This is a genomic window from Burkholderia sp. WSM2230 (assembly GCF_000472445.1).
Lineage (GTDB): Bacteria > Pseudomonadota > Gammaproteobacteria > Burkholderiales > Burkholderiaceae > Paraburkholderia.
The window spans coordinates 1-56,301 of sequence record NZ_AXAJ01000014.1 but is presented as its reverse complement, the minus strand read 5'-3'; the positions used below and the strand labels follow the sequence as shown (position 1 = coordinate 56,301).

At 61.1% G+C, this 56,301-nt stretch carries 61 protein-coding genes, 1 tRNA gene and 1 pseudogene (1 of these 63 only partly in view); 5 read left to right on the top strand and 58 right to left on the bottom strand.

What is annotated here, in order from left to right; genetic code table 11:
* From aroB to pilM, 6 genes are all read right to left on the bottom strand, one after another.
* Positions 1-993, bottom strand: the 5' portion of a protein-coding gene (aroB, locus tag A3AC_RS0123250) for a 3-dehydroquinate synthase (protein ID WP_025601826.1). The gene continues 93 nt to the left of window position 1, outside the view; only the first 993 of its 1,086 coding nucleotides appear in the window; its start codon is at positions 991-993; its stop codon lies off the left edge, out of view.
* 2 nt (positions 994-995) lie between these two features.
* Complete coding sequence (locus tag A3AC_RS0123245; RefSeq protein WP_013340712.1) at positions 996-1,544, bottom strand: shikimate kinase; 549 nt, start codon at positions 1,542-1,544, stop codon at positions 996-998.
* A 106-nt stretch (positions 1,545-1,650) separates the two neighbouring features.
* Entirely contained in the window at positions 1,651-3,432 is a 1,782-nt protein-coding gene (locus A3AC_RS0123240; protein WP_025601822.1) for a type IV pilus secretin PilQ, read from the bottom strand.
* Positions 3,432-4,367 (bottom strand): hypothetical protein, encoded by a 936-nt coding sequence (locus A3AC_RS0123235; RefSeq protein WP_025601820.1) that lies wholly within the window; start codon positions 4,365-4,367, stop codon positions 3,432-3,434. Before A3AC_RS0123235 ends, A3AC_RS0123240 begins: the two co-directional genes overlap by 1 nt.
* Positions 4,364-5,104 carry a hypothetical protein gene (locus A3AC_RS0123230; RefSeq protein ID WP_025601818.1) on the bottom strand — a complete coding sequence of 247 codons (741 nt, stop codon included), beginning with the start codon at positions 5,102-5,104 and terminating at the stop codon, positions 4,364-4,366. Before A3AC_RS0123230 ends, A3AC_RS0123235 begins: the two co-directional genes overlap by 4 nt.
* Positions 5,101-6,093, bottom strand: a complete 993-nt coding sequence (pilM, locus tag A3AC_RS0123225; RefSeq protein WP_025601816.1) for a type IV pilus biogenesis protein PilM — start codon at positions 6,091-6,093, stop codon at positions 5,101-5,103. Before pilM ends, A3AC_RS0123230 begins: the two co-directional genes overlap by 4 nt.
* A 244-nt stretch (positions 6,094-6,337) precedes the next feature.
* On the opposite strand from pilM, the gene A3AC_RS0123220 reads away from it, so the two are divergent.
* Positions 6,338-8,731: a penicillin-binding protein 1A gene (locus A3AC_RS0123220; protein ID WP_025601815.1), complete on the top strand. Its 2,394-nt coding sequence runs from the start codon at positions 6,338-6,340 to the stop codon at positions 8,729-8,731.
* 122 nt (positions 8,732-8,853) lie between these two features.
* Here A3AC_RS0123220 and cyaY read toward each other — a convergent pair whose 3' ends face one another.
* A complete protein-coding gene (gene cyaY / locus A3AC_RS0123215; protein ID WP_025601814.1) occupies positions 8,854-9,171 on the bottom strand; it encodes an iron donor protein CyaY in 318 nt (105 codons plus the stop codon).
* 35 nt (positions 9,172-9,206) lie between these two features.
* On the opposite strand from cyaY, the gene A3AC_RS29490 reads away from it, so the two are divergent.
* Both A3AC_RS29490 and lysA read left to right on the top strand, forming a co-directional pair.
* On the top strand, positions 9,207-9,572 hold the full coding sequence (locus tag A3AC_RS29490) for a lipoprotein (protein WP_035475707.1): 366 nt from the start codon (positions 9,207-9,209) through the stop codon (positions 9,570-9,572).
* Positions 9,573-9,579: 7 nt separating this feature from the next.
* Positions 9,580-10,842 (top strand): diaminopimelate decarboxylase, encoded by a 1,263-nt coding sequence (gene lysA, locus A3AC_RS0123205; protein WP_025601810.1) that lies wholly within the window; start codon positions 9,580-9,582, stop codon positions 10,840-10,842.
* Between the two features lie 92 nt (positions 10,843-10,934).
* Here the strand turns inward: lysA and msrQ are convergent, their stop codons facing one another.
* From msrQ to A3AC_RS0123180, 5 genes are all read right to left on the bottom strand, one after another.
* A complete protein-coding gene (msrQ, locus tag A3AC_RS0123200; RefSeq protein ID WP_025601809.1) occupies positions 10,935-11,678 on the bottom strand; it encodes a protein-methionine-sulfoxide reductase heme-binding subunit MsrQ in 744 nt (247 codons plus the stop codon).
* A gap of 11 nt (positions 11,679-11,689) precedes the next feature.
* The gene (gene msrP, locus A3AC_RS0123195; RefSeq protein WP_025601808.1) at positions 11,690-12,685 is read right to left on the bottom strand and encodes a protein-methionine-sulfoxide reductase catalytic subunit MsrP; all 996 of its coding nucleotides are present in this window, start codon (positions 12,683-12,685) and stop codon (positions 11,690-11,692) included.
* 182 nt (positions 12,686-12,867) lie between these two features.
* Positions 12,868-14,079 (bottom strand): c-type cytochrome biogenesis protein CcsB, encoded by a 1,212-nt coding sequence (gene ccsB / locus A3AC_RS0123190; RefSeq protein ID WP_025601807.1) that lies wholly within the window; start codon positions 14,077-14,079, stop codon positions 12,868-12,870.
* Positions 14,080-14,083: 4 nt separating this feature from the next.
* Positions 14,084-16,282, bottom strand: a complete 2,199-nt coding sequence (locus A3AC_RS0123185) for a cytochrome c biogenesis protein ResB (protein ID WP_025601806.1) — start codon at positions 16,280-16,282, stop codon at positions 14,084-14,086.
* Between the two features lie 116 nt (positions 16,283-16,398).
* A complete protein-coding gene (locus A3AC_RS0123180) occupies positions 16,399-17,067 on the bottom strand; it encodes a c-type cytochrome (RefSeq protein ID WP_025601805.1) in 669 nt (222 codons plus the stop codon).
* 217 nt (positions 17,068-17,284) lie between these two features.
* On the opposite strand from A3AC_RS0123180, the gene yihA reads away from it, so the two are divergent.
* Positions 17,285-17,938 (top strand): ribosome biogenesis GTP-binding protein YihA/YsxC, encoded by a 654-nt coding sequence (gene yihA / locus A3AC_RS0123175; protein WP_025601804.1) that lies wholly within the window; start codon positions 17,285-17,287, stop codon positions 17,936-17,938.
* 265 nt (positions 17,939-18,203) lie between these two features.
* Positions 18,204-19,202 carry a porphobilinogen synthase gene (hemB, locus tag A3AC_RS0123170; protein ID WP_025601802.1) on the top strand — a complete coding sequence of 333 codons (999 nt, stop codon included), beginning with the start codon at positions 18,204-18,206 and terminating at the stop codon, positions 19,200-19,202.
* 565 nt (positions 19,203-19,767) lie between these two features.
* Here hemB and dsbD read toward each other — a convergent pair.
* From dsbD to tuf (A3AC_RS30200), 46 genes and pseudogenes are all read right to left on the bottom strand, one after another.
* Complete coding sequence (dsbD, locus tag A3AC_RS0123160; protein ID WP_025601798.1) at positions 19,768-21,627, bottom strand: protein-disulfide reductase DsbD; 1,860 nt, start codon at positions 21,625-21,627, stop codon at positions 19,768-19,770.
* Positions 21,620-21,970, bottom strand: a complete 351-nt coding sequence (cutA, locus tag A3AC_RS0123155; protein ID WP_156924659.1) for a divalent-cation tolerance protein CutA — start codon at positions 21,968-21,970, stop codon at positions 21,620-21,622. The genes dsbD and cutA overlap by 8 nt, the downstream gene beginning before the upstream one ends.
* A gap of 180 nt (positions 21,971-22,150) precedes the next feature.
* Positions 22,151-22,543: a 50S ribosomal protein L17 gene (rplQ, locus tag A3AC_RS0123150; RefSeq protein WP_006052227.1), complete on the bottom strand. Its 393-nt coding sequence runs from the start codon at positions 22,541-22,543 to the stop codon at positions 22,151-22,153.
* A 182-nt stretch (positions 22,544-22,725) separates the two neighbouring features.
* Positions 22,726-23,703, bottom strand: a complete 978-nt coding sequence (locus A3AC_RS0123145; RefSeq protein WP_006052226.1) for a DNA-directed RNA polymerase subunit alpha — start codon at positions 23,701-23,703, stop codon at positions 22,726-22,728.
* Positions 23,704-23,826: 123 nt separating this feature from the next.
* Positions 23,827-24,450 (bottom strand): 30S ribosomal protein S4, encoded by a 624-nt coding sequence (rpsD, locus tag A3AC_RS0123140; RefSeq protein ID WP_013340731.1) that lies wholly within the window; start codon positions 24,448-24,450, stop codon positions 23,827-23,829.
* 156 nt (positions 24,451-24,606) lie between these two features.
* The gene (gene rpsK / locus A3AC_RS0123135) at positions 24,607-25,011 is read right to left on the bottom strand and encodes a 30S ribosomal protein S11 (protein WP_006052224.1); all 405 of its coding nucleotides are present in this window, start codon (positions 25,009-25,011) and stop codon (positions 24,607-24,609) included.
* Between the two features lie 28 nt (positions 25,012-25,039).
* Entirely contained in the window at positions 25,040-25,405 is a 366-nt protein-coding gene (rpsM, locus tag A3AC_RS0123130) for a 30S ribosomal protein S13 (RefSeq protein WP_006052223.1), read from the bottom strand.
* A gap of 41 nt (positions 25,406-25,446) precedes the next feature.
* Positions 25,447-25,563 (bottom strand): 50S ribosomal protein L36, encoded by a 117-nt coding sequence (gene rpmJ / locus A3AC_RS0123125; RefSeq protein WP_004199844.1) that lies wholly within the window; start codon positions 25,561-25,563, stop codon positions 25,447-25,449.
* A 20-nt stretch (positions 25,564-25,583) separates the two neighbouring features.
* Positions 25,584-25,802, bottom strand: a complete 219-nt coding sequence (gene infA, locus A3AC_RS0123120) for a translation initiation factor IF-1 (RefSeq protein ID WP_004521905.1) — start codon at positions 25,800-25,802, stop codon at positions 25,584-25,586.
* An 8-nt stretch (positions 25,803-25,810) separates the two neighbouring features.
* Positions 25,811-27,157 carry a preprotein translocase subunit SecY gene (gene secY, locus A3AC_RS0123115; RefSeq protein ID WP_025601778.1) on the bottom strand — a complete coding sequence of 449 codons (1,347 nt, stop codon included), beginning with the start codon at positions 27,155-27,157 and terminating at the stop codon, positions 25,811-25,813.
* Positions 27,158-27,203: 46 nt separating this feature from the next.
* A complete protein-coding gene (gene rplO / locus A3AC_RS0123110) occupies positions 27,204-27,638 on the bottom strand; it encodes a 50S ribosomal protein L15 (protein WP_020070585.1) in 435 nt (144 codons plus the stop codon).
* Positions 27,639-27,667: 29 nt separating this feature from the next.
* Complete coding sequence (gene rpmD / locus A3AC_RS0123105) at positions 27,668-27,850, bottom strand: 50S ribosomal protein L30 (RefSeq protein ID WP_006052220.1); 183 nt, start codon at positions 27,848-27,850, stop codon at positions 27,668-27,670.
* A gap of 10 nt (positions 27,851-27,860) precedes the next feature.
* A complete protein-coding gene (rpsE, locus tag A3AC_RS0123100) occupies positions 27,861-28,379 on the bottom strand; it encodes a 30S ribosomal protein S5 (protein WP_013340735.1) in 519 nt (172 codons plus the stop codon).
* 14 nt (positions 28,380-28,393) lie between these two features.
* On the bottom strand, positions 28,394-28,759 hold the full coding sequence (gene rplR / locus A3AC_RS0123095; RefSeq protein ID WP_006052218.1) for a 50S ribosomal protein L18: 366 nt from the start codon (positions 28,757-28,759) through the stop codon (positions 28,394-28,396).
* A gap of 12 nt (positions 28,760-28,771) precedes the next feature.
* The gene (gene rplF / locus A3AC_RS0123090) at positions 28,772-29,302 is read right to left on the bottom strand and encodes a 50S ribosomal protein L6 (protein ID WP_006052217.1); all 531 of its coding nucleotides are present in this window, start codon (positions 29,300-29,302) and stop codon (positions 28,772-28,774) included.
* Positions 29,303-29,320: 18 nt separating this feature from the next.
* Positions 29,321-29,716, bottom strand: coding sequence for a 30S ribosomal protein S8 (gene rpsH, locus A3AC_RS0123085; protein ID WP_006052216.1), 396 nt, complete (start codon positions 29,714-29,716; stop codon positions 29,321-29,323).
* Between the two features lie 14 nt (positions 29,717-29,730).
* On the bottom strand, positions 29,731-30,036 hold the full coding sequence (gene rpsN / locus A3AC_RS0123080) for a 30S ribosomal protein S14 (protein ID WP_013340737.1): 306 nt from the start codon (positions 30,034-30,036) through the stop codon (positions 29,731-29,733).
* A gap of 7 nt (positions 30,037-30,043) precedes the next feature.
* Positions 30,044-30,583, bottom strand: coding sequence for a 50S ribosomal protein L5 (gene rplE / locus A3AC_RS0123075; protein WP_006052214.1), 540 nt, complete (start codon positions 30,581-30,583; stop codon positions 30,044-30,046).
* A gap of 17 nt (positions 30,584-30,600) precedes the next feature.
* Positions 30,601-30,909, bottom strand: a complete 309-nt coding sequence (gene rplX / locus A3AC_RS0123070; protein WP_025601772.1) for a 50S ribosomal protein L24 — start codon at positions 30,907-30,909, stop codon at positions 30,601-30,603.
* Positions 30,910-30,918: 9 nt separating this feature from the next.
* The gene (rplN, locus tag A3AC_RS0123065; protein WP_006052212.1) at positions 30,919-31,287 is read right to left on the bottom strand and encodes a 50S ribosomal protein L14; all 369 of its coding nucleotides are present in this window, start codon (positions 31,285-31,287) and stop codon (positions 30,919-30,921) included.
* Positions 31,288-31,576: 289 nt separating this feature from the next.
* Positions 31,577-31,849 (bottom strand): 30S ribosomal protein S17, encoded by a 273-nt coding sequence (rpsQ, locus tag A3AC_RS0123060; RefSeq protein ID WP_007180129.1) that lies wholly within the window; start codon positions 31,847-31,849, stop codon positions 31,577-31,579.
* Positions 31,846-32,040, bottom strand: a complete 195-nt coding sequence (gene rpmC / locus A3AC_RS0123055; RefSeq protein WP_007180130.1) for a 50S ribosomal protein L29 — start codon at positions 32,038-32,040, stop codon at positions 31,846-31,848. The genes rpsQ and rpmC overlap by 4 nt, the downstream gene beginning before the upstream one ends.
* 10 nt (positions 32,041-32,050) lie before the next feature.
* Positions 32,051-32,467, bottom strand: a complete 417-nt coding sequence (gene rplP, locus A3AC_RS0123050; protein ID WP_013340739.1) for a 50S ribosomal protein L16 — start codon at positions 32,465-32,467, stop codon at positions 32,051-32,053.
* A gap of 2 nt (positions 32,468-32,469) precedes the next feature.
* Positions 32,470-33,276 (bottom strand): 30S ribosomal protein S3, encoded by an 807-nt coding sequence (gene rpsC / locus A3AC_RS0123045; RefSeq protein WP_012434570.1) that lies wholly within the window; start codon positions 33,274-33,276, stop codon positions 32,470-32,472.
* Between the two features lie 11 nt (positions 33,277-33,287).
* Positions 33,288-33,620 carry a 50S ribosomal protein L22 gene (gene rplV / locus A3AC_RS0123040; protein WP_007180133.1) on the bottom strand — a complete coding sequence of 111 codons (333 nt, stop codon included), beginning with the start codon at positions 33,618-33,620 and terminating at the stop codon, positions 33,288-33,290.
* Between the two features lie 7 nt (positions 33,621-33,627).
* Entirely contained in the window at positions 33,628-33,903 is a 276-nt protein-coding gene (gene rpsS, locus A3AC_RS0123035) for a 30S ribosomal protein S19 (protein WP_004199273.1), read from the bottom strand.
* Positions 33,904-33,913: 10 nt separating this feature from the next.
* Positions 33,914-34,741 carry a 50S ribosomal protein L2 gene (rplB, locus tag A3AC_RS0123030; protein ID WP_025601735.1) on the bottom strand — a complete coding sequence of 276 codons (828 nt, stop codon included), beginning with the start codon at positions 34,739-34,741 and terminating at the stop codon, positions 33,914-33,916.
* 2 nt (positions 34,742-34,743) lie between these two features.
* Positions 34,744-35,058, bottom strand: coding sequence for a 50S ribosomal protein L23 (rplW, locus tag A3AC_RS0123025; RefSeq protein ID WP_007180135.1), 315 nt, complete (start codon positions 35,056-35,058; stop codon positions 34,744-34,746).
* Positions 35,055-35,675 carry a 50S ribosomal protein L4 gene (rplD, locus tag A3AC_RS0123020; protein ID WP_007180136.1) on the bottom strand — a complete coding sequence of 207 codons (621 nt, stop codon included), beginning with the start codon at positions 35,673-35,675 and terminating at the stop codon, positions 35,055-35,057. Before rplD ends, rplW begins: the two co-directional genes overlap by 4 nt.
* Positions 35,675-36,334: a 50S ribosomal protein L3 gene (gene rplC / locus A3AC_RS0123015; protein ID WP_035475723.1), complete on the bottom strand. Its 660-nt coding sequence runs from the start codon at positions 36,332-36,334 to the stop codon at positions 35,675-35,677. The genes rplD and rplC overlap by 1 nt, the downstream gene beginning before the upstream one ends.
* Positions 36,335-36,535: 201 nt before the next feature.
* A complete protein-coding gene (rpsJ, locus tag A3AC_RS0123010; RefSeq protein ID WP_006998489.1) occupies positions 36,536-36,847 on the bottom strand; it encodes a 30S ribosomal protein S10 in 312 nt (103 codons plus the stop codon).
* A gap of 126 nt (positions 36,848-36,973) precedes the next feature.
* Complete coding sequence (tuf, locus tag A3AC_RS0123005) at positions 36,974-38,164, bottom strand: elongation factor Tu (RefSeq protein ID WP_025601727.1); 1,191 nt, start codon at positions 38,162-38,164, stop codon at positions 36,974-36,976.
* Between the two features lie 47 nt (positions 38,165-38,211).
* Positions 38,212-40,314, bottom strand: a complete 2,103-nt coding sequence (fusA, locus tag A3AC_RS0123000) for an elongation factor G (protein ID WP_025601726.1) — start codon at positions 40,312-40,314, stop codon at positions 38,212-38,214.
* Between the two features lie 135 nt (positions 40,315-40,449).
* Positions 40,450-40,920 carry a 30S ribosomal protein S7 gene (gene rpsG / locus A3AC_RS0122995; RefSeq protein WP_006053291.1) on the bottom strand — a complete coding sequence of 157 codons (471 nt, stop codon included), beginning with the start codon at positions 40,918-40,920 and terminating at the stop codon, positions 40,450-40,452.
* Positions 40,921-41,106: 186 nt separating this feature from the next.
* Entirely contained in the window at positions 41,107-41,487 is a 381-nt protein-coding gene (gene rpsL, locus A3AC_RS0122990) for a 30S ribosomal protein S12 (RefSeq protein WP_006053290.1), read from the bottom strand.
* 223 nt (positions 41,488-41,710) lie between these two features.
* Positions 41,711-43,558: a DNA helicase RecQ gene (recQ, locus tag A3AC_RS0122985; protein WP_025601724.1), complete on the bottom strand. Its 1,848-nt coding sequence runs from the start codon at positions 43,556-43,558 to the stop codon at positions 41,711-41,713.
* A 201-nt stretch (positions 43,559-43,759) separates the two neighbouring features.
* Positions 43,760-47,998 (bottom strand): DNA-directed RNA polymerase subunit beta', encoded by a 4,239-nt coding sequence (gene rpoC / locus A3AC_RS0122980; RefSeq protein WP_025601722.1) that lies wholly within the window; start codon positions 47,996-47,998, stop codon positions 43,760-43,762.
* A gap of 21 nt (positions 47,999-48,019) precedes the next feature.
* On the bottom strand, positions 48,020-52,126 hold the full coding sequence (rpoB, locus tag A3AC_RS0122975) for a DNA-directed RNA polymerase subunit beta (RefSeq protein ID WP_025601720.1): 4,107 nt from the start codon (positions 52,124-52,126) through the stop codon (positions 48,020-48,022).
* A 369-nt stretch (positions 52,127-52,495) separates the two neighbouring features.
* Entirely contained in the window at positions 52,496-52,873 is a 378-nt protein-coding gene (rplL, locus tag A3AC_RS0122970) for a 50S ribosomal protein L7/L12 (RefSeq protein WP_013340747.1), read from the bottom strand.
* Between the two features lie 63 nt (positions 52,874-52,936).
* Positions 52,937-53,440: a 50S ribosomal protein L10 gene (rplJ, locus tag A3AC_RS0122965; RefSeq protein ID WP_025601718.1), complete on the bottom strand. Its 504-nt coding sequence runs from the start codon at positions 53,438-53,440 to the stop codon at positions 52,937-52,939.
* Positions 53,441-53,739: 299 nt separating this feature from the next.
* A complete protein-coding gene (gene rplA / locus A3AC_RS0122960) occupies positions 53,740-54,438 on the bottom strand; it encodes a 50S ribosomal protein L1 (protein ID WP_025601717.1) in 699 nt (232 codons plus the stop codon).
* Positions 54,439-54,870 carry a 50S ribosomal protein L11 gene (rplK, locus tag A3AC_RS0122955; protein ID WP_007180146.1) on the bottom strand — a complete coding sequence of 144 codons (432 nt, stop codon included), beginning with the start codon at positions 54,868-54,870 and terminating at the stop codon, positions 54,439-54,441.
* Positions 54,871-55,032: 162 nt separating this feature from the next.
* Positions 55,033-55,590, bottom strand: coding sequence for a transcription termination/antitermination protein NusG (gene nusG, locus A3AC_RS0122950; RefSeq protein ID WP_007180147.1), 558 nt, complete (start codon positions 55,588-55,590; stop codon positions 55,033-55,035).
* Between the two features lies 1 nt (position 55,591).
* A complete protein-coding gene (gene secE / locus A3AC_RS0122945; protein ID WP_013340749.1) occupies positions 55,592-55,972 on the bottom strand; it encodes a preprotein translocase subunit SecE in 381 nt (126 codons plus the stop codon).
* Between the two features lie 36 nt (positions 55,973-56,008).
* Positions 56,009-56,084, bottom strand: a tRNA-Trp gene (locus A3AC_RS0122940).
* Positions 56,085-56,148: 64 nt separating this feature from the next.
* A pseudogene (gene tuf, locus A3AC_RS30200) lies at positions 56,149-56,301 on the bottom strand (elongation factor Tu); the annotation flags it as partial.

The following is a 56,301-nucleotide window of genomic DNA, read 5'->3' as shown; positions in this document are numbered from 1 at the left end:
CGCGCCGGCTTCCGCTTTCTTGTCGACCTGCATCAGTTCGACGTAACGCGATTCGCCGAGCGCCGGCGCGCGGGTAGGCAAATGCGCGGCGACGATCACGTCGACGAGCCGCTTGCGCGATGCTTCGTCGAGATAGCCGAGTCGCACCGACAGATCCGCCGCCATCACCATTCCGCAGCCGACCGCTTCGCCATGCAGCCACTCGCCGTAACCGAGGCCTGCTTCGATAGCGTGGCCGAACGTGTGGCCGAAATTGAGAATCGCGCGCAGGCCGCCTTCCCGCTCATCCTGCGCGACCACCGACGCCTTGATCTCACACGAGCGCTTGACCGCCTCGGCGAGCGCTGCAGGTTCACAGCGATTCAGCGCCTCGACGTTCGCTTCGATCCAGCGAAAAAAACCGGCGTCCGCAATCGCGCCGGTCTTGATGACCTCGGCAATGCCGGCCGCCAGTTCGCGCGCGGGCAGCGTGCGCAATGCGCCGATGTCGGCAATCACGGCCTGCGGCTGGTAAAACGCGCCGATCATATTCTTGCCGAGCGGATGATTGATGCCCGTCTTGCCCCCCACCGACGAGTCGACCTGCGACAACAGCGTGGTCGGCACCTGGATGAAGGGCACGCCGCGCATATAGCAGGCGGCCGCGAACCCCGTCATATCGCCGATCACGCCGCCGCCCAGCGCGATCAGCGTGGTTTTGCGGTCGGCGCGCGAGCCGAGGAGTGCGTCGAAAATCAGGTTCAGCGTCTCGAGGTTCTTGTACGCCTCGCCGTCCGGCAGCACGACCGTGGACACCTGTTTGCCTAGCGGCGCGAGCGCCGCGCGCAGCGTGTCGCCATAAAGCGGATCGACAGTAGTGTTGGTGACGATCGTGACGGAATTGCCGGCGATGTGCGGCGCGAACAAAGCAGTCTGGCCGATGAGGTCGGCACCGATATGGATGGGGTAGGCGCGTTCGCCCAGTTCGACGTTGACGGTAATCATACGACCCATTATCACGCAGGATGTTTGGCGACGCCGGCCATCTCGAGCTGCATCAGAACCATGTTGACGAGTCCGTTGACCGAAGGCCGGCCTGTTTCTATGACGAAATGCGCGCACTCGCGGTAGAGCGGATCGCGCACTTCATAAAGCGCCTCGAGGCGCGCTTTCGGGTCTTCGGTTTGCAGGAGCGGGCGGTTCTTGTCGCGCCGGGTGCGCAGCCACAGATCGTGCGGATTCGCGCGCAGGTAGATGACCACGCCGCGGCTTTGCAGCGCCGCGCGGTTCTCCGGCCGGAGCACGGCGCCGCCGCCGGTTGCGAGCACGATATTGTCGCGCCCGGTCAGCTCCGAAATGACGCTTGCCTCCCGCTCGCGAAAGCCGGCTTCGCCCTCCAGCTCGAAGATCACCGGAATGCGTGCGCCCGTGCGCGCTTCGATTTCATGATCCGAATCGAAGAACGGGCGGTCGAGACGGCGCGCAATGGCCCGGCCCACGGTGGTTTTTCCTGCCCCCATGAGCCCTACAAAAAATACATTGGCGTGTGCGTCCCGCGCTTGCAACGGTGTCCTCTGGCTAATCCGGTATGGTTCGTGCCGCAGCTTACTGGCAAAGCGGCTGCCTTGTCGAGCCTGCTCGCCGCCGCTTTCGGGCGGCGGCAGCGTGCCCCTAATTCGTCTGAACGACGCGCGGCGTGATGAAAACAGCCAGTTCGCTGCGCTGGTCGCGATGAGCCCGATGGCGGAAAAGCGCGCCTAAAAACGGTATTTTGCCCAGGACCGGCACGCGAGTCACATCGTCCCGGCCGTCCGTCGCGTAGATTCCGCCGATCGACACCGTACCACCATCTTCCACTTCGACCCGCGTTTGCACGTGCTTCGTGTTGATGGCGGGCCCCGCGTCGGTCTGTTCGCCGACGCTGTCCTTGGCCACGTCCAGGTCCAGCACCACGCGGCCGTCGGGCATGATCTGCGGCTCGACCTCCAGCTTCAGCGTAGCCCGCCGGAACTGCACGCCCGACACGCCCTGCCCGACTTTCGCCTGATACGGCAACTCGGTGCCCTGCTCGACCACGGCCTTCATCCGGTCCGCCGTGACCACGCGCGGACTCGAAACGACTTCCCCGCGCCCTTCGGCCTCGAGGGCGCTCAGCTCGATATTCAGCAAGCGCGTGGCGCCCGCAGCGAAGAGCGTAAGGCCGGCGGTTGCGGCGTCGAAGCCTGCGATCGGCCTCGCCGACAGATCATAGACGAGACCGTCCTTGCCGCCGCTCAGTCCTCGCGTCGTGCCGTCGGCGCTGGTGCCCGCCATCGAAAGCCGCACGCCGAGGTTGCGCGAAAAGCCATGCTCGCCTTCGACAATGCGCGCCTCGATCAGCACCTGTCGCGTCGGTCGGTCGACGGAAGCAAGCAGTGCGGCGATTTGCGCGAGGCGGCCCTCCAGGTCGGTCACGAACAGCAGATTGGTGCGCGGATCGGCGGTCACCGCGCCACGTTTTGACAGCACGCGCTGATTGCCGGAGCCGGTCAACAGGCGCCGCACGTCCTCGGCGCGGGCGTAGTGCAGCTGGAACGTGCGGCTCGCGAGCGGCTCCAGATCGGCCGCCCGCGCGTGCGCCTCATAGCGTTGCCGCTCGCGCGCCGCCAGATCCGCGATTGGCGCGACCCACACGACGTTGCCGTGGCGCTCCATCGCGAGACCGTGAACGTCGAGCAGCGTGTCGAAGGCGACGCGCCACGGCACCTTGTCGAGTCGCAGCGACACGGAGCCGCGCACCCTCTCGCTCGCGACGATGTTCAAGCCGGTGAACTGCGCGAACGCATTGAGCACCGTGCCTAGTTCGGCACGCTGGAAGTTCAGCGAGATCAGCTTGTCGTCGGCGGCGAGCGAGGCGTCTGCTGCGGTTTTCGGCGCGCCGCTCAGGTGCGCGAGCGGCGGTAGAGGCACTGGCGGACCTTCCAGTGCGGGGGTGGCCGCCACGGCGTCGCGGCTTGCGGCCGCCGCTTGCCGCCCGAGTGGCACGGAACCGTCGGCCGGGTCGATTGCACCGTCTGTGCGGCTGTCGGTGGCCGATGCCGACGCCGCCGACGACGACGCTCGGGAGGCGTTCGTCTCATCCGACGAATCGTCGCGGAACGGGTTCGGGGTTTCGGCAATCGCAGCGCGCGGCAGCGGCGTGGCAAGGTATGGCGCGTCGGACGGCATAGCGGATTCGTCGGACGTCATGTAGGCCGGCAACGGCGGCAGCGACGGAACGGCGGCCTGCGCGGCATTGCTGCCGAGCGCAACGCCTGCATATACGCACAGATGCAGCCCGATTGACAGACCCATTGAGAGCCCGATTGACAGCCCGCCCGACAGCCCAACGCCAACCCGCCGGCGAGCGCCCGAAACCACCATGGCGCGATTGCAGGCGCGAGCTTCGACGCCCAACAGCTTCGTCATGCTCATCAGGACGCCTCCGCGAGCGCAAGCGTACGAGTCGCCTCGCCTTTGGCCAGCGTGATGGCGGACGTATCGAAGCGCGTGAAGCGCTCGTTGCCGATCTGCTGGCCGGACTCCACAGTGGTTGCGCCGTCCGGTGTATCGATCAACGCAAGGCCGCGCGCGCGATCATGCAGCAATCCGACCAGACGCAGTTGCGCGAGTCCCGGCGAATCGAGCGTGGCCTGCATCTGTGCCGGCGAAAACGGATCGAAGAATACGACATCTTCTTCGTCCCCCGAATCAAGACTCGCGTCGGCGAGCTCCTGCACCGAGAGGCTTGCGGGCACAGGATGCAAGCCGCTGTAGACGCGCAGCGTCGCGTTCACCGCGAGCGACGCGCCATCCCGCTTGATAGCGACGTCGACCGGAACCATCAGCACCGGCAGCTCCGTCAATCCGCGCAGGAACGACATCAGATGGATAAAGTCGGTGCGGGCGGCAAGTCGCAACGGCCGCTCGCCCTGCGTGCCCGTGCCGCTGGCCGCTCCAGGCTCGACTGCGAGCAACAGAACGCCGTTTTGCGCGGCGAGTTCGGACACGACGCGCACGTCGTCCGCCGAAGTCCACTGCGTCTGCGAACCAGCAACGGTAGCCGTGGTACTGGTTGACGCGTCGGCTTCACGGCGCAATAAAGGCAATTGGGCAAGCGCACGCTTTGCATTCTCGAGATGCTGCACGCTCGCGTGCAGCGCCGCACGGCTTGCCTCCACGCGGCTGAGATCGGCCACGATCCAGCCATGCGCGCCGAGGCCGAACACCACCACCGCGATCACAAGCGCAACCGCCCAGCGGCGGCGCTTGCTCCACGTATGAAGCGGCGCGCGCGCACGCCTGATCCAATGCGTCAGTACAGGGCTTGCGTGTTGCGCGCCGCCAAAGTCGGCAAACGTCGTACTCATTTCGAACCTCCTCTGTAATCGGCGCCCGCTTTCGGCGATCCCGCCGACAGCGCATTCGCGGCCACGTTTTTCGTGGCGTCCTCCCAGTGCAGGCGAGCGCCGAACTCGATCGAGCCAGCGGCGCCTCCATCTGCATTCGTCCTAGGCGACGCGTGATGCGACTCGCTCATCTCCGCGCCCTTCACGCCGCGAATCGCGCCCAGGCGCTTGAGCCATTGTGCGGAATCGATATGCGCCCGCGAAGTCGCCACCAGTTCTGTCTCATGCTCGCGCTGCCGAAGCTGCTGCAACAGCACGCCGTCGCCGGGTTCGAAGCTGAGCGCATCGAGCAGGTCCCGCAGATATGTGAGCGGCTCGGTAAGACGCTTTGCGCGCGCGGCGTCAGCGCGTTGCTGGTCGCGCGCTTGCAGCAGTCCAGCATGTTCTGCCAACGGTGCGGCGAGTTGAGCAAGCGCCTGCTCGACCGACTCGCGCTGCGCATCGAGCCGCGCTCGTTCGAACGCCTGGTATCCGGCCAGCGCGGCGACAGCAACACAACCGGCGAGAGCCGCAGCAGCCCATGCAACAAGACATCGACGGCGCGCGAGCCGAGCCTTGCGTTGCCTGTGCGGAAGAAGGTTGAAGCCGCCGAGCTTCGGCGTGACCGAACGCACGGCGCAGAGCCGCCGCATGTCATGCGCGACGTGCAACTGCGCCGCCGCGTTCAAACGCGCTGCATCGAAAAGAACCGCTCTCATTCGAGCACCCCGCGCAACGCCAGCCCGAATGCGACGGCGGCAGCCGGCTCATGCAGCAGCGGATCGCTCACCTGGCGCGAGACGCCGCCCAATGCAGCACATTCGAACGGCAACACGGAGCAGCCCAGAACGTCCGCGATATCCGCCATCGAAAAGCCGACGCCCTCTAGCAGATCCAGTTCGCCGCTCACCAGCGCGCAATCGAGCTCGGGGCCCTGCACGAGGTCGCGCAATGCGTCGGCGAGATCGGAATGCTCGGGCGCCGGGTACCGCATTTCGGCTGCGACGCTGTCATCCACTAAACGCCAGCCTTGCACGCCGTCCGCGCCGATCCACAACGCCACATACGGTTCGTGCGGATCCAGTTCGCAAGCCGCCGCGTAGCGCATGGCCCGCAACGCGGCATGCGGCTCGCCGTCGATGGTGGTCAGCGAAATGCCCGCTGCCGCCGCGCATTCGATGCGCGCTTCGAGGTGCTGGCGTGCCGTCGCGGCAATAGTCACCGAGCGAATCGGCGTGGGGCGCTCATCCACAAACCAGTCGACGGCCAGTGCGTGCCGCTCGAGTCCCGCGATGCGTTCCACTTCGCTCATCACTGCTGGTTCCAGCTCGGCGAGTTCGTGTCCGCCGTCTTCCGCGCAACCGCTTTGTGCAGCGAGCCGCGCGAGCGGCAAAGTGGCTGTCAAGGTCACCGATGCGGGCACCGCCATCGCGCATCGCAATACGGACGTCGCGCACAAGTGAGGCAGATCGGCAAACGCATCGCGCAATGCGCGCGCAAGCGCCTGGCGGTCGGCGATCTCGATGCCGGCAATCGCATTGGCCGGCAGCGGCACCGTGCGCATATATTCGATCTGCAACGAAGCGCGGGCGCGCGCCCGCTGACTCACCACGACGAGCCGCACGTTCTGCGAACTCACGTCGATACCGGCAGCGAAACGCTGCATACCTGCCTGCACGGCTTGCAGCCATGAACTTCTTATCGTCATCACGCCCTCCCTGAGACTCGCGCGGCGAACCATTCGAACGCGAGCAGCGAGGAAGAATTGTGCGTATGGGCGCGTCTGAGCGACACTCGGCCAAACGGCTAACGTCGCGCCGGCGATCATCAAAGCCCGCTACAGTGAAGCCTCGTTCAACGCAGTGCAGACACTTGTCAAGAACTGTCAGTAAGCATGCCGAAAGCTGAAAAGCGGGGCGGCTATAATCGCGGGACTGTTTTTTGGTGCCTATATGCAATCCACGTCTCCCACATCTCCGCCGCCCGCGCCGCAAAAGCGCAAACGCCCGTTGTGGCTCAAGCTCATCCTTGGCTTTTTCGGGCTGATCGTTGCGGGTGTCGTGTGCGTGCTGCTGCTGCTCGGTTACGCGCTCGTGGTCGCCACACCGAACCTGCCCTCGCTCGACGCCCTCACCGACTACCGCCCGAAAGTGCCGCTGCGCATCTATACGGCCGACCATGTGCTGATTGGTGAATTCGGTGAGGAACGGCGCGATATCGTGCGTATCCAGGACGTGCCGGACAGTCTGAAAAAGGCGGTGCTCGCCATCGAGGACGCGCGCTTTTACGACCACGGCGGCGTCGACCTCACAGGCATCGCGCGCGCCGGATTCGTCGCGCTGACCAACGGCCATGCGACGCAAGGCGCGAGCACGATCACCATGCAGGTGGCGCGCAACTTCTTCCTCTCGAGCGAAAAGACCTACACGCGCAAGATCTACGAGATGCTGCTCGCGTACAAGATCGAGTCGAAGCTCACGAAAGATCAGATTCTCGAGGTATATATGAATCAGATCTATCTGGGCCAGCGCGCGTATGGTTTCGCGAGCGCGGCGCGCGTCTATTTCGGTAAAGATCTGAAGGACCTGACGCTCGCGGAGTCCGCGATGCTCGCCGGCTTGCCGAAGGCGCCGTCCGCGTACAACCCGGTGGTGAATCCGAAGCGCGCAAAGGTACGCCAGGAGTACATTCTGCAACGCATGTATGAGCTGCACTACATCAATCAGCAGCAGTACGACGACGCGAGCCGTCAGCCGCTTGTCGTGAAGGGCGCCGGCAAGGAATTCAGCGTGCATGCCGAGTATGTCGCGGAAATGGTGCGACAGATGATGTACGCCCAATACCGCGAGGAAGCGTACACGCGCGGCCTCAATGTCGTGACGACGATCGACTCCGCCGATCAGGACGTCGCCTATCGCGCGTTGCGTAAAGGCTTGATGGACTACGAGCGGCGCCACGGTTATCGCGGCCCCGAAGCGTTCATCGATTTGCCCTCCGACGCGGACGACCGCGAGCAGGCCATCGACGACGCGCTGCTCGAACACCCGGACAACGGCGAAATCATTGCGGCAGTGGTGACGGCGGCGAGCCCGAAGCAGGTGCAGGCCACGTTTATCGACGGCAACGTCGCGACCATTCAGGGCGACGGCCTGCGCTTCGCGCAATCGGCGCTTAGCGCACGCGCGCAGCCGAACCAGCGCCTGCGGCCCGGTGCGATCATCCGTCTCGTCAAGAACGATGAAGGCCAGTGGGCGATCACGCAGTTGCCGCAAGTGGAAGGCGCGTTCATTTCCGTCGTGCCTCAGGACGGCGCGATCCGCGCGCTTGTCGGCGGGTTCGATTTCAACAAGAACAAGTTCAATCACGTCACGCAGGCATGGCGTCAGCCGGGCTCCAGTTTCAAGCCGTTCATCTATTCGGCTTCGCTCGAAAAGGGGCTTGGGCCGGCCACGGTCATCAACGACGCGCCGCTCTTTTTCAGCGCCGCGGAGACGGGTGGTCAGGCGTGGGAGCCGAAAAACTACGGCGGCGGTTTCGACGGGCCGATGAGCATGCGAACCGCGTTGCAGAAGTCGAAGAACCTGGTGTCGATACGCATCCTTAACCACATCGGCACGAAGTACGCGCAGCAGTACATCACGCGCTTCGGTTTCGATGCAGACCGTCATCCGGCCTATCTGCCTATGGCGCTCGGCGCGGGTCTCGTCACGCCGTTGCAGATGGCGGGCGCATTTTCGGTGTTCGCGAACGGCGGCTATCGGATCAATCCCTATCTGATCGCGGAAGTCACCGATCCACGCGGCGTCGTCGTTGCGCACGCGCAGCCGCTCGTCGCGGAGCAAAGCGCGCCGCATGCCATCGAGCCGCGCAACGCATACGTGATGAACAGCCTGCTGCAAAGCGTCGCGCAGCGCGGCACGGGCGCGAAGTCGAACGTGCTCAAGCGCACCGATCTCGGCGGCAAGACCGGCACGACGAACGATTCGCGCGACGCCTGGTTTGCCGGCTATCAGCACACGCTGACCGCGATTGCATGGATCGGCTACGACAACCCGCGCAGTCTCGGCGACAAGGAAACCGGCGGCGGCCTCGCGTTGCCCGTGTGGATCGAGTACATGGGACGTGCGCTCAAGGGCGTGCCGGACTACAAGATGCCGATGCCGGACGGCGTGGTCGAACTGGGCTCAGAGCTGTACTTCGACGAATTCACCCCGGGCCACGGTTTTGTCGCGACGGTCGGCGTCAGTCAGGCGACACTCGACGAGGCGAGCGCCGCGTCGGCCGCGCCCGGACAGGTGGGCGAGCAGGAAAAGCAGGACATCATGAATCTGTTCCGCGGGCACTGACGAGCGGCCCGCATGCAGTTGGAAAAAAAGCCGCCGCGCATGGTCTGCGCGGCGGCTTTTTTTCGACCTTCGACCTTCGACCTTCGACCCTTTGACTCTCGCTCAACAACCGGCGAGCGTATTCAGGCTTCGAAGTGGACCGGCTCGCCGGCCTGTTGGGTCGCGTACTCGGAAAGCGCCGCGAAAAACTCCTTGCCGCTTCGCGTGTCGCGCCACTCGCCGTCGACCAGACGGTAGTGAAAACCGCCCGCCTTCGCGGCGATCCAGATCTCGCTCATGGGCGGTTGCAGATTGACGATGATCTTCGAGCGATTCGCGAACTCGAGGGTCAGCACGTTGCCGCTGCGCTCGAGTTCGATGTCGGCCTCGGCGTCGTCCAGCGCGCGTTCGATGGCGGCTAGCGCGGCCTCCGCGCGGGTCAGGTAATCACTATCGGACATGCTAAACTCCATCGATTATTCATTCAGGGACAGTCATGCGAGTCGTATCTCGGATGCGCGCGGCGGCGCCCGGCCGCGCGATTGTAGCGGGTTTAGCCATTCTCGCAGGTTGCGCGCTCGGCGGTTCGCTCGCCGGCTGCGGGCAGCGCGGTTCGCTGTATTTGCCAACCGTGCCGCCGTTGCCGGCCAAGCCGATCGACCGCACGCAGCCGCCGTCGCCAGACGAAGTGAAACCTGGCGCTGAAACCGCATCCGACGCGGACTCCATTCCCGACACGTCCGGCACGCCGCTCTCGCTTGCTCCGGCGAACGAACTGTCCGCGCCGTCCACGTCCGCCGCTTCTGCTGCGTCGGCCGCATCGGCTTCCCAGCCCGCCTCCGCTGCCACTCCCGCTCAATAAGACTCGCATGACTCGACCTGCATTTGACTACGTCGACGGCGTGCTTCACGCCGAAGGCGTGTCCGCCGTTTCGCTCGCCGAACAGTTCGGCACGCCGCTCTACGTGTACTCGCGCGCCGCGCTGACCGACGCATGGAACGCATACGCGGGCGCATGCGCCGGCCGTCGCGCCAGCGTGCACGTCGCCGTCAAGGCCAACAGCAATCTCGCGGTGCTGAACGTGTTCGCGCGTCTTGGCGCGGGCTTCGACATTGTGTCGGGCGGCGAACTGGCGCGCGTGCTGGCCGCCGGCGGCAAGGCGGAACATACCGTGTTTTCTGGCGTCGGCAAGCATGCGAACGAAATGCGCGAGGCGCTGGAGGCCGGCGTCAAGTGCTTTAACGTCGAGTCGATTCCGGAGCTCGATCGCCTGAACGCGGTCGCTGCGCAACTGGGCAAGAAGGCGCCGGTTTCGCTGCGCGTGAACCCGGACGTCGACGCGAAAACGCACCCGTACATTTCCACAGGACTCAAGTCGAACAAGTTCGGCGTCGCATTCGAAGAGGCGCGCGCCACCTATCAGGCGGCCGCGGCCATGGCGAACCTCGAGGTGGTCGGCATCGACTGCCATATCGGCTCGCAGATTACCGAAGTCGCGCCGTACCTCGACGCGGTGGACAAGGTCCTGGAACTGGTCGAACAGCTCGAGCAGGACGGCATCACGATTCGTCATATCGACGTGGGCGGCGGTCTCGGCATTACCTACGACGACGAAACGCCGCCGGACATCGGCGAGTTCGTGCGCACCGTGCTCGACCGGATTGAGGCGCGCGGTCACGGCCATCGCGAGGTGTATTTCGAGCCGGGCCGTTCGCTGGTCGGCAATGCAGGTCTGCTGCTCACGCGCGTCGAGTTTCTGAAGCCGGGCGCTGAAAAGAACTTCGCCATCGTCGACGCGGCCATGAACGATCTCGCCCGCCCCGCGATGTACGAGGCGTATCACGCCATAGACGCCGTCGTTCAGCGCGAACTGCCCGCGCATGTCTACGACGTAGTGGGCCCGGTTTGCGAAAGCGGCGACTGGCTCGGGCGCGAGCGGTTGCTCTGCGTCGAGCCGGGCGACCTGCTCGCGATTCGTTCGGCCGGCGCCTATGGCTTCGTGATGAGCTCGAACTACAACACCCGTCCGCGTGCAGCGGAGGTGATGGTTGATGGTACACAAGCGCATGTGGTCCGCGCTCGTGAGGAAGTGCAGCAACTGTTTGCGGGCGAAACGATCTTGCCGGCATAACCAGCGCGGGTGGACGGTCACATGAAAAAGGCGATGCCGTTGTGGCATCGCCTTTTTTATTGGTGCGGGTTTATCGTCCGTTTATCGCCCGCTTATCGTCCGCTTATTGCCCGCTGATCAACCGTTGATCGCGGCTTTAACCGACGCTCGCGCAACCACACGATCAAACGCCAGCCCAGTAGCATCAGCATGATCGCGCCGTAGATCTTCGGCAGCAGCAGGTCGTGCTTGCCGGCCTTCATCCACCAGAAGTGCAGAATCGCCAGCGCGCCGATCGCATAGATCGCGCGATGCAAGCTCTGCCAGCGGCGGCCGAGCTTGCGCACCATCGCGCGCGGCGACGTGACAGCCAACGCGATCAACAGCACGAACGCGGCAAAGCCGACGGTGATGAACGGCCGCTTGCCGATGTCCTTGACGATTTCAGCGACGTCGAACCACTTGTCGAACCAGAGATACGTCGTGAAATGGAGCGTCGCGTAGAAGAACGCGTAAAGCCCGAGCATGCGGCGAAACCGCACGAACGCCGCGACGCCGGTGAGCCGGCGCAACGGCGTCACGGCCAGCGTGATGCACAGAAACACGAGTGTCCACAGCCCCGTGGAACGCGTGATGAACTCGATCGGGTTGGCGCCCAGCCGGTCGGTCAAGCCAAACAACACGATGCGCGCGAGCGGATACCACGCGGCGACGAATACCGCGATTTTCGCGGGCACGACCCAGCGCAAACCTGCGGCCGGCCGCCTCGCCGCCGCGGAAGCCGGTGCCTTCGCACCCGCCTGCGCGCGCGGCGCGCGGCGCTCGATGCGAGCGGCGGATTGAGAGTCGGAAGCCATCGTCATGTCGCTCAGAAGTTTTTCTTCAGGTCCATGCCCTGATACAGCGACGCGACCTGATCGCCGTAGCCGTTGAACATCAGCGTCTTGCGCTTCGGCGTGAAAAAGCCGTCTTCGCCGATGCGCCGCTCGGCCGCCTGGCTCCAACGCGGGTGATCGACGTTGGGGTTCACGTTCGAATAGAAACCATACTCGTTCGATGCATACGTGTTCCAGCTCGTCGGCGGCTGCTTTTCGACAAAGCGGATTTTCACGAGCGACTTCGCGCTCTTGAAGCCATATTTCCACGGCACCACGACGCGAACCGGCGCGCCGTTCTGATTGGGCAGCACCTGGCCGTACACGCCCATGGTGAGCAGCGTAAGCGGGTTCATCGCCTCGTCCATGCGCAGGCCTTCCGAATATGGCCAATCGAGTATCGGCGTGGAAAGCCCAGGCATCTGCGACGGATCCGCCAGCGTGATGAACTGCACGTATTTCGCGTTGCCGGTGGGCTGCACGCGCTTGATCAGCTCCGCGAGCGGCACGCCGATCCACGGAATCACCATCGACCACCCTTCGACGCAACGCAGCCGGTACACGCGCTCCTCGAGCGGCGCGAGCTTGAGCAGCTCGTCGATGTCGTACACCTTCGGGTTTTTGATTTCGCCTTCGACGCTCACTTTCCACGGACGCGGCCGCAAGGTGCCCGCGTGTTGGGCCGGATCGGATTTATCCGTGCCGAACTCGTAATAGTTGTTGTAGCTGGTGATGTCCTTGAACGGCGTGATCTTGTCGAGCGCGACGAACTTTGCGTTCGTCTTCGCGGCCAGCTTCTGCGCCTTCGAGTCCGGCGACGTGTAGGCCGCCAGCGCTTCGCCGTTCACGCCAATCAGACTTCCGAGCGCCAACGCGCCGGCCGCCTGCAGCACGCGCCGCCGGTTCTCGAAGATGTGCTGCGGCGTGATTTCGCTGCGAGCGATATCGTCGCCGGTGAGTTGAATCCTGTCGCTTCGCTTGATCCACATCGTGCTGCTCCTTGCGGCCTCTGCTTGAGCCATCCAGCGGGGCCATGGTGATGATCGCTCGTCGGGCCATTTCACGCGTTCTCAATTACGAACACATTCCATGTGCAAATATTCCGCCAGCCATAAAAAAACCGCCGGTGCAAAACACGCGGCGGTTCTTTGTCGGTCGAGAACGGCGGATATTACAGCTTGCCGTAACTATGAAGTCCCGACAGGAACATGTTCACGCCGAGGAACGCGAAAGTCGTGACCAGCAGGCCCGTGAGCGCCCACCAGGCGGCAACGGCGCCGCGCAGGCCCTTCATCAGACGCATATGCAGCCAGGCCGCGTAGTTCAGCCAGACAATCAGCGCCCATGTTTCCTTCGGGTCCCAGCTCCAGTAACCGCCCCAGGCTTCCGCTGCCCACAGCGCGCCGAGAATCGTCGCAATCGTGAAGAACGCGAAGCCGACGGCGATCGACTTGTACATCACGTCGTCGAGCACTTCGAGCGCCGGCAGGCGATCGGCCAGCACGCCGCGCTCTTTCCCGATGTAGGCGACCGCGACCATTGCCGACAGGGCAAAGCTACCATAGCCGATGAAGTTCGCTGGCACGTGAATTTTCATCCACCAGCTTTGCAGGGCCGGAACGAGCGGCTGAATCTGCTGCGCGTCGCGAGCGACCGAGTACCACATCAGGAAGCCGACGGCGGCGCTGATCACGAGCAGCACGAATGCGCCGAGCGCGCGCGTGTTGTAGTGCTGCTCGTAATACAAATAGAAGAGCGCGGTGATCAGGCTGAACAGCACGAACACTTCGTACAGGTTCGAAATGGGAATATGGCCGACGTCAGCGCCAATCAGGTATGACTCGTACCAGCGCACCATCAGGCCGACAAAGCCCATCGCCACCGCGACCCAGGTCATTCGCGAACCGATGGCCGCGCCGGTGGGCGAGCGCGACAGCAAACCGATCCAGTAGAAAACCGTTGCGAACACGAACAGCGCGCTCATCCACAGAATCGCGGACTGGCTCGACAGGAAATACTTCAGGAAGAACGCGTTGTCGGCGCGGCTCAGATCGCCGTGATAGATCTGGATGGCCAGCAGCGACAGCGCCGCGATTGCCGCCATGAGCGGACGCGCGGGTTTCCAGCGCCAGCCGAGCACGACGAACACCGGCACCGAGCACACCAGCACCAGCTTGTCGTAGTAATTCATGAACGGGTGATAGCGCGACAGTGCGAAGCCGGCGCCCGCGACCATTGCGAGCGCGAACAGCCAGTCGACGATACCGAGCCGTTTCAGGAATGGCCGCTCGTCGAATTGGGCGGCGCTGAGTGCTCCGTCCGCCGGCGCCTTGGCGGGCCGCGCGGAGGAACGGGAAGATGAGGAAACCTGAGTCAAGTCCATGGTATTACCGGGTCGAATCTTGTGAGCTTGCAGACTGCGCCCCGGCGTTGCCGGATGCCGCATCAGCGGGTTTGGCGCCCAACGCGGCGCCGACCGCGTCGCGCGTCTGGGCGAAATCTTTTTCGAAGTCGAGCGTTTTGCGGGCGCTCGACATGGCCATCACGACATGCGTGCCCTGCCCGGAATCTTTGAGCCAGAACCAGAGGCGCCGTTCGCGGACGTAGAACATCGAAAAGATGCCCAATACGAGGAGCAGGCTGCCAAGATACACGACTTTTTTGCCCGGCGCGCGCGTCAGCTGAAATACCGAAGCTTGCACCTGCTTGAAGGAGTCGAGTTGCAAGTAGACCGGCGATCCATACAGAAAGCTGTCAGATATCGCGTTGATCGAGCTTTGGACGAAGCGGCTCGCCTCTGCATTCGCCTGCGCGTCCGGCTCGCCCTGCTGCTGGCGCGACAGCTGCCAGAGGTCCCACATCGAACCTTCCAGCATACGCAGCAGCAAACCCGCAGCCTTTTCCTGCTCGCCCTTCGGCACCGAATGGTCGATAAAGCCGGCGATGGCCTGGAAGCCGCCCAGCGGCTGGCCATTCGGCATCTTGACGCTTGCGTCCGCGCCCGCAAAAAGGGTCAGCACGCGCAGCGCGCTTTCTTCAAGATGCTGCTGCAATTCGGTGTTTGCTTGCGGCACGGAGCGCAGCGCGAAGCGGTGAGCGGCTTGCGCGCGCGCGGCCGCGCTTTCCAGCGTGGCCCGCAGGTTCATCCACTCCTTGACGGTGCCGCCCGTGTCCGCGGGAATGCGCAGGTAGCGGAACGGATCGTCGGGATTCACGCGCATGCCCGCGAGGAAGAATCTCTCGCCGCCCACCGCGACCGGCAGCATGTAGTTGTTGTACTCGCGCGCCTGGCCGTCCTTGTCGCGCACCTTGTATTGCACCGAAGGGCCGACGTTGTGCAGGTCGAGCGGCTTCGAGGTCTTCGCTCCGGAACCGAGCCGCTCGTCGAAGGCTTCCTTCAGCGACCGGTTCGCGGCGACGCCCCGGGCATCGGTCTGGCCGTTGGCGTTGGAGATGTTTTCGACGTTGATCGCGCGGAAATCGGTGAATTCGACCGTCTGGCCGTCGGCGAGCGGCGTGGCCGAGCTCAACGGCGCATTGCCGCCGATCGTGCCGCCGAACGGCGCGGTTTTCGCGCTCGCGCCAGTCATCGGGTAGGCCGTCATCTCCATTTGCGAGCCGCCGTCCTGGAAGCTCGACTGATAGATCGACACGCCGTCGTACTCGAACGGCTTGTTCACCTCGATGCGCGCCGGCACGCGCGCGCCGGTCTTGTGATCGACCACGACAATGTCGCTCGCGAAGAGCTTCGGCATGCCCGTCGAGTAATAGTCGACGATGAACTTCTGCAGTTCGATTGAGAACGGCAGATCCTGGATCAGCGAGCCGTCCGGCTGATTCAGAATCGCGGTGGATACGTGCTGCCCTTCCGGCACCCACGCGTAGCCGCGGAACGTCGGGTTGGACTGCGACAGACGGTGCTCCGGCGGAATCTCGTTAATGACCGTGTTGGCGCGGATCGGCGTTTTGTCGAAGAGCCACATTTGCAGCTTGATCGGCAGATTGCTGTCAAGCAGGCCGCCGAGGCAGATAACCACGATCGCGAGGTGCGCAGAGATATAGCCGAACCTGGTCAATGCGCCGCGCTTGGCCGCGATCAGCGTGGCGCCGTCGGACTCGCGCGTGACAAACTTGTAGCCGAGCTTCGCGCAAAGTTTGCCGAGCACCGCCGCCGTCTGCGCGCGCGTGCCGTGCAGCGCAAAATCGCTCTTGTGATGAAACGCGCGCAAGCTCGCTTCACGGACCTTGTCTTTCCAGCTCTTCGCGTCGGCGATCATTTTCGGCGCGTTGCGGATCACGCACAGCGACACCGACACCATTAGAAAGCCGAGAATCAGCATGAACCACCACGAGCTGTACACCGTGTAGAGGCTCAGCGCGCGGAAGATGTCGGCCCAGAACGGACCGAACTGATTGACGTAATTGGGATACGGATCGTCCTGCGTAAGAACGGTGCCGATGATGCTGGCGATAGACAGAATCACCAGCAGCGCAATCGCAAAACGCATCGAACTCAGTAGTTCGACGGCGCTGCGCAAGACGCGATTGCCCGACTTCGACTGCAAACCCGACGTGGTGACGCTCATTCATACTCCGACTGAACAGCAAAAAAGGGTGAAGGGCGACCGTAAACACGACGCCCCCACCCTTTTCTTGTTTTTCACCGGCCTCGACGGGCCGGTTGCACTTGCGCGCGAACCTCTTAATGCAGGCCCGCGATGTAATCGGCTACAGCTTTGATCTCGCTGTCCGACAGACGCGATGCGACAGCATGCATCGCCTCGTTGTTATTGCGCGCGCCGGGGCCCTGTGTGAACGCGTTCAACTGCGCCACCGTGTATTCAGCCCATTGTCCCGACAAACGCGGATATTGCGACGGAATACCTTGACCCGTGGGCCCGTGACAGCTTGCACATGCCGGCACGCCCTTGTCCGCAATGCCGCCCCGGTAAATCTTCTGCCCGAGCGCCACAGTGTCTTCATTGTGCGCATAACCGGGCTTCTGAGCCTGCGTCGCGAGATAGGCAGCGACGTTGACCATGTCCTGATCGGATAACGCCGAAGCCATGCCCGTCATGATCGCATTGTTGCGCGCGGGCTGTTTGGCGCCGGGCTGCGGCTTGAAATCCTTGAGTTGTTTGACGAGATAGTCGGGATGCTGACCCGCCAGCTTCGGATACGCACCGCCGGCACTGTTGCCGTCTGCGCCGTGACACGACGCGCAAACCTGCACTGCGATTGCCTGCCCCCGATTAATGTCCGGCTTTGCCGGATCTGCCTTTGCTGGATCTGCTGCTCGTGCCTGAATTGCCAAACCTGAAAGACCTGCCGCTACCTGAAACACCATCAGAGCCTTGCACAGTCGATTCATTCGCACACCCTGTCTCGTCTTGTGGGATTTTAGAGGTTTTGCACAATACGACGGCGACCCAAGTGACCGCCAGGAGCCGCCGAGGCACGCGGGCTGGCCCCCTCAGGTTTTCAGTAAACCATCGTATTGTACAATAACTCGCTAATCGCTAAGACGCCAGTCGGGCTTGACCCGTCCCCACTCTGGGTTCCCCGGCGTCTCGAAATCTGGCCTGCTCATGTCCTTCCTGCTCCACCAATCCCGCTTTTTCACGACCGTCAATCACCTGCGCGATTTGCCGGCCACCGCGCAGCCCGAGATTGCTTTTGCCGGGCGTTCCAATGCGGGCAAATCGACGGCCATCAACATTTTGTGCAATCAGAAGCGGCTGGCATTCGCGAGTAAGACGCCGGGACGTACGCAGCACATCAACTACTTTTCCGTGGGCAAGGCCGACGAACCGGCCGGGCATCTGGTGGACCTGCCGGGTTACGGCTATGCGGAAGTGCCCGGTGCAGCCAAGGCTCACTGGGAGGCGTTGCTTTCCTCGTACCTGCAATCGCGCTCGCAATTGCGCGGCATGATCCTGATGATGGATGCGCGCCGCCCGTTGACCGATCTGGACCGGCGGATGATCGAATGGTTTGCGCCGACCGGCAAGCCGATCCATGCGCTTCTGACCAAATGCGACAAATTGACGCGTCAGGAAAGCGTGAATGCGCTGCGCGCCACGCAAAAGGGTTTAGCTGAGTATCGCGCTGCGGGTTATCAGGGTGAACTGACGGCGCAGCTTTTTTCTGCGCTCAAGCGGGTGGGCATCGAGGAAGCGCACGAGTTGATCGAAAGCTGGCTGATCCCCGACGCGAAGGGTGAAGCGGACGCTGCCCAGTAAGTTGCGCTGACGTTTCTGAAAGGCCTGACAGCGCGATTTCGGCGGCCCATAAAAAANCCCGCCGCTTTAACGGCGGGTCAAACAGCCTAATCGAAAAACGACAGGCACCCGCTCAGGGAGGAGAAGCGGGGAGGTCAGCGCCAGGCGCCTTGCTCGATCGGTATGATATACCATTGTCTTGAAAAGTTTCCGCGAGTGGCACCGGCGTCGCCGGCGCCGCCCATGTCACCGCCCCACTCAAGATATCCACGGTTTTCGATCCCACATGAGCTTCTACCCGCACTATCGCCCGCGCCGTATGCGCCGCGACGACTTCTCGCGCCGTCTGATGCGCGAAAGCATCCTCACCACCAACGACCTGATCTACCCCGTTTTCGTGGTCGAAGGCACCAACGTTCGGCAAGCCGTGCCGTCGATGCCTGGAGTCGAGCGCGTCTCGGTCGACCTGCTGATGAAAGTCGCGGAGCAGTGCGTGGAGCTGGGCGTGCCCGTGCTGTCGCTATTTCCGGCGATCGAGCCGTCGCTGAAAACGCCCGATGGCCGCGAGGCGACCAACGCCGCAGGTCTGATCCCGCGCGCGGTACGCGAGCTCAAGAAGCACTTCCCGGAACTGGGTGTGCTGACCGACGTCGCCCTCGATCCCTACACGAGCCACGGCCAGGACGGCGTGCTCGACGAGACTGGCTATGTCATCAACGACGAAACCGTCGAGATCCTGATCGAGCAGGCGCGCACGCAGGCTGAGGCCGGCGTCGACATCGTTGCGCCGTCGGACATGATGGACGGCCGCATTGGCGCCATCCGCGAAATGCTGGAAAGCGAGGACCACGTGCACACGCGCATCATGGCGTATGCGGCCAAGTTCGCGTCCGCGTTCTACGGCCCGTTCCGCGACGCCGTCGGCTCGGCCACGAACCTCGGCAAGAGCAACAAGATGACGTACCAGATGGACCCGGCCAATTCCAACGAAGCGCTGCGCGAAGTGGAGGCGGACATCAACGAAGGCGCGGACATGGTGATGGTGAAGCCTGGTATGCCGTACCTCGACATCGTGCGTCGCGTGAAGGACGAGTTTCGGTTCCCGACCTACGTCTATCAGGTGAGCGGCGAGTACGCGATGCTGAAGGCGGCGGCGCAGAACGGCTGGCTCGATCACGACAAGGCGATGATGGAATCACTGCTTGCGTTCAAGCGTGCGGGTGCGGACGGCGTTCTGACGTATTTCGCACTGGATGCGGCGCGGATCCTGCGGTCGTCCAAGTGACGGTGCGTTAGGCTCGGGTAGCGGCTGCGGCTGCTGCCGCGGGCAAATCTTCTTCCATTGGTTGATGCGCCTCGCCGTTGGGGCTACGAAACGGTTGCGGATTCGCTCGAAAGCAGATGGAGGCGGACTCCTGGTCGCGCCTCCTTTTTTTTGCGCGGTCGGGCGTGAGTCGGAGCCGCGGGGGCAGGCAGGCGGGCGTGACGCTGTCGGGCGGTTGGGCGGTTGGGCGGTTGGGCGGTTGGGCGCTTGGGCGCTTGGGCGGTTGGGCGCTTGGGCGGTTGGGCGCTTGGGCGGTCTGGCGCTTGGGCGGTCTGGCGCTTGGGCGGTCTGGCGCTTGGGCGGTCTGGCGCTTGGGCGGTCTGGCGCTTGGGCGGTCTGGCGCTTGGGCGGTCTGGCGCTTGGGCGGTCTGGCGCTTGGGCGGTCTGGCGCTTGGGCGGTCTGGCGCTTGGGCGGTCGGGGACCGGACGGTCGGGCGTGTTCGGGGAGGCCGGCGTGCTGTCATGCGAGCGGGCAGTTCGGCTCACGTGAATGCGGGCGTGGGCGGCCAGGCCAGCCGACGTCTGCTCAAGTTGGGGCTACACTCGCCCGCTCGAGCGATCGTAGGAATTTGTCAGCTGATTCATAACCGACGACACGCAGCACCTCTTTGCCGCCACGGTCGAACAAGATAATTCCCGGCGGCCCGAAAAGGCCGAAACGCTTTAGCAGCGCCTGATCGTCGGCATTGTTGGCGGTCACGTCGGCGCGCAGCAGGTTCATCTGCTTCAACTTCGCCTGGACGCGCGGGTCGCTAAAGGTGAACTTCTCCATCTCCTTGCAGCTTACGCACCAGTCGGCATAGAAATCGAGCATGGCGGGCTGTGGCGCCGCTTTGACGGCCTGATCGAGTTCAACTGAGGAACGTACCGGCTTGAACGCCGGATCGCCCTGCGACGCAATCTCCGGCGCGCCACGCACAGATCCGCCCCCCGGCGACGTCGCGTGCGAGGCCAGCACAGCCAGCGGTCGCAACGGGTCCGACGAACCGGCCGCAAGCCCGACCAGCAGCACGGCCGCCCAAACGGCGAGGGCCGCGCCTACGCCGCGCCCGAGCCGACGCCAGATCGACGCCTGCGCCACAGGCGCCGCAAAAAAACCCAACGATGCTGCCGCGATCAACAGCCAGAGCGCGCTCAGCAGCATGGTGGCCGCCGCGCCTAGCACCGGCCAGACGATCCACAGAGCCGCGGCAAGCAGCACGACGCCGAACAGCACCTTCACGTCGTCCATCCATGCGCCGGCGCGCGGCAGCAAGGTTCCGGCGCCAAGTCCGACGATCAGGAGCGGCACGCCCAGCCCAAGGCCCATCGCGAACAGTGCCGCGCCGCCGAGCATGGCATTCCCGGTGTGCGCGATGAAGGCGAGCACCGCAAAAAGCGGCGCAGTCATGCAGGCGCCGACCACGAGCGCGGACAGTGCGCCCATCGCCGCGACGGCTGCAAACTTCCCGCCCGAGCGCTCCGCCGACGCCTGCGACACACCTTCCTGCCAGCGCTGCGGCAGCGCGATGTCGAAGCCCGCGATCAGCGTCAGCGCAAAAATAGTCAGCAGTACGCCAAACGCGCCCAACACCCACGGGTTCTGCAACCACGCACCGAGACTTTGACCGACGAGCGCCGCGGCAATACCGAGCGCGGTGTAGACAAGGGCCATCCCGACGACATAGGCCAGCGATAGCGCGAAACCGCGCCGGCGTGTGACCCGCGCGCCTTCGCCGATGACGATCGCCGAAAGAATCGGAATCATTGGATACGAGCACGGCAACAGGCTCAGAACCATGCCCGCGACGAAGTAAAGTCCGATAATGGCCAGGAAGCCGCCGCCTTGCAGCAGCGACTGCGCGTACTCGGCGCTCGTGGCGCGCTCGTACCATGGCGCATCGCTTACCGTGGACTGCAGCGCGGCGGTACTGCCAGCCGGCAGCAATGCAGCACCGCTCACGTGGTAGACCCGCTCCATGGGCGGATAACAAATGCCGGCGTCCGCACAACCTTGCGACGTAACGGCGAGATCGAACCCTCCTGCAGCCTGCTTTACGGGAATCCGGATCGTCAGCTCATTACGATACGTCTCGACGTTCTTGTTGAAAGTCTGGTCGAACTTGATGTGACCCGCCGGCAACTGAGGCTCACCGATTGTTGCGCTTGCATTGCGGGTCGCGAACGCAAATCGCTCGCGGTACATGTAGTAGCCGTCCGCGATCTTGTAGGTGATATCTATTTCGCCTGGCTTTTCGGCCGCGCTGAACTTGAAGGCGACGGCGGGATCGAGGAAGTCGTCCGCGGCACGGGCAAGCGTGCCGAACTGCGCGAGAATCAGGCAAGCGAAGAGGAGGAATGCGGCATGCAGCGCATGGCGCGCACGTCGGCTGAGGCGGTTAAACATGGAGGGGGCGTTGGGTTTCCGCAATGATCCACTGGCCATACGCAGCCGACGCGTCGGCTTGCCACGAGAGAATTTCGGGCGTGTCGTAGGGATGATGCGCCTGTACGTATTGCTCAAGCTCGAGCGCGCGCGCGGCGCTCGTCTTGAACAGCAACTGGATTTCTTGCGCCGTTTCAAGCTTGCCCTGCCAGTGGTAGCTGGACTGCACCGCGCCGAGTTGCGTGACACATGCGCACAGGCGCGCGGCCAGCGCATCTGCGGCGAGCTTCTGCGCAACAGCCGCGTCCGGCACCGTCGTCAGAAGTAAAGTCACATTCGCGCTCACAGCAGGCTCCGGCAACATGCAGTTCAGGTGCCAATATCGTATCACCTGCACCCAAAGTGCCGCTGGCAGCGCGGCTGTGCGCATGCGGCATTTCGCCGCTCAAGCCGCGCGGGCTCGAGCTACGCCAACGTCCACCGGTCGAAAACAAAAAAGCCAGGCTGTGAGCCTGGCTTTTTATGAGCAATCAGCGCTGAAAGCTTATTCAGCTTCTTGCACTTCGACTTCCTCAACTTCCGGACGGTCGAGCAGTTCGACCAGTGCCATGGGAGCATTGTCGCCAACGCGGAAGCCGAACTTCAGCACGCGCAGGTAGCCGCCCGGACGGGTAGCGTAACGCGGGCCGAGCACTTCGAAAAGCTTCGTGACCGAGTCACGATCGCGCAGACGGTTGAACGCCAGACGACGATTGGCCAGCGACGGCTTCTTGCCGAGCGTGATCAGCGGCTCGACAACTTTACGGAGTTCTTTCGCCTTCGGCAGCGTGGTCTTGATGACTTCGTGCTCGATCAGCGAGTTGGACATGTTACGGAGCATTGCCAGACGGTGGCTGCTCGTGCGGTTCAGTTTCCGCAAACCATGACGGTGACGCATGTTAATTCCTTCGATTCAAAGTTTTGGTCCAGCTCTTCTATCGCGCTCGTTCTACTCTGAAGTATTACCCTGAAGTAGCGAGTGCACGGGCCGGTAGTGAAAAAAGGCAAGACGCGGATTTTAAAGGAAAATCCGCGTCTTTGCCAGTGCAGCGGCGGGCTCTGCCCCGGATGATTGCCGACTTACTTGTCCAGCCCTGCGGGCGGCCAGTTTTCCAGCTTCATGCCGAGCGTCAAACCACGCGACGCCAGTACTTCCTTGATTTCGTTCAGCGACTTGCGGCCCAGGTTCGGCGTCTTGAGCAACTCGTTTTCCGTGCGCTGGATCAGATCGCCGATGTAGTAGATGTTCTCGGCCTTGAGGCAGTTCGCGGAACGAACCGTCAGTTCGAGGTCATCAACCGGACGCAGCAGGATCGGATCGATCTGCGGCGCGCGCGACGGCGCTTCGGCCGTTGCTTCGGTGCCTTCCAGTGCAGCGAACACCGACAGTTGATCCACCAGAATGCGAGCCGATTGACGGATCGCTTCTTCGGGCGAAATCACACCGTTGGTTTCGATGTTCATCACGAGCTTGTCGAGATCGGTACGCTGTTCGACACGCGCGCTTTCAACGGCGTAGCTCACGCGGCGAACCGGCGAGAACGACGCGTCGAGCACGATACGGCCGATAATCTTGGCCGATTCTTCGCCGTAACGACGCACGTTGCCCGGCACATAGCCGCGGCCCTTCTCAACCTTGATCTGAACGTCGAGCTTGCCGCCCTTCGACAGATGCGCGATCACGTGGTCAGGGTTGATCACTTCGCAATCGTGCGCCAGCTCGATGTCGCCAGCGGTAACAACGCCTTCGCCTTCCTTGCGCAGCGTAACCGTCACTTCGTCACGGTTATGCAGCTTGAACACCACGCCCTTCAGGTTCAACAGCAGGTTGACTACATCCTCTTGCACACCGTCGAGCGTCGAATATTCATGTACGACGCCTGCAATCGTCACTTCGGTCGGCGCATAGCCGATCATGGACGACAGCAGCACGCGCCGGAGCGCGTTACCCAAGGTGTGGCCGTAACCGCGTTCAAACGGTTCCATGACCACTTTCGCGTGGCTTTCGCCCAGCGATTCAACTGCGATGATCTTGGGCTTCAACAAACTGGTTTGCATAGGTTTTCCTTTTCAATACCCTCGGCTCGTTACACCGATAAGGCTGACCGGTAACAACCTGAAAATAAACAGCCGAGACGCCCCCTTGCGTAGCGCAACGGGGTGCCCCGGCCGTTAATCCGATTACCGCGAATACAATTCGACGATCAGGCTTTCGTTGATATCGCCAGCGATATCGCTGCGTTCCGGCTTCTGCTTGAACGTGCCTTCGAACTTCTTCGAATCGACCGAGACCCAGCTCGGCATGCCGCCTTGCTCAGCCAGCGACAGCGCTTCGAGAATACGCGCCTGCTTCTTCGATTGTTCGCGCACTGCGACAACGTCGCCTGCCTTCACTTGCATCGACGGGATGTTCGACACGACGCCGTTCACCATGATCGCCTTGTGGCTAACCAGCTGACGTGCTTCAGCGCGCGTCGAGCCGAAGCCCATGCGATACACGACGTTGTCCAGACGCGACTCGAGCAGTTGCAGCAGGTTTTCACCGGTGTTGCCCTTCAGACGGTCGGCTTCAGCGAAGTAACGGCGGAATTGACGCTCCAGAACACCGTAGATGCGCTTCACTTTTTGCTTTTCGCGCAGCTGCGTGCCGTAGTCGGACGTACGTGCACCCGACGTGCGGCCATGCTGGCCAGGCTTGCTGTCAAGCTTGCACTTGTCAGCGAGCGAACGACGGGCGCTCTTCAGGAAGAGGTCAGTGCCTTCACGGCGGGACAGCTTGGCCTTAGGGCCGATATAACGTGCCACGTTAATTCCTTCGTTGATTAGTCACGCGAATGCCTGCACTCGCGCTAGTCCGAACCCTTTGGGTCGAACGGTGGGCTTAGTCAATTCAATAGCGCAAGCAGCCTGTTTCGCCGACTACTTGATCCGGCGGCAACAGGCGCTAGCGAAAACAGCGTCTTAGATACGACGACGCTTCGGCGGACGGCAGCCGTTGTGCGGGACCGGGGTCACGTCGGAGATCGCGGTGATCTTGATGCCAAGACCATGCAACGCGCGCACCGCCGATTCACGGCCAGGACCGGGGCCCTTGATCCGCACTTCGAGGTTCTTCACGCCGTATTCCATCGCCACGCGGCCAGCCGATTCAGCTGCGACCTGAGCTGCAAACGGGGTCGATTTACGCGAACCCTTGAAGCCCTGACCACCCGACGTTGCCCAGGCGAGTGCATTGCCTTGACGATCGGTGATCGTGATGATGGTGTTGTTGAACGACGCGTGAACGTGAACCACGCCCTCGGCGACGTTCTTCTTGACCTTCTTGCGAACGCGTTGCGCCGCGGAGTTGTTCGAAGCCTTAGCCATTACGTTTTCCTGTAACTGTCAGTTCCGCTTACTTCTTCAGCGATTGCGCTGCACGACGCGGACCCTTGCGCGTACGGGCATTCGTACGCGTGCGTTGGCCGCGCAGGGGCAAGCCCTTACGATGCCGCACACCACGGTAGCAGCCGAGGTCCATCAGGCGCTTGATGTTCATCGTCGTTTCACGGCGCAGATCGCCTTCAACGATGAACTTGCCGACTTCTTCACGCAGCTTTTCGAGGTCTGCGTCGTTCAGGTCTTTGACCTTCTTCGAAAATGCCACACCAGCAGCGACGCAAATGTCGCGCGAGCGCGTGCGGCCGATACCGTAAATAGCCGTCAGGCCGATTTCAGTATGCTGGTGATTCGGGATGTTAACCCCTGCGATACGAGCCATTGTTTTTCCTCAAACAAAAAGCGCAAGCAAAAGCGCGGCGTTCAGCCTTGACGCTGTTTGTGGCGCGGATCAGAGCTGCAAATCACGCGCACAACGCCTTTGCGCTTGATGATCTTGCAATTGCGGCAAATGCGCTTAACCGATGCCATCACTTTCATGATATTACCCTTTTTTCAAATCACTTCGCCCGGAACACGATCCGCGCACGCGACAGATCGTAAGGCGTCAATTCAACCGTCACCTTGTCGCCCGGCAGGATTCGGATGTAGTGCATCCGCATCTTGCCGGATATGTGTCCCAATACGACATGGCCGTTTTCCAGCTTCACCCTGAAGGTAGCGTTAGGCAGGTTTTCGATGACTTCACCCTGCATCTGGATAACATCGTCTTTGGCCATAAGTCCTTTCAACGCATCGGGACGCCGCCGCCTTTGAAATTAGCTTTCTTCAGCAGCGATTCATACTGTTGCGACATAACGTACGACTGCACCTGCGCCATGAAATCCATTGTGACGACGACAATGATCAGCAGCGACGTTCCACCAAAATAAAACGGCACGTTCCAGCGCAGCACCAGAAACTCGGGCAGCAGGCAAACGAACACGATGTAGATCGCACCGGCCAGCGTCAGACGCGTGAGGATGCGGTCGATGTATCGCGCTGTTTGATCGCCCGGGCGGATGCCAGGAACGAAAGCGCCACTCTTTTTCAGGTTGTCGGCCGTCTCTCTGCTGTTGAACACCAGTGCGGTGTAGAAAAAGCAGAAGAAAACGATCGCCAACGCGTACAGCAACACGTACACGGGTTGACCGGGCTTGAGGGCTTCGGCCACATTGTGCAGCGTGTCTGCGAACCAGCCGGTGCGCGACCCCGAACTAAACCAGTTCAGGATGGTTGCCGGGAAGAGAATGATCGACGACGCAAAGATCGGCGGAATCACACCCGACATGTTCAACTTCAGCGGCAGATGCGAAGACTGACCGCCGTAAATCTTGTTACCGACTTGCCGCTTGGCGTAGTTCACAAGAATCTTGCGCTGGCCGCGTTCAATGAACACCACCAGATACGTCACAGCAGCGATCAGCGCGACGACGATAATCGCCGAGATGATGCTCATCGAGCCGGTTCGCACCAGTTCGAAAAGACCACCGATCGCATTCGGGAAACCCGCTGCAATCCCGCCGAAAATGATGATCGAGATACCGTTGCCAAGTCCGCGCTCCGTGATCTGCTCACCCAGCCACATCAGGAACATCGTGCCCGTCACCAGCGTCACGACCGTCGTCAACCGAAAAACCATTCCCGGATCGATCACGAGAGCCGGCTGGTTTTCCAAGGCCACGGCGATGCCGAATGCCTGGAACGTCGCCAGCAAGACTGTGAAGATACGCGTGTACTGCGTGATCTTCCGCTGCCCTGCCTGCCCTTCCTTCTTCAGCGCTTCCAGCTGCGGCGAAACAATTGCCAGCAACTGCATGATGATCGATGCCGAGATATAAGGCATGATCCCAAGCGCGAAGATCGTGAACCGCGAAAGTGCGCCACCCGAGAACATGTTGAACATGCCAAGGATGCCGCCCGACTGGCTTTGGAACAACTTTGCCAGTTGGTCCGGGTCAATACCCGGCACCGGAATGTGCGCGCCGATACGGTAGACGATCAGCGCCAGCAGCAGAAACACTGCCCGCCGACGCAGATCGCCAAACTTCGCCGCGCTGCGACCGGGTTTTGCGAGACTCGGGCTGTTAGCCAAGTACCTTCTCCGATGCAAATGCTAGTGACGGCAAATAACTTGCGCGTTACTCGGCAAAAGAGCCGCCGGCTGCTTCGATAGCAGCGCGCGCACCCTTCGTCGCACCCAGACCCTTCACAACGATCTTGCGCTTCAGCTCGCCCGTCGCGATGATCTTGGCGCTCTTGATCAGCTCGCCAACCAGGCCGGCTTGCTTCAGAGCCAGCAGATCGATTTCGTCGACCGGCAGCTTTTCCAGATCCGAGAGACGCACTTCACCGACGAATTCCTTCGTCAGCGAGGTGAAACCACGCTTCGGCAGGCGACGTTGCAGCGGCATTTGACCGCCTTCGAAGCCAACCTTGTGAAAGCCGCCCGAACGCGACTTCTGACCCTTGTGACCACGGCCAGCGGTCTTGCCGAGGCCGGAGCCGATGCCGCGACCAACGCGACGCTTTGCGTGCTTCGCGCCTTCAGCCGGCTTCAGGTTATTCAATTCCATTATCAACTCCTTGAGTCCTGGTCAGCCGCTTAGCTGATGACCTTAACGAGGTACGAAACCTTGTTGATCATGCCGCGCACGGCCGGCGTGTCCTGCAACTCGCTAACCGAGTTGAGTCGGCGCAGGCCCAAGCCACGCACCGTTGCACGATGCGTCTCACGGGTGCCGATCAGGCTCTTGACGAGCTGGACCTTGACAGTTTTTTCAGACATGGTGTCCACCTTAGCCCAGAATATCTTCGACGGACTTGCCGCGCTTCGCCGCGATATCGCTCGGGGTGGACTGCTTGCGCAGACCGTCGAGCGTTGCACGAACGAGGTTGTACGGGTTCGTCGAACCGTGGCTCTTGGCCACAACGTTCTGCACGCCCATCACGTCGAACACTGCGCGCATCGGGCCGCCAGCGATCACACCGGTACCGTCCTTCGCCGGAGCGAGGAGAACCATCGATGCGCCGTGCTTACCGTGCACTTCGTGCTGCAGGGTACCGTTCTTCAGCGGCACCTTGAACATGTTGCGGCGGGCTTGTTCCATCGCCTTCTGGACAGCGACCGGCACTTCCTTCGCCTTGCCCTTGCCCATACCGACGCGGCCATCACCGTCGCCAACCACGGTCAGTGCGGCGAAGCCGAGAATACGGCCACCCTTCACGACCTTGGTCACGCGGTTGACCGAAATCATCTTTTCGCGCAGGCCGTCGTCGCGTTCGTCAGCCTGAACTTTCGCTTGCATCTTTGCCATGACGAATTCTTCCCTTAGAACTTGAGTCCGGCTTCGCGCGCCGCATCAGCCAGCGCTTTCACGCGGCCGTGGTAACGGAAACCCGAACGGTCGAAGGCGACGGATTCGATGCCGGCAGCCTTAGCCTTTTCTGCAATGCGCTTGCCGATCAGCGTAGCAGCGGCGACGTTACCGCCCTTGCCCGTTTGATCAGCCAGTTGCGCACGCACTTCGGCCTCGAGCGTCGACGCGCTGGCGAGCACCTTGGTGCCGCACGGCGAGAACACTTGCGCATAGATGTGCGTGTTCGTGCGATGCACGGCGAGACGCGCGACCTGCAGCTCAGCGATCTTGATACGCGTCTGACGAGCGCGGCGCAGGCGAGATTGAGTCTTATCCATGATTGCGCACCCTTACTTCTTCTTCGTTTCTTTGAGGATCACGACCTCGTTGGCGTAGCGCACACCCTTGCCCTTGTAGGGCTCCGGCGGGCGATAGCCGCGCACTTCTGCAGCGACCTGGCCAACTTTCTGCTTGTCGATCCCCTTGATCACGATTTCGGTTTGCGACGGGGTTTCAGCCTTCACGCCTTCCGGCATCTGGTGCACCACGGGGTGCGAGAAACCCAGCGACAGGTTCAACTTGTCGCCTTGCGCCTGCGCGCGATAACCAACGCCAACCAGCGTCAGCTTGCGCTCGAAACCCTTCGTCACGCCGTTCACCATGTTCGCAACCAGTGCGCGCATCGTGCCCGACATCGCATTCGCTTCGCGGCTTTCGTCAACCGGCTCGATCTTCAGAATGCCGTTGTCGTTCACCACTTTCACGAGGCGGTTTGCCGCCTGCGTAATCGTACCCAGCGGGCCCTTAACGGTGATGCGATCATCGCTCAGGGCCACTTCTGCGCCTTGCAGCGCGATCGGGCTCTTACCTACTCGAGACATGTTTCTCTCCTTTCGGCCTTAAGCGACGTAGCAGATGACTTCGCCGCCAACGCCCGTTGCGCGCGCCTTGCGGTCCGTCATCACGCCCTTCGGCGTCGACACGATTGCCACGCCGAGGCCATTCATGACCACGGGGATGTCGTTACGGCCGCGGTACACACGCAGACCAGGCTTCGAGACGCGTTCAATGCGTTCGATGACCGGACGGCCGGCGTAGTACTTCAACACGATGTTCAATTCAGACTTCGCACCTTCGGACTTCACTGCGAAATCGTCGATATAACCTTCGTCCTTAAGGACCTGCGCAATCGCAACCTTGACTTTCGACGAGGGCATAGTCACCGAGACTTTCTCAACCATCTGCGCGTTGCGGATGCGAGTCAGCATATCGGCGATAGGATCACTCATGCTCATTTATGTTTCTCCTATTACCAGCTCGCCTTGGTCAGGCCAGGGATCTCGCCGCGGAACGCGATTTCGCGAATCTTGTTACGCGCCAGCCCGAATTTACGGAACGTACCGCGCGGACGACCAGTAATTGCGCAACGATTGCGCTTACGGGTCGGGTTAGAGTTGCGCGGCAGTTGTTGCAGTTCAAGACGTGCTGCGTAATGCTCTTCGTCCGACTTGCTCATATCGCTAATGATCGCTTTCAACTCTGCACGCTTGGGCGCGTACTTAGCAGCGAGGCGAGCACGCTTCTTTTCACGTTCGATCAGTGCCAGTTTAGCCACGGTAACCTCAGTTTCTGAACGGGAACTTGAAGCTGGCGAGCAGAGCCTTTGCTTCGTCGTCGGTCTTCGCAGTCGTCGTGATGCTGATGTTCAGCCCACGCAGTGCGTCGATCTTGTCGTAGTCGATTTCGGGGAAAATGATCTGCTCTTTCACACCGATGTTGTAGTTGCCGCGACCGTCGAACGCACGACCCGACACGCCACGGAAGTCACGCACACGCGGGAGCGCGACCGTCACGAAACGGTCCAGAAATTCGTACATTGCCTGACCACGCAGCGTGACCATTGCACCGATCGGGTAGCCCTGACGGATCTTGAAGCCAGCGATTGCCTTGCGTGCCTTCGTGATCACCGGCTTCTGGCCTGCGATCTTCGTCAGGTCGCCAACGGCGTTCTCGATGATCTTCTTGTCAGCAACCGCTTCGCCAAGGCCCATGTTCAGGGTGATCTTGGTGATGCGCGGCACTTCCATCACGGACTTGTAACCGAACTTCTCGATGAGGCCGGGCACAACCTTTTCTTTGTAAAACTCTTGCAAACGAGCCATTTTTTTACTCCGCAGCGTCAGGCGCTCAGCACGGCACCGGTCGTCTTAAGGAAACGGACTTTCTTGTCTCCCTCGACCTTGATGCCTACACGCGACGCCTTGCCATTCGCGTCGACCAATGCGACGTTCGAAATTTGCAGCGGCATCGTCTTGGCTTCCACGCCACCCGTCGTACCCTTCATCGGGTTCGGCTTGACGTGCTTCTTGACGAGGTTAATGCCCTCGACAGTGACCTTGCCTTCGCCAACGGACAGCACGACGCCGCGCTTGCCTTTATCTTTGCCGGTGATGACGATAACTTCGTCACCTTTGCGAATCTTGTTCATCGCGACTCCTTACAGCACTTCAGGTGCCAGCGAAACGATCTTCATGAATCGTTCGCTGCGCAACTCGCGCGTGACAGGCCCGAAAATACGGGTGCCAATAGGTTCGAGCTTGGCATTCAACAACACTGCGGCGTTGCCGTCGAACTTGATCAGCGAGCCGTCCTGACGGCGCACGCCCTTGGCGGTGCGAACCACCACGGCGTTATAAATTTCGCCTTTCTTCACGCGCCCGCGCGGCGTTGCTTCTTTGACGGTCACCTTGATGATGTCGCCAATGCTGGCATAACGACGCTTCGAGCCGCCGAGCACCTTGATGCACATGACTTCACGCGCACCCGTGTTGTCGGCCACTTCAAGCCGAGTTTCGGTCTGGATCATGGTTTATCATTCCCAACTTAATCCGGTCGCACCACCATGGCGCACCCGGTCAGTCTTGGTCCCGTCAGCCAATCGGCTGCTTGGGTTAGAACAGCAGCGACGGCAAACGAAACCCGCCATCGCAATCCGGTGAATCCTTCGGGACAGGCTGGCGCCTGAACCGCTTCCCCCACCAACTTCGCCCGCGACGGGGCTCCCATAAAGAGGGAAGACCGAGATTATAACAAATAATCTCGGTCTTGCAAGCGAAATCTACTGCGATTTCAACAACTTCTACAACTCCGCGGCGTCAGATGACGCGAGCAGCCTCGACCAGGCGAGCCACAACCCAAGCCTTCGTCTTCGAAATCGGACGAGTTTCCTGGATTTCAACGAGGTCGCCCTCGTTGTACGTGTTCGCGTCGTCGTGCGCGTGGTACTTCTTCGAGCGCACAACGTACTTGCCGTAAATCGGGTGCTTCACGCGGTGCTCAACCAGCACGGTGACCGTCTTGTCCATCTTGTTGCTGACGACCTTGCCGACCAGCGTCCGCTTGAGCGAGGTTTTTACGCTATCGTTCATTTCTGGTTCGCCTTCTCAGTCAGGACGGTCCGCACACGTGCGATGTCGCGACGAACCTTCTTCAGCTGGCTCGTGTTCGTGAGCTGCTGGGTCGCGAGTTGCATGCGCAGGCCGAATTGCGCCTTCAGCAGGTCCGACAGCTCCTTGTTGAGCGCGGCCTGATCTTTCTGGTGAAGTTCGGAAGCCTTCATCATTTGCTCCTTAGGCGCCGAGCTGACGCACGATGAACGTCGTCTTCAGCGGCAGCTTGGCTGCAGCCAGACGGAACGCTTCGCGTGCCAGCTCTTCGGTTACGCCGTCCATTTCGTACAGCATCTTGCCCGGTTGAATCTCTGCGACGTAGTACTCAGGGTTACCTTTACCGTTACCCATACGCACTTCCGCCGGCTTGTGCGAGATCGGCTTGTCCGGGAAGATACGGATCCAGATGCGGCCACCACGCTTGATGTGACGCGTCATTGCACGACGTGCCGCTTCAATCTGGCGCGCGGTCAGGCGACCACGACCGATAGCCTTCAGGCCGAACTCACCGAACGACACCGCGTTACCGCGGGTTGCGACGCCGGTGTTACGACCCTTCTGCTCTTTGCGATACTTTCTGCGTTTCGGTTGCAGCATCGTTATTCTCCAGTCTTCCCGTCGCCGCCGGCACCGCCAGCACGACGAGGAGCGCCACGGCGTGCACCTGCCGGGCCACCACCTTCACCATCGCGACGCGGACGGCGATCGCCACCCGGACGTGCGTTGCGGCGCGGACGCTTTTCTTCGGCGACTTCTTCAACCACCGGTGCGTCGTTGCGGCCGAGCGTGTCGCCCTTGTAGACCCACACTTTCACGCCGATGATGCCGTACGTCGTCTTCGCTTCCGAGGTTGCGTAGTCGATATCAGCACGCAGCGTATGAAGCGGCACGCGACCTTCGCGATACCATTCCGTACGCGCGATTTCGATACCGTTCAGACGGCCAGCGCTCATGATCTTGATGCCTTGAGCACCCAGACGCATTGCGTTTTGCATCGCACGCTTCATCGCGCGGCGGAACATGATCCGGCGCTCGAGCTGTTGCGTGATCGAATCAGCGATCAGTTGCGCGTCGGTTTCCGGCTTGCGAATTTCTTCGATGTTGACGTGAACCGGAACGCCCATGCGCTTTTGCAGCTCGGACTTCAGCAGTTCAATGTCTTCACCCTTCTTGCCGATCACGACACCCGGACGCGAGCTGAAAATCGTGATGCGCGCGTTCTTTGCAGGACGCTCGATCACCACGCGGCCGACGGACGCGTTCTTCAGCTTCTTCTTCAGGTATTCACGAACACCGATGTCTTCCTGCAACATCGCCGCGAAATTGTTGTTGTTCGCGTACCAACGCGACGCCCAATTGCGGCTGACGGCCAAACGGAAGCCAGTCGGATGAATTTTCTGTCCCATCGTATGACCCCTTAATTCCCGACCGTCACAGTGATGTGACAGGATTGCTTCTCGATGCGGTTACCGCGGCCTTTAGCGCGCGCGGTGAAACGCTTGAGCGACGCAGCCTTGTCGATGTAGATGCTCGTAATCTTGAGCTCATCGATATCGGCGCCTTCGTTGTGCTCCGCATTCGCGATCGCCGACAGCACGACCTTTTTCACGATTCCCGCAGCCTTCTTCGGCGAGAACGTCAGAACGTTCAGCGCCTTGTCGACCGGCAAACCGCGGATCTGGTCAGCCACAAGGCGCGTTTTCTGCGCCGAGATGCGGGCACCGCGATGAATTGCTTTCACTTCCATCATGAGCCCCTTATTTCTTAGCCTTCTTGTCGGCTGCATGACCCTTGAACGTACGGGTCAGTGCGAACTCGCCAAGCTTGTGGCCGACCATGTTTTCCGAGATGTACACCGGAACGTGTTGACGGCCGTTGTGAACGGCGATCGTCAGACCGATGAAATCCGGGAGGATCGTCGAGCGACGCGACCAGGTTTTGATCGGCTTCTTATCCCGCGAAGCTGCTGCCGCCTCAACTTTCTTCAGCAAATGGGCGTCGCAGAACGGACCTTTTTTTACAGAACGTGCCATTGCCTACTCCTTAACGCTTGTGACGGCGCTGGACGATCATGCTCGTCGTGCGCTTGTTGCTGCGGGTGCGATAACCCTTAGCAGGCGTGCCCCACGGGCTCACCGGATCGCGACCTGCAGCCGTCTTGCCTTCACCACCACCGTGCGGGTGATCGACCGGGTTCATTGCAACGCCGCGCACCGTCGGGCGGATACCACGCCAGCGGTTTGCGCCAGCCTTACCGATTTGACGGAGGCTATGCTCTTCGTTGCCAACTTCACCAATCGTCGCGCGGCACTCAACGTGGACGCGGCGAATTTCACCTGAGCGCAGGCGGACCTGTGCGTAGATGCCTTCACGAGCCAGCAGCATCGCCGACGTGCCAGCCGAACGCGCCATTTGCGCGCCCTTGCCCGGCAGCATTTCAATGCAGTGAATCGTCGTACCGACCGGAATGTTGCGGATCGGCAGCGTGTTGCCTGCGCGGATCGGCGCTTCGGAACCCGACATCAGTTGCTGGCCGACGGTGAGACCCTTCGGAGCGATGATGTAACGACGTTCGCCGTCTGCGTACAGAACCAGCGCAATGTTCGCGCTACGATTCGGGTCGTACTCGAGGCGCTCCACCTTCGCTGCGATGCCGTCCTTATTGCGACGGAAATCGACGACACGGTAGTGATGCTTATGACCACCACCCTTGTGACGCGTGGTGATGTGACCATTGTTGTTACGGCCGGCGGTCGAGGACTGCGAGTCGAGCAGCGGTGCAAACGGCTTGCCCTTGTACAGATCCTTGTTGACCACCTTCACCATCGCGCGGCGACCCGGCGAAGTCGGCTTAACTTTAACGATTGCCATGATTACTTGGCCTCCGCTTCAAAGTTGATTTCCTGGCCGGGCTTCAGGCAGACGTACGCCTTCTTCACGTCCTTGCGCTTGCCCATGAAGCGGCCAAAGCGCTTGGCTTTGCCCTTCGAGACCAGCACGTTGACGGAATTGACTTCCACCTTGAACAGCAGCTCGACTGCAGCCTTCACTTCCTGCTTCGTAGCATCGGGCGCGACTTCGAACACAACTTGCTCGTTCTTGTCGGCCACCAGCGTCGCCTTTTCGGAGATCACCGGCGCGAGCAGGACCTGCATCAAACGATGATCGTTTTTGCGAATCTCGCTCATGACAGCAACTCCTCGATCTGGGCGACCGCAGCCTTCGTGATCAGGATCTTCTTGAAGTAGATCAGCGACAGCGGGTCGGCGTAACGCGGCTCGACAACCGCCACGTGGGCGAGGTTGCGCGACGCGAGGTACAGGTTTTCGTCAACCGTGTCGGTAATCACCAGCACGGAGTCGAGACCCATCGCCTTGAATTTTTCGGCCAGCAGCTTGGTCTTCGGCGCCTCGAGCGTCAGCTCGTCGACCACCGAGATACGGCCTTCGCGGGCCAGCTGCGAGAAGATCGAGCAGAGACCTGCGCGATGCATCTTCTTATTGACCTTGTGCGAAAAGTTTTCTTCCGGCGAATTCGGGAAGATCCGGCCACCGCCGCGCCACAACGGGCTCGACGACATACCGGCACGGGCGCGGCCCGTACCCTTCTGGCGCCACGGCTTCTTGGTCGTGTGCTTGACTTGCTCACGGTCCTTCTGCGCGCGGTTGCCGCTACGGGCATTCGCTTGATACGCCACCACGACCTGGTGAATCAGGGCTTCGTTGTAGTCACGGCCGAACACGACGTCCGACGCGCTAACGCCTGCACCTTCCTGACCATTGGCATTCAGGAGCTTAAGTTCCATTATTTCGCTCCTTTCACGGCACGCGTCTTCACGGCCGGCGTAACGAATACCTTGCCACCCTTCGCACCCGGAACGGCGCCCTTGACCAGCAACAGGTTGCGGTCAGCGTCGATACGAGCGATCTCGAGGTTTTGCACCGTTACCGTTTCGTCACCCATGTGACCGGTCATGCGCTTGCCCGGGAAAACACGACCCGGATCCTGCGCCATACCGATCGAGCCCGGCACGTTGTGCGAGCGCGAGTTACCGTGCGATGCACGGCCGGATGCGAAGTTGTAACGCTTGATGGTACCGGCGTAGCCCTTACCGATCGACACGCCTTGCACGTCGACCTTCTGGCCCACTTCGAACAGGTCAGGACCGACCACGGCGCCGTTCGACAACTCGGCTGCCTTAGCGGCGTCGATCTGGAATTCTTTGAGGATTTCACCGGCTTGAACACCGGCTTTGGCGAGATGACCGGCCAACGGCTTCGTCACACGCGATGCACGGCGCGTACCGAATGCAACCTGCACGGCCGTGTAGCCGTCGGTTTCAACAGTCTTGATCTGCGTCACGCGGTTGTCGGACACGTCCAGCACGGTAACGGGAATCGAATCCCCTTCAGCCGTGAAGATACGGGTCATGCCAACCTTGCGACCTACGAGTCCAAGGCTCATCGTTTTCTCCATTCCCGACTGCGATTGGTCGGGGCTAATTTACAAAATGCCGGTGCCGTTTCGGGCGTGAAACCACGCTGCAGCACACCGACTTTTTTGCGCAAATGCGCGAAAAGCCTTGCATTATAGCGAGGCTTTTCGTTTTCCGCAAGCAATCAAAGACTTAGCGTTGCCTACGCGAGCGGGCAACGCCTGAGAGCCTTATTGCAGCTTGATTTCGACGTCCACGCCAGCCGGCAGATCGAGCTTCATCAGCGCGTCGACGGTCTTGTCCGTCGGGTCGACGATGTCCATCAGGCGTTGGTGGGTACGGATCTCGAGCTGATCGCGCGACGTCTTGTTGACGTGCGGCGAACGCAGGATGTCGAAGCGTTGAATGCGCGTGGGCAGGGGCACCGGACCACGAACGATTGCGCCAGTCCGCTTCGCCGTGTCGACGATTTCAGCAGCCGACTGGTCGATCAGGCGATAGTCGAAAGCCTTCAGGCGAATACGGATTTTCTGGTTCTGCATGACAATTCCTTGGAAAGAGCGAGGCGGTATTGCGCCGCCAGATAGTAAAAGAACGTAGAGCCGGGCGGCCGCCTGGGGCGGGCGCCCGGCTCCGGGCACCACTTACTGCAAAGCGAATCCGCGATTTTACTCGAGAATCTTGGCAACGACACCTGCGCCGACGGTACGGCCGCCTTCGCGGATAGCGAAGCGCAGACCTTCTTCCATCGCGATCGGGTTGATCAGCTTCACCGTGATCGACACGTTGTCGCCCGGCATGACCATTTCCTTGTCCTTCGGCAGCTCGATCGAGCCCGTCACGTCCGTCGTACGGAAGTAGAACTGCGGACGGTAGTTGTTGAAGAANGGCGTGTGGCGGCCGCCTTCGTCCTTGCTCAGCACNTACACCTCTGCCGTGAAGTGCGTGTGCGGGTTGATCGAACCCGGCTTGGCCAGCACCTGGCCACGCTCCACGTCTTCGCGCTTCGTGCCGCGCAGCAGGATACCCACGTTGTCGCCCGCCTGACCCTGGTCGAGCAGCTTGCGGAACATTTCCACGCCCGTGCAGGTCGTCTTCACCGTCGGCTTGATACCGACAATCTCGATTTCCTCGCCGACCTTGATGACGCCGCGCTCAACGCGACCCGTCACCACCGTGCCGCGACCCGAGATCGAGAACACGTCTTCCACCGGCATCAGGAACGTNCCGTCCACTGCGCGCTCCGGCGTCGGGATGTACGTGTCCAGTGCGTCGGCCAGGTTCATGATCGCCACTTCGCCCAGCTCGCCCTTGTCGCCTTCCAGCGCCAGCTTGGCCGAACCCTTGATGATCGGCGTGTCGTCGCCCGGGAAGTCGTACTTCGACAGAAGTTCGCGCACTTCCATCTCGACCAGCTCCAGCAGCTCGGCGTCGTCCACCATGTCGCACTTGTTCAGGAACACGATGATGTACGGCACACCGACCTGACGCGCCAGCAGGATGTGCTCACGCGTTTGCGGCATCGGGCCGTCAGCGGCCGAGCATACCAGGATTGCGCCGTCCATCTGCGCGGCGCCCGTGATCATGTTCTTCACATAGTCAGCGTGGCCCGGGCAGTCGACGTGTGCGTAGTGGCGGTTAGCCGTTTCGTACTCGACGTGCGCGGTGTTGATCGTGATACCACGTGCCTTTTCTTCCGGCGCCGCGTCGATCTGGTCGTATGCCTTCGCTTCGCCGCCGAACTTCTGCGTCAGAACCGTCGTGATCGCTGCCGTCAGCGTGGTCTTGCCGTGGTCAACGTGACCGATCGTGCCGACGTTCACGTGCGGCTTGGTCCGTTCGAATTTACCTTTAGCCATGTTTCTCTTCTTTCAGAAAGTTAATCGTTGAATGACTTGCCGCGCGATTACTTCGACTTGGCGTTGATGATCGCTTCCGACACGTTACGCGGTGCTTCGGAGTAGTGCTTGAACTCCATCGTGTACGTTGCGCGACCTTGGGTCAGCGAACGCAGCGACGTGGAGTAGCCGAACATTTCCGACAGCGGCACTTCCGCGCGAACGATCTTGCCGCCGCCAACCATGTCTTCCATGCCCTGGACGATACCGCGACGGCCCGAGAGGTCGCCCATCACGTTGCCCATGTAGTCTTCCGGCGTTTCGACTTCCACCGCCATCATCGGTTCGAGGATGACCGGGTTTGCCTTGCGCATTGCTTCCTTGAAGGCCATCGAACCTGCCATGCGGAACGCATTTTCGTTCGAGTCAACGTCGTGGTACGAACCGAACGTCAGGTGAACCTTCACGTCAACGACCGGGAAGCCTGCCAGCACGCCTGCCTTCAGCGTTTCCTGGATACCCTTGTCGACTGCCGGAATGTATTCGCGCGGAATCACGCCGCCCTTGATCTCGTCGAGGAACTCGTAACCCTTGCCCTGCTCGTTCGGCTCCAGCGTGATCACAGCGTGACCGTACTGACCGCGGCCGCCCGACTGCTTGACGAACTTGCCGTCAACGTCGGCCGCCGTGCTGCGGATCGTTTCGCGGTAAGCCACTTGCGGCTTGCCGACGGTGGCTTCCACGCCGAACTCACGCTTCATCCGGTCGACCAGAATTTCGAGGTGGAGCTCGCCCATACCCGAAATGATGGTTTGACCCGATTCTTCGTCCGTCTGAACGCGGAACGACGGATCTTCCTGAGCAAGACGGTTCAGCGCCAGACCCATCTTTTCCTGGTCAGCCTTCGTCTTCGGCTCGACAGCCTGCGAAATCACCGGCTCCGGGAAAATCATGCGCTCGAGCACGATCGGGTTTTGCGGATCGCACAGCGTGTCGCCCGTGGTCGCTTCTTTCAGGCCGACTGCGGCAGCGATGTCGCCCGCGCGCACTTCCTTGATTTCTTCGCGCTGGTTCGCGTGCATCTGCAGAATACGGCCCAGACGTTCCTTCTTGTCTTTGGTCGCGTTCAGCACCGTGTCGCCCGAATTGACGACGCCCGAGTACACACGGAAGAAGATCAACTGGCCGACGAACGGGTCGGTCATGATCTTGAATGCCAGTGCCGAGAACTTCTCGTCGTCAGCAGCGCGGCGCTCGGCCTTTTCGCCGCTTTCCAGTTCGCCCGTAACCGGCGGAATGTCGATCGGCGACGGCAGGAAGTCCAGAACCGCGTCCAGCATACGCTGCACGCCCTTGTTCTTGAACGCGGTGCCGCACAGCATCGGCTGGATTTCGCAAGCGATGGTACGGTCGCGCAGGCCCTTGATGATTTCCGCTTCGGAGAGCTCGCCCTCTTCCAGGTACTTGTTCATCAGCTCTTCGCTCGACTCTGCAGCCGCTTCGATCATCTTTTCGCGCCACTCGTTGCAAGAATCGACCAGCTCAGCCGGGATCTCTTCGTACGAGAACTTGGTGCCCTGGGACGCGTCGTCCCAAATGATCGCCTTCATCTTCATCAGGTCGACGACGCCCGTGAAGTTTTCTTCCGCGCCGATAGGCACCACGACCGGAACCGGGTTGGCCTTCAGACGCAGCTTCAGCTGGTCGTAAACCTTGAAGAAGTTCGCGCCGGTACGGTCCATCTTGTTGATGAACGCGAGACGGGGAACCTTGTACTTGTTGGCCTGACGCCACACGGTTTCCGACTGGGGCTGCACGCCGCCCACTGCGCAGTAAACCATGCACGCGCCGTCGAGCACGCGCATCGAGCGCTCAACTTCAATCGTGAAGTCGACGTGACCCGGGGTGTCGATGATGTTGATGCGGTGCTCAGCGCGGTCGCCGGCCATGCCTTTCCAGAACGCCGTCGTAGCAGCCGACGTAATCGTGATGCCGCGTTCCTGCTCCTGCTCCATCCAGTCCATGGTGGCAGCGCCGTCGTGAACTTCACCAATCTTGTGGTTCACGCCGGTATAGAACAGGATGCGCTCGGTCGTCGTCGTTTTGCCGGCGTCGATGTGAGCGCTGATACCGATGTTACGGTAGCGCTCGATAGGTGTCTTGCGAGCCACTTTGATCCTCTATGGGGATGACGCGATGCGAGAAAATACCCATCGCGCTGTAACACAAACGGGCGAGGCGCTTTGTAAGCGCACCCGCCCGGAATTTCTTTCCGTTTTTGTCTGCTAGACCCGGTTTCGGGAAGCTTAGAAACGGAAATGCGAGAACGCCTTGTTGGCTTCTGCCATCCGGTGAACTTCGTCGCGCTTCTTCATTGCGCCGCCACGGCCTTCGGCCGCTTCGGAGAGTTCACCTGCCAGACGCAGGGCCATCGACTTCTCGCTGCGCTTCTTCGCGGCTTCACGCAGCCAACGCATCGCCAATGCCATACGACGCGACGGGCGCACTTCGACCGGAACCTGATAGTTCGCACCACCAACGCGGCGGCTCTTGACTTCGACCACCGGCTTGACGTTGTTGAGCGCTACCGTGAACACTTCCAGCGGGTCCTTGCCACCCTTGGTCTGGATCTGTTCGAAAGCGCCGTACACGATGCGCTCGGCAACCGACTTCTTGCCGGAGAGCATCAGCACGTTCATGAACTTAGCTACATCAACGTTACCGAACTTCGGATCCGGCAACACTTCCCGCTTGGGGACTTCGCGACGACGCGGCATGTTTCTTCCTTTAACTTTTCAGTTGGAGCTGGGTTGAACCCATCTAGCCCCGCGGCCACCAACTAACCCGATTCATCTTCAAGACTTACCAGCCTGGTCGGGTGACCACTTACTCGACAGTACCGGCGATTCCGGCACCACCGCTATTACCGCCTTTACAGGCGACCTGAACTGCTGACCGGCTGATTACTTGCCGGCCTTGGCGCGCTTCGCACCGTACTTCGAGCGAGCCTGCTTACGATCCTTGACGCCCTGGGTATCCAGCGAGCCGCGAACCATGTGGTAACGCACACCCGGCAAGTCCTTCACACGGCCGCCGCGAATCAGCACGACCGAGTGTTCCTGCAGGTTGTGGCCTTCACCACCGATGTACGAAATGACTTCGAAGCCGTTCGTGAGGCGCACCTTTGCAACCTTACGGAGTGCCGAGTTCGGCTTCTTCGGCGTCGTGGTGTACACACGGGTGCACACGCCGCGACGCTGGGGGCAGTCCTGCAAGGCCGGGCTCTTGCTCTTCGTCGTTTCCGACGTGCGGCCTTTGCGAACCAGTTGATTGATGGTTGGCATTGTTTATTCCTGAAATTGAACAAAATCGACGCATCTGTTTTCGGGCAAAGCGAAAACGCCTGCGCATCGAACTTCCGGCTTCGGTCACGAAGCATGCGGGCAGCGCCCGCGCGCAAGCATCCCAAGAACCGGAACCTAGCATAATATTCTGAAAACACTAAGTGAGTCAACAGGTTGCAATGCTTCGCAGACCTGCCTACCTCATCGGGCGACCGCCGCCGGCTCAATCGGCGGCGACGACTTCCAGCAGTTCTTCCCCGAAACGGTCCAGTTTGCGGGCGCCCATGCCCGGAATGCCGCGCAAATCTTCGATGGAATCCGGGCCGTTGCGCGCGATCTCGGCCAGCGTGGCGTCGTGGAAAATCACATAGGCGGGCACACCGTCGCTCTTCGCGGTTTCCGTGCGCCACGCGCGCAGCCGTTCCCAGCGCGCACGTTCGCGCGGCCCCATGCCGACCGTCGGGTCCGCGCGCTCGCTGGTCCGCCCCGACGACTGACGGGTGCGCGTAGGCTTCACGTAGCGGCGCATCGTGACGCTCTGCTCGCCTTTGAGTACAGGCTTGCTCGCCTCGGTCAGGACCAGCGAGCCGAACCCCTCGTGATCCACCGTCAGATAGCCGAACGCCACCAGCTGGCGAAAGACCGCGCGCCACTCCGGTTCGCCGAGCGCCGCGCCGATGCCGAACGTGGTCAACTTCTCATGACCACGCTGCAGGATTTTCTCGCTGCGATTACCGCGCAAAACGTCAATCAGATGGCCCGCGCCGAAGTTGAAACCGCTCGCCCTTTGCGCGCGGAATACACATGACAGAGCCATCTGCGCCTCGCGCGTCGCGTCCCAGGTGGCGGGCGGCTCGAGGCAGTTGTCGCAGTTGCCGCAAGGCTTGCTCGATTCGCCGAAGTATGCAAGAAGCCGCACACGCCGGCAGGTCGCCGCTTCGCACAGACCGAGAAGCGCGTCGAGCTTGCCAGTCTGCACGCGCTTGTGGGCGTCGTCGGCGTCGGACTCGTCGATCATCTTGCGCTGCTGGACGACGTCGCCGAGTCCGTAGGCCATCCACGCGTTGGAGGGCATGCCGTCGCGCCCCGCGCGGCCTGTTTCCTGGTAATAGCCTTCGACGCTCTTCGGCAAATCCAGGTGAGCGACAAAGCGCACGTCCGGCTTGTCGATGCCCATGCCGAACGCGATCGTCGCGCACATCACGATGCCTTCCTCGCGCTGGAACATCTCCTGGTGTTTCTGTCGCGTCTCGAATTCCATGCCCGCGTGATACGGCAGCGCGCGCATGCCTTTTTCCTTGAGCCACTCGGCCGTTTCTTCGACCTTGCGCCGCGACAGACAATAGACGACGCCAGCGTCGGTCGTGCCGTCCGCACGCGTGTGCTCCGCGCGGATGAAGTCGAGCAGCTGCGTGCGCGCATTGTCCTTTTCGACGATCCGATAGCGGATATTCGGCCGGTCGAAGCTCGAGACGAAAACCCGCGCGTCATCCAGCGCGAGACGGTGGATGATCTCGTCGCGCGTGATCGCGTCCGCCGTGGCCGTCAGCGCAATGCGCGGCACATTGGGAAAACGCTCGTGCAACACCGACAGCTGAATATATTCCGGCCGGAAATCGTGCCCCCATTGCGAGACGCAATGCGCTTCGTCGATCGCGAACAAGCCGATGCGCGTGCGCTCCAGCAACTCCTGGAAACGCGGCGTCATCAAGCGTTCCGGCGCGACATACAGGAGGTCGATGTCGCCGTCGCGCAAGGCGCGCTCGGTCGCCATTGCTTCCACGCTCGACAAGGTGGAGTTCAGGTAAGCGGCGCGCACTCCAACTTCCGTGAGCGCCGCGACCTGATCCTGCATCAGCGCGATCAGCGGAGAGACGACGATGCCCGTGCCCAACCCGCGCTCACGGCGCACGAGCGACGGAATCTGATAACACAGCGATTTGCCGCCGCCCGTCGGCATCAGCACGAGACAGTCGCCGCCGCCGGCGACGTGCTCGACAATTTCGCCCTGCTGTCCTCTGAACGCGGGGTAGCCAAAAACTTCGTTGAGGATTTCGAGCGGACGGGACATGAATTTGAGAGAGGCGGCGTAAAGCGGGTGACACGAATTTTACCAACGCATTCGTGCTGCGCCCTCGCTTTGGCAACAACGTTAGCCGTCCGGCCTACGAATCGTCAAAGAAGCTAAAAAGCGGCGCATAAAAAAAGCCGCTCAGTCGAAACTGAGCGGCTTCGCTGGCTGGTGAGCCCAGGCGGCTTGCGCCGCCGGGACTTATTCGCCGGAGTGCTGCTGTTCGGCGGCCGGGGTTTCCGGCGTACCGAATTCGAACGACTCTTCCGCTGCGATCTGATCGAAACGCTCGCGGTCGGACAGTTCCTTGCTCTTGCGTGCCTTGTGGAACGCGAGACCCGTACCGGCCGGAATCAGACGGCCGACGATCACGTTTTCCTTCAGACCGCGCAGGTCGTCGCGCTTGCCCATGATCGCCGCTTCGGTCAGCACGCGGGTCGTTTCCTGGAACGACGCCGCGGAGATGAACGAATCGGTCGACAACGAGGCCTTCGTGATACCGAGCAGGACGTTTTCGTACGTTGCCGGACGCTTGTCTTCCGCGATCATACGGTCGTTTTCGTCGAGCATATCCGACCGCTCGACCTGTTCGCCCGGGATGAAACGCGTATCGCCGTTGTCCGTAATCTGCACGCGGCGCAGCATCTGACGAACAATCACTTCAATGTGCTTGTCGTTGATCTTCACGCCTTGCAGACGGTACACGTCCTGCACTTCGTCCACGATGTAGCGCGACAGCGCCTCGACGCCCTGCAGACGCAGGATGTCGTGCGGATCGGCCGGTCCGTCCACGATCATTTCGCCCTTGTTGACGACCTGACCATCGTGCACCAGAACCTGCTTTTCCTTCGCGATCAGGAACTCGTGCTGGTTGCCCTCGAGGTCCGTGATAACGAGACGCTGCTTGCCCTTCGTGTCCTTACCGAACGACGTCGTACCCGTGACTTCCGCCAGGATACCTGCGTCCTTCGGCGAACGTGCTTCGAACAGTTCCGCCACACGCGGCAGACCGCCGGTAATGTCACGCGTCTTCTGCGATTCAGTCGGGATACGTGCGAGCACTTCACCGACCTGCACTTGCTGACCGTCCTTCACGGTGATCAGAGCGCCGACCTGGAAGCCGATCTGCACCGAGTGCTCGGTGTTCGGGATCTTGACTTCCTCGCCGTTCGCGTCGAGCAGCTTGACCTGCGGACGCACCGTCTTCGAAGCTTGCGAACCGCGACGCTTCACGTCGATCACGACCAGCGTGGACAGACCGGTCACGTCGTCGATCTGCTTCGCAACGGTCACGCCTTCTTCGACGTTTTCGAACTTCACCGTACCACCGTACTCGGTGATGATCGGACGCGTCATCGGGTCCCACGTCGCGAGTTGCGTGCCGGCCTTGATCTGCGCGCCGTCCAGCTGCAACAGCGTCGCGCCGTACGGCACCTTGTGACGTTCGCGCTCGCGACCGTGGTCGTCGGTGATCATCGCTTCGCCCGAACGCGAGATGACGATCTGCTCGCCCTTCGCGTTGGTGACGTAACGCATCGTCGACGTGAAACGCACCGTACCGTTCGACTTCGCTTCGATCGACGAAGCCACTGCCGCACGCGATGCCGCACCACCGATGTGGAACGTACGCATGGTCAGCTGCGTGCCCGGCTCACCAATCGACTGAGCAGCGATCACACCGACTGCCTCGCCCACGTTGACGAGCGAACCGCGGCCCAGGTCGCGGCCATAGCAGGCCGCGCACAGACCGTAGCGCGTTTCGCAGGTGAGCGGCGTACGCACGCGCACTTCGTCGATGCCGAGGCGTTCGATTTCTTCGACCGCGTCTTCGTCGAGCAGCGTGCCCGCTTCGTACAGCGTTTCCTGCGATTCCGGATTGACGACGTCAGCCACGGCCACGCGACCCAGAATACGGTCACGCAGCGCCTCGACAACTTCACCGCCTTCAACCAACGCCTTCATCGCCACGCCTTGCGACGTGCCGCAATCATCCTCGACCACCACCAGATCCTGCGTGACGTCGACGAGACGACGCGTCAGGTAACCTGAGTTCGCGGTCTTCAGTGCCGTATCAGCCAGACCCTTACGTGCGCCGTGGGTCGAGATGAAGTACTGCAACACGTTCAGGCCTTCGCGGAAGTTCGCGGTAATCGGCGTCTCGATAATGGAGCCGTCCGGCTTCGCCATCAGGCCACGCATACCGGCCAGCTGACGAATCTGAACCGCCGAACCACGCGCGCCCGAGTCCGCCATCATGTAGATGGAGTTGAACGACTCCTGACGCGTTTCGTTGCCGTCGCGATCGATTACCGGCTCCGTCGACAGCTGTTCCATCATCGCCTTGCCGACCGCTTCCGACGTTGCCGACCAGATGTCGACCACGTTGTTGTAGCGCTCTTGCGAAGTGACGAGACCCGACATGTACTGACGGTCGTATTCCTTCACCTTCTTCGCCGCGTCGCCGACGATGGTTTCCTTCTGCGGCGGCACGAGCATGTCGTCCACGCAGATCGAGATACCAGCGCGCGTTGCCAGACGGAAACCCGACTGCATCAACTGGTCGGCGAAAATCACCGTTTCGCGCAGACCGCACTTGCGGAAAGCGGTGTTGATGAGGCGCGAGATTTCCTTCTTCTTCAGCGGCTTGTTCAGCACCGAGAACGGCAGGCCCGGCGGCAGAATTTCCGACAGGATTGCACGGCCAACGGTCGTTGCGTACAGCGTGATCTTCGGCACGAATGCCGGCGCGCCTTCCGACTTGTCTTCGTTGTGGACCATTTCGGTGATCCGCACGTTGACGCGCGAGGCGAGCTCGACTTCCTTGTTCTCGTACGCACGCAGCACTTCCGAGACGCCCGTGAACGACAGGCCTTCGCCCTTGCCGTTCACTGCTTCGCGGGTCGCGTAGTACAAACCGAGCACGATGTCCTGCGACGGCACGATCGACGGATCGCCGTTAGCCGGGAACAGCACATTGTTCGACGCCAGCATCAGCGTGCGCGCTTCCATCTGCGCTTCGAGCGACAGCGGCACGTGAACAGCCATCTGGTCACCGTCGAAGTCGGCGTTGAACGCCGCGCAAACGAGCGGGTGCAGCTGGATCGCCTTACCTTCGATGAGCACCGGCTCGAAAGCCTGAATGCCAAGACGGTGCAGCGTCGGCGCGCGGTTCAGCATGACCGGATGCTCGCGGATCACCTCTTCGAGGATGTCCCACACCACCGGCGTCTGGTTCTCGACTTCCTTCTTCGCAGCCTTGATGGTGGTAGCAACACCCATCACTTCCAGCTTGTTGAAGATGAACGGCTTGAACAGTTCGAGCGCCATCAGCTTCGGCAGGCCGCACTGATGCAGCTTGAGCGTCGGGCCGACCACGATCACCGAGCGGCCCGAGTAGTCAACGCGCTTACCGAGCAGGTTCTGACGGAAACGACCGCCCTTACCCTTGATCATGTCAGCGAGCGACTTCAGCGGACGCTTGTTCGCGCCGGTCATCGCCTTACCGCGGCGACCGTTGTCGAGCAGCGAGTCGACGGCTTCCTGCAGCATCCGCTTTTCGTTGCGGACGATGATTTCAGGCGCCTTCAGCTCGAGCAGACGCTTCAACCGGTTGTTACGGTTGATCACGCGGCGGTACAGGTCGTTCAGGTCCGACGTCGCGAAACGGCCGCCGTCCAGCGGCACCAGCGGACGCAGTTCCGGCGGCAGCACCGGCAGCACTTCGAGCACCATCCAGTCAGGCTTGATGCCCGAACGCTGGAAAGCCTCGAGCACCTTCAGGCGCTTCGCGTACTTCTTGATCTTCGCTTCCGAACCCGTGTTCTTGAGTTCGGTGCGGAGCATCTCGACCTGTTCGTCGATGTTGATCGCGCGCAGCAGCTCGCGAACGCCTTCCGCGCCCATTTCGGCACGGAATTCGTCACCGTATTCTTCGACCTTGTTGTAGTAATCCTCTTCGGTCATGATCTGCCGCGCTTTCAGCGGCGTCATGCCCGGATCGATCACCACATATGCTTCGAAGTACAGCACGCGTTCGATGTCGCGCAGCGTCATGTCGAGCACCATGCCCAGACGCGACGGCAGCGACTTCAGGAACCAGATGTGCGCAACCGGCGAGGCCAGTTCGATGTGGCCCATCCGTTCGCGACGCACCTTCGCCAGCGTCACTTCGACGCCGCACTTCTCGCAGATCACGCCACGGTGCTTCAGGCGCTTGTACTTGCCGCAAAGGCATTCGTAGTCTTTGATCGGGCCAAAGATCTTCGCGCAGAAGAGACCATCGCGCTCCGGCTTGAACGTCCGGTAGTTGATGGTTTCCGGCTTCTTCACTTCACCGAACGACCACGAACGGATCTTGTCCGGCGAGGCCAGACCGATCTTGATTGCGTCAAAAACTTCAGGTTGTTGGACTTGCTTGAATAGATCGAGCAAAGCTTTCATCGCTTCTCTCCAGTAGTCCGATTAGTTGCGGTCGAGGTCGATATCGATGCCCAGCGAGCGGATTTCCTTCACCAACACGTTGAAGGACTCCGGCATGCCTGCATCGATCACGTGATCGCCCTTGACCAGGTTCTCGTACACCTTGGTCCGGCCCGTCACGTCGTCCGACTTCACCGTCAGCATTTCTTGCAGCACGTACGATGCGCCGTACGCTTCGAGCGCCCACACTTCCATCTCACCGAAACGCTGGCCACCGAACTGCGCCTTGCCGCCCAACGGCTGCTGCGTCACGAGCGAGTACGGGCCCGTGGAACGCGCGTGCATCTTGTCGTCGACCAGGTGGTGCAGCTTCAGATAGTGCATGTAGCCGACCGTCACCGTACGCTCGAACATCTCGCCCGTGCGGCCGTCGTACAGGCGAACCTGGTTCTTCGACGGCGTCATGCCGAGGTTCTGCGCGATGTCGTCCGGGAATGCCAGATCCAGCGCGCGCGACATTTCTTCTTCCGTCGCACCGTCGAACACCGGCGTTGCGAACGGCACGCCTTCGCGCAGGTTCTTCGCCAGTTCGACGATCTCGTCGTCGGTGAAGCTGTCCAGTTCTTCGGCGCGGCCCGACTCGTTGTAGATCTTGGTCAGGAATTCGCGCAGTTCAGCAATCTTCGCCTGACGCTGCAGCATTTCGCCGATACGCCAGCCGAGACCCTTCGCGGCCCAACCCAGATGCACTTCGAGAACCTGACCCACGTTCATCCGCGACGGCACGCCGAGCGGGTTCAGAACGACGTCAGCCGGACGGCCGTCGGCCATGTACGGCATGTCTTCGATCGGCACGATCTTCGACACGACACCCTTGTTACCGTGACGGCCTGCCATCTTGTCGCCAGGCTGCAGACGGCGCTTGACTGCCAGATACACCTTGACCATCTTCAGCACGCCCGGCGGCAGTTCGTCGCCTTGCGTGAGCTTCTTGCGCTTTTCCTCGAACGCGAGATCGAACTGGTGACGCTTCTGTTCGATCGAGTCCTTGATCGCTTCGAGCTGTGCCGCTGCCTCTTCGTCCGCGAGGCGGATGTCGAACCAGTGGTAGTGGTCGAGATCTTCCAGGTAAGCCTGTTCGATCTTCGTGCCCTTCGCGAGCTTCTTCGGACCGCCGTTCGCGACCTTGCCAGTCAGCATACGTGCGAGACGCTGGAACGCGTCGCCTTCCACGATACGCAGCTGATCGTTCAGGTCGAGGCGATAGCGCTTCAGTTCATCGTCGATGATCTGTTGCGCGCGCTTGTCGCGCTGAATGCCTTCACGCGTGAACACCTGGACGTCGATCACCGTGCCGCTCATGCCCGACGGCACGCGCAGTGAGGTGTCCTTCACGTCCGAAGCCTTTTCACCGAAGATCGCGCGCAGCAGCTTTTCTTCCGGCGTCAGCTGGGTTTCGCCCTTCGGCGTGACCTTGCCGACCAGCACGTCGCCCGCTTCGACTTCCGCGCCGATGTAGACGATGCCCGACTCGTCGAGACGGCCGAGTTGCACTTCAGCCAGGTTCGAGATGTCGCGCGTGATTTCTTCCGGTCCGAGCTTCGTATCGCGAGCTACGACGTTCAGTTCTTCGATGTGGATCGACGTGTAACGGTCGTCGGCCACCACCTTTTCCGAGATCAGGATCGAGTCTTCGAAGTTGTAGCCGTTCCACGGCATGAACGCGACCAGCATGTTCTGGCCGAGAGCCAGTTCGCCGAGGTCCGTGGATGCGCCGTCAGCCAGCACGTCGCCACGCGAAACCTTGTCGCCGACCTTCACGATCGGACGCTGGTTGATGTTCGTGTTCTGGTTCGAACGCGTGTACTTGATCAGGTTGTAGATGTCGACACCAACATCGCCGGCCACCGCTTCTTCGTCGTTCACGCGAATCACGATACGGCCTGCGTCGACGTAGTCGACCACACCGCCGCGGAATGCCTGAACCGTCGTGCCCGAGTCGACTGCCACCGTGCGCTCGATACCCGTACCGACCACGGCCTTTTCAGGACGCAGACACGGCACAGCCTGACGCTGCATGTTCGAGCCCATCAACGCGCGGTTCGCGTCGTCGTGCTCGAGGAACGGAATCAGCGATGCAGCCACCGAAACGATCTGCGACGGCGCCACGTCCATGTACTGGATGCGGTCCGGCGTGACCATCAGCGTTTCGCCGGCTTCACGCGACGAGACGAGTTCGTCGGTCAGCGTGCCGTCTTCAGCGACGGCCGCGTTCGCCTGCGCGATCACGTAACGGCCTTCTTCGATCGCCGACAGGTAATCGATCTGGTCGGTCACCTTGCCGTCCACGACCTTGCGATACGGCGTTTCAAGGAAGCCGTATTCGTTCAGATGCGCGTACAGAGCGAGCGAGTTGATCAGGCCGATGTTCGGACCTTCAGGCGTTTCGATCGGGCAGACACGACCGTAGTGCGTCGGGTGCACGTCGCGGACTTCAAAGCCTGCGCGCTCACGCGTCAAACCGCCCGGGCCAAGTGCCGAAACACGGCGCTTGTGGGTGATTTCCGACAGCGGGTTGGTCTGGTCCATGAACTGCGACAACTGCGACGAACCGAAGAACTCGCGAATCGCCGACGAAATCGGCTTCGAGTTGATCAGGTCGTGCGGCATCAGGTTTTCGCTTTCGGCCTGGCCGAGGCGTTCCTTCACAGCACGTTCAACACGCACGAGACCGGCGCGGAACTGGTTCTCCGCCAGTTCGCCGACGCAACGCACGCGACGATTGCCCAGGTGGTCGATGTCGTCGACTTCGCCCTTGCCGTTACGCAGCTCGACCAGGATCTTGATCGTGGCGAGGATGTCGTCGTCCTGCAGCGTCATCGGGCCGACGATTTCATCGCGACCCACGCGGCGGTTGAACTTCATACGACCCACCTTGGACAGGTCGTAGGCGTCTTCGCTGTAGAACAAACGGTTGAACAGCGCCTCGACCGCTTCTTCGGTCGGCGGTTCGCCCGGGCGCATCATGCGGTAGATCGCGATGCGCGCGGCCATCTTGTCGGCGGTTTCGTCGATACGCAGCGTGGACGAGATGTACGGACCCTGGTCCAGATCGTTCGTGTAGAGCGTCTGAATGTCCTTGATCTTCGATTCGCGCAGCTTTTCCAGGACGGTCTCGGTGATTTCGTCGTTCGCGTTGGCGATGACTTCACCGGTGTCGCCGTCGACGACATTCTTCGCCAGCACGCGGCCGAGCAAGTAGTCTTCCGGAACCGAGATGAACTTGGTCTTCGCGTTGTCCAGATCGCGAATGTGCTTCGCGTTGATCCGCTTGTCCTTCTGGACGATCACGTTGCCGTCACGGTCCGTAATGTCGAAACGCGCGACTTCGCCACGCAGACGCTCCGGCACGAATTCCATCTGCGCGCCTTCCGGCATCAGCGTGAAATTGTCGAACACGAAGAAGTTTGCGAGGATCTGTTCCGGCGTGAGGCCAATCGCCTTCAGCAGGATCGTGACCGGCATCTTGCGGCGACGGTCGACGCGGAAGTACAGCACGTCCTTCGGGTCGAACTCGAAATCGAGCCACGAACCGCGGTAAGGAATGATACGTGCCGAGAACAGGAGCTTGCCCGAGCTGTGCGTCTTGCCTTTGTCGTGCTCGAAGAACACGCCAGGCGAACGGTGCAGCTGCGAAACGATCACACGCTCCGTGCCGTTAATGACGAACGAACCGGTCGGCGTCATGAGCGGAATTTCGCCCATGTACACTTCCTGTTCCTTCACTTCCTTGACGACCGGCTTGCTCGGCGATTCCTTATCGAGCAGCACCAGACGCACCTTGGCGCGCAGCGCCGAGCAGTACGTCAAACCGCGCTGCTGACATTCCTTGATGTTGAATGCCGGCGGCGACAGCATGTAGCTGACGAACTCGAGGCGTGCGAACCCGTTGTGCGAAACGATCGGGAAAACGGATGTGAACGCAGCCTGCAGGCCTTCCGGCTTGCGCTGCGTAGACGGCGTGTCTGCTTGCAGAAACGTGCTGAATGATTCAAGCTGGGTAGCCAGCAGGAAAGGTACTTGGTGAACGATGGGGCGCTTCGCAAAACTCTTGCGAATACGCTTCTTCTCGGTGAAGGAATATTGCATACGATCTCCGAATCACGGCGGGCATTGTTGTCGAGGCAGGATACCTTGATGAGACAACCCGAGTGTTCACCGACTGAGACCCGATGGCCGTCCGATGGCTTGAACGAGCCTAGAAGCTTGGTGGTTGGCCGCTACCAACCGCTGGCTGACGGCAGCGGATGCCTATGTTGCCCGCTACCCGACCAAACTTGCCTTCTGCAGTCGCTTCAGAAGACAAAGAGAAGCGCCGGTCAATGTTGCCGATAGGCGATTTTCTTTGGCTTCTGGGAGTCGCATTATTGCCAGACAGCGATGCAAAAACGCGTCCCCCACAAAGCACAAAAAGGCCGGCGGTGGAAAACCGCCAGCCTTCGCACAGCGCGCTGAAACTTACTTGATTTCAGCCTTCGCGCCGGCTTCTTCCAGCTTCTTCTTGGCTTCTTCAGCAGCAGCCTTCGGTACCGATTCCTTAACAGGCTTCGGTGCACCGTCGACCAGGTCCTTCGCTTCCTTCAGGCCGAGACCCGTCAGTTCGCGAACTGCCTTAATGACGGAAACCTTGTTCGCGCCAACGTCAACCAGGTTGACCGTGAATTCGGTTTGCTCTTCAGCTGCAGCAGCGCCGCCGCCTGCACCTGCCGGGCCTGCCACTGCAACAGCAGCTGCCGACACGCCAAACTTTTCTTCGAACGCCTTAACCAGCTCGTTCAGTTCCAGAACCGACATCGAGCCTACGGCTTCGAGGATGTCTTCTTTTGCGATTGCCATTTGAAATACTCCTAAATTGAATTCGGATACAGCTAGCGATCAATTACGCTCGGCTGAAGTGCGTTACGCAGCGGATTCTTCGCCTTGTTTCTTCTCGGCCAGCGCGGCCAGAGCGCGCGCGAAGCCAGAAACAGGTGCTTGCATAACGAACAACAACTTGGAGAGCAGTTCCTCGCGGCTCGGGATGTTGGCCAGCGCTTGCACGCCTGCCTTGTCCATCACGTTGCCTTCGTAGGCGCCAGCCTTGATGACCAACTTGTCATTGCCCTTGCTAAAGTCGTTGACGACCTTCGCAGCAGCAATTGCATCTTCCGAGATGCCGTAGATCAGGGGGCCAGTCATCTGCTCTGCCAGCGGAGCAAACGGGGTACCTTCGACAGCGCGGCGCGCCAGCGTGTTTTTCAACACGCGAAGGTAAACCTGTTGCTCACGCGCTTTCGCGCGCAGCTTGGTCAGATCGCCAACCGTGATCCCACGATACTCAGCCAGAACCACGGTCTGGGCTTTCGCGACTTGCGCGGCAACCTCAGCGACGACGGCCTGCTTGCTTTCTTTGTTGAGTGGCACGGTTAACCTCCAGATTCGATACACGCGGCGTGCGCCTTGTGTACCGCGTTCAATAACGGCGTCCGACCAGTCAGGAGTATTTCGACCGCCCGACACTCGCATTGCTGCAAGCATCCAACGGCTTCATCACTGCAAAACTTTTTCGGGTTCGCCATCTGCGTTGGCTTTGCATTAAGGACTCGCCTACCTGCTGCGTGCCCGCCAACGGTCTTTGACAACCGGTTGCACGATGCAACTGCCACCGCGCAACCGCCCAAAGCCCATAAACCGCCCCGATTTTCACCGAGGCGATGAATTACTTACTGTGCCGCGAGCGATGCCTGGTCGACGCGAACGCCGACGCCCATCGTGCTCGACAGAGCGACCTTGCGCAGGTAGACACCCTTGCTCGTCGCCGGCTTGGCCTTCTGCAGCGCGTCGATCAGCGCGCTCAGGTTGCTGCGCAGAGCCGTCGGCTCGAACGAAGCACGGCCGATCGTGGCGTGAATGATACCGGCCTTGTCGACGCGGAATTGCACCTGACCTGCCTTGGCGTTCTTCACTGCCGTAGCGACGTCCGGCGTGACCGTGCCGACCTTCGGGTTCGGCATCAGGCCGCGCGGGCCGAGAATCTGACCGAGCGTACCGACAACGCGCATCGTGTCCGGCGAAGCGATCACGATGTCGAAGTCCAGATTGCCGGCCTTGACCTGCTCAGCCAGGTCTTCCATACCGACGATTTCAGCGCCGGCTGCGCGAGCCTGCTCAGCCTTTTCGCCCTGCGCGAACACAGCGACGCGCACCGACTTACCCGTACCAGCCGGCAAAACGACCGAACCGCGGACCACTTGGTCCGACTTCTTAGCGTCGATGCCGAGTTGCACTGCGACGTCGATCGACTCGTCGAACTTCGCGCTTGCGCATTCCTTCACGAGCGACAGAGCGTCGTCGATCGGATACAGCTTCTGACGATCAACCTTTGCTGCAAATGCTTGCAGACGCTTAGAAAGCTTAGCCATTTACACGCCCTCCACGGTGATGCCCATCGAGCGGGCGCTACCAGCGATCGTACGAACCGCTGCGTCGAGATCAGCTGCCGTCAGATCGGGCATCTTGGTCTTGGCGATGTCTTCAGCTTGAGCGCGGGTGATCTTGCCAACCTTGTCGGTATGCGGCTTGCTCGAACCCTTGTCGATCTTCGCTGCCTTCTTGATCAGAACCGTTGCCGGCGGCGTCTTCAGGACGAACGTGAAGCTCTTGTCGGCAAACGCGGTGATCACGACCGGAATCGGCAGACCCGGTTCCAGTGCTTGAGTCTGCGCGTTGAACGCCTTGCAGAACTCCATGATGTTCAGGCCGCGCTGGCCCAGTGCCGGACCGACCGGCGGCGACGGGTTGGCTTTACCTGCAGGAATCTGCAGCTTGATAAAGCCGATGATTTTCTTTGCCATGTTGAAAACCTCTTTGGAACGCCGCATTGCCAGCGGACGTTCAGTGAGTAGTAGCGCGCGTTCGACGAAGATCCGACTACTTGCGCTCCTCAACGGCCATTACGCGGACCGTAAGCGCGAAGTACGAAACGCGCCGATTGGCGCGCTGCGTAGAATTCTGGATTACAGCTTTTCGACCTGGCCGAATTCCAGCTCGACCGGCGTTGCGCGGCCGAAGATTGTAACGGAAACCCGGACGCGCGACTTTTCGTAATTCACTTCTTCGACGCTGCCGTTGAAATCAGTGAAAGGACCGTCCTTCACCCGAACCATCTCGCCTACTTCGAACAGGGTCTTGGGGCGCGGCTTTTCCACGCCTTCCTGCATCTGCGACATGATCTTCTCGACTTCTCGCGGAGAAATCGGACTCGGGCGATTGCGAGCACCGCCCACGAAGCCCGTGACCTTTGCCGTGTTCTTCACGAGATGCCACGTCTCGTCGGTCATTTCCATTTCCACCAGCACGTAGCCGGGGAAGAAACGACGCTCGGTCACTGACTTGTGACCGCCTTTCACCTCGACAACTTCTTCAGTCGGAACGAGGATTTGACCAAACTGGTCTTGCATGCCAGCGCGTTCGATGCGCTCCTGAAGCGCACGTTGCACGCTCTTCTCCATGCCGGAGTAGGCGTGCACGACGTACCAGCGTTTGCCGCTCGGAGATGCCGGAGTATCGCTCATATCATTTCCAACCCAGAATCACCGAGAAAATCGCCCATTCGATGGATTTATCACTAACCCAAAGAAAGATCGCCATGATGAACACGAAGCCGAAAACCACCAAGGTGGTCTGCGTAGCCTCTTTGCGAGTCGGCCAGACAACCTTACGGACTTCCTTGTACGAATCTTTGGCGAAAGCGATGAAACCCTTGCCAGGCGCGGAGAGAAGACCGACTGCAACACCCGCGATTGCACCAACAGCCAAGGCGGCTCCGCGGACGTACCATTCCTGACCGTTGAGCCAGAAGAACCCCACGAACCCGGCCAAGACCAGCAATACGCCCGCGACGAGCATCAGCTTGTCGCCGGATGTATTTACAGTTTCGACGGAAGGATTCGCCATAACACCTTAACGAAGCGCCACATTCGACGCGAGAGTTGGCAGGGGCAGAGGGAATCGAACCCCCAACCTTCGGTTTTGGAGACCGACGCTCTGCCAGTTGAGCTATACCCCTAAACCATTTGGGGTTGACGACACCGCCAACCCCGAAACTACAGATTAACGAGAACTATCTGGCGTTACTCGAGAATCTTGGCAACGACACCTGCGCCGACGGTACGGCCGCCTTCGCGGATCGCGAAGCGCAGACCTTCTTCCATCGCGATCGGGTTGATCAGCTTCACCGTGATCGACACGTTGTCGCCCGGCATGACCATTTCCTTGTCCTTCGG

Coding starts and splice junctions, on each gene's coding strand:
- A3AC_RS0123240 (WP_025601822.1), bottom strand. CDS start 3,432: ATGAGCATGACGAAGCTGTTGGGCGTCGAAGCTCGCGCCTGCAATCGC.
- A3AC_RS0123235 (WP_025601820.1), bottom strand. CDS start 4,367: ATGAGTACGACGTTTGCCGACTTTGGCGGCGCGCAACACGCAAGCCCT.
- A3AC_RS0123230 (WP_025601818.1), bottom strand. CDS start 5,104: ATGAGAGCGGTTCTTTTCGATGCAGCGCGTTTGAACGCGGCGGCGCAG.
- pilM (WP_025601816.1), bottom strand. CDS start 6,093: ATGACGATAAGAAGTTCATGGCTGCAAGCCGTGCAGGCAGGTATGCAG.
- A3AC_RS0123220 (WP_025601815.1), top strand. CDS start 6,338: ATGCAATCCACGTCTCCCACATCTCCGCCGCCCGCGCCGCAAAAGCGC.
- cyaY (WP_025601814.1), bottom strand. CDS start 9,171: ATGTCCGATAGTGATTACCTGACCCGCGCGGAGGCCGCGCTAGCCGCC.
- A3AC_RS29490 (WP_035475707.1), top strand. CDS start 9,207: ATGCGAGTCGTATCTCGGATGCGCGCGGCGGCGCCCGGCCGCGCGATT.
- lysA (WP_025601810.1), top strand. CDS start 9,580: ATGACTCGACCTGCATTTGACTACGTCGACGGCGTGCTTCACGCCGAA.
- msrQ (WP_025601809.1), bottom strand. CDS start 11,678: ATGGCTTCCGACTCTCAATCCGCCGCTCGCATCGAGCGCCGCGCGCCG.
- msrP (WP_025601808.1), bottom strand. CDS start 12,685: ATGTGGATCAAGCGAAGCGACAGGATTCAACTCACCGGCGACGATATC.
- ccsB (WP_025601807.1), bottom strand. CDS start 14,079: ATGGACTTGACTCAGGTTTCCTCATCTTCCCGTTCCTCCGCGCGGCCC.
- A3AC_RS0123185 (WP_025601806.1), bottom strand. CDS start 16,282: ATGAGCGTCACCACGTCGGGTTTGCAGTCGAAGTCGGGCAATCGCGTC.
- A3AC_RS0123180 (WP_025601805.1), bottom strand. CDS start 17,067: ATGAATCGACTGTGCAAGGCTCTGATGGTGTTTCAGGTAGCGGCAGGT.
- yihA (WP_025601804.1), top strand. CDS start 17,285: ATGTCCTTCCTGCTCCACCAATCCCGCTTTTTCACGACCGTCAATCAC.
- hemB (WP_025601802.1), top strand. CDS start 18,204: ATGAGCTTCTACCCGCACTATCGCCCGCGCCGTATGCGCCGCGACGAC.
- dsbD (WP_025601798.1), bottom strand. CDS start 21,627: ATGTTTAACCGCCTCAGCCGACGTGCGCGCCATGCGCTGCATGCCGCA.
- cutA (WP_156924659.1), bottom strand. CDS start 21,970: ATGTTGCCGGAGCCTGCTGTGAGCGCGAATGTGACTTTACTTCTGACG.
- rplQ (WP_006052227.1), bottom strand. CDS start 22,543: ATGCGTCACCGTCATGGTTTGCGGAAACTGAACCGCACGAGCAGCCAC.
- A3AC_RS0123145 (WP_006052226.1), bottom strand. CDS start 23,703: ATGCAAACCAGTTTGTTGAAGCCCAAGATCATCGCAGTTGAATCGCTG.
- rpsK (WP_006052224.1), bottom strand. CDS start 25,011: ATGGCTAAGGCTTCGAACAACTCCGCGGCGCAACGCGTTCGCAAGAAG.
- rpsM (WP_006052223.1), bottom strand. CDS start 25,405: ATGGCTCGTATCGCAGGGGTTAACATCCCGAATCACCAGCATACTGAA.
- rpmJ (WP_004199844.1), bottom strand. CDS start 25,563: ATGAAAGTGATGGCATCGGTTAAGCGCATTTGCCGCAATTGCAAGATC.
- infA (WP_004521905.1), bottom strand. CDS start 25,802: ATGGCCAAAGACGATGTTATCCAGATGCAGGGTGAAGTCATCGAAAAC.
- rplO (WP_020070585.1), bottom strand. CDS start 27,638: ATGGAATTGAATAACCTGAAGCCGGCTGAAGGCGCGAAGCACGCAAAG.
- rpmD (WP_006052220.1), bottom strand. CDS start 27,850: ATGTCTGAAAAAACTGTCAAGGTCCAGCTCGTCAAGAGCCTGATCGGC.
- rpsE (WP_013340735.1), bottom strand. CDS start 28,379: ATGGCAAAGATGCAAGCGAAAGTTCAGGCTGACGAACGCGACGACGGC.
- rplR (WP_006052218.1), bottom strand. CDS start 28,759: ATGGATAAGACTCAATCTCGCCTGCGCCGCGCTCGTCAGACGCGTATC.
- rplF (WP_006052217.1), bottom strand. CDS start 29,302: ATGTCTCGAGTAGGTAAGAGCCCGATCGCGCTGCAAGGCGCAGAAGTG.
- rpsH (WP_006052216.1), bottom strand. CDS start 29,716: ATGAGCATGAGTGATCCTATCGCCGATATGCTGACTCGCATCCGCAAC.
- rplE (WP_006052214.1), bottom strand. CDS start 30,583: ATGGCTCGTTTGCAAGAGTTTTACAAAGAAAAGGTTGTGCCCGGCCTC.
- rplX (WP_025601772.1), bottom strand. CDS start 30,909: ATGAACAAGATTCGCAAAGGTGACGAAGTTATCGTCATCACCGGCAAA.
- rplN (WP_006052212.1), bottom strand. CDS start 31,287: ATGATCCAGACCGAAACTCGGCTTGAAGTGGCCGACAACACGGGTGCG.
- rpsQ (WP_007180129.1), bottom strand. CDS start 31,849: ATGAACGATAGCGTAAAAACCTCGCTCAAGCGGACGCTGGTCGGCAAG.
- rpmC (WP_007180130.1), bottom strand. CDS start 32,040: ATGAAGGCTTCCGAACTTCACCAGAAAGATCAGGCCGCGCTCAACAAG.
- rplP (WP_013340739.1), bottom strand. CDS start 32,467: ATGCTGCAACCGAAACGCAGAAAGTATCGCAAAGAGCAGAAGGGTCGT.
- rpsC (WP_012434570.1), bottom strand. CDS start 33,276: ATGGGACAGAAAATTCATCCGACTGGCTTCCGTTTGGCCGTCAGCCGC.
- rplV (WP_007180133.1), bottom strand. CDS start 33,620: ATGATGGAAGTGAAAGCAATTCATCGCGGTGCCCGCATCTCGGCGCAG.
- rpsS (WP_004199273.1), bottom strand. CDS start 33,903: ATGGCACGTTCTGTAAAAAAAGGTCCGTTCTGCGACGCCCATTTGCTG.
- rplB (WP_025601735.1), bottom strand. CDS start 34,741: ATGGCAATCGTTAAAGTTAAGCCGACTTCGCCGGGTCGCCGCGCGATG.
- rplW (WP_007180135.1), bottom strand. CDS start 35,058: ATGAGCGAGATTCGCAAAAACGATCATCGTTTGATGCAGGTCCTGCTC.
- rplD (WP_007180136.1), bottom strand. CDS start 35,675: ATGGAACTTAAGCTCCTGAATGCCAATGGTCAGGAAGGTGCAGGCGTT.
- rplC (WP_035475723.1), bottom strand. CDS start 36,334: ATGAGCCTTGGACTCGTAGGTCGCAAGGTTGGCATGACCCGTATCTTC.
- rpsJ (WP_006998489.1), bottom strand. CDS start 36,847: ATGCAGAACCAGAAAATCCGTATTCGCCTGAAGGCTTTCGACTATCGC.
- rpsG (WP_006053291.1), bottom strand. CDS start 40,920: ATGCCGCGTCGTCGCGAAGTCCCCAAGCGGGAAGTGTTGCCGGATCCG.
- rpsL (WP_006053290.1), bottom strand. CDS start 41,487: ATGCCAACCATCAATCAACTGGTTCGCAAAGGCCGCACGTCGGAAACG.
- recQ (WP_025601724.1), bottom strand. CDS start 43,558: ATGTCCCGTCCGCTCGAAATCCTCAACGAAGTTTTTGGCTACCCCGCG.
- rpoC (WP_025601722.1), bottom strand. CDS start 47,998: ATGAAAGCTTTGCTCGATCTATTCAAGCAAGTCCAACAACCTGAAGTT.
- rpoB (WP_025601720.1), bottom strand. CDS start 52,126: ATGCAATATTCCTTCACCGAGAAGAAGCGTATTCGCAAGAGTTTTGCG.
- rplL (WP_013340747.1), bottom strand. CDS start 52,873: ATGGCAATCGCAAAAGAAGACATCCTCGAAGCCGTAGGCTCGATGTCG.
- rplA (WP_025601717.1), bottom strand. CDS start 54,438: ATGGCTAAGCTTTCTAAGCGTCTGCAAGCATTTGCAGCAAAGGTTGAT.
- rplK (WP_007180146.1), bottom strand. CDS start 54,870: ATGGCAAAGAAAATCATCGGCTTTATCAAGCTGCAGATTCCTGCAGGT.
- nusG (WP_007180147.1), bottom strand. CDS start 55,590: ATGAGCGATACTCCGGCATCTCCGAGCGGCAAACGCTGGTACGTCGTG.
- secE (WP_013340749.1), bottom strand. CDS start 55,972: ATGGCGAATCCTTCCGTCGAAACTGTAAATACATCCGGCGACAAGCTG.